Source organism: Streptomyces sp. NPDC030838 (genome assembly GCF_055572035.1).
On record NZ_JBVIED010000014.1, the window covers coordinates 121635 to 179305 of the forward strand.

Consider the following 57671-nt stretch of genomic DNA (forward strand, 5'->3'; position numbering starts at 1 on the left):
GACAAGAACACGCACCACGAGTGGCACACACGAGAGAAGATTGGATCTCCCCAACAGACAAGGAAAAAGGTTCCGTGGGGGGGGGGGGAAAGGGGGGTTCCCCCCCACCCCGGCGCCTTTCTGCGGGCCTCAGCGGCCCCAGAGGTCCCAAGGGTGCGGCTACGCCCGAGGGCCCGCAGCAGGTGTGCTGCGGGCCCTCGGGCGTCTTTGCGTCGCTCAGGCCTCGTTACGGCGCAGCGACGGCTTGAGCTCCTTCAGCCGGCCGAGCAGGCCGTTGACGAACGAGGGCGACTCGTCCGTGGAGAACTCCTTCGCCAGCTGCACCATCTCGTCGAGGACGACGGCGTCCGGGGTCTCGTCGACCCAGATCAGCTCGTACGCGCCGAGACGCAGGATGTTGCGGTCGACGACCGGCATCCGGTCGAGCGTCCAGCCGACGGAGTACTGCGAGATCAGCTCGTCGATCCGCTGCGCGTGCTCCGCGTAGCCCTCGACCAGCTGCATCGTGTACTCGCTCACCGGCGGCTGCCGGGTGTCGGCCCGGGAGAGCCGGATCCAGTCCGCGAGGACCGTCAGGACGTCGGCGCCGCGCTGGTCACCCTCGAAGAGGATCTGGAAGGCGCGCTTGCGGGCCGTGTTGCGGGCAGCCACGGTTAGCTGTTCACCCGGCCGAGGTAGTCGCTCGTGCGGGTGTCGACCTTGATCTTCTCACCGGTGGTGATGAAGAGCGGGACCTGGATCTGGTGGCCGGTCTCCAGGGTGGCGGGCTTGGTGCCACCGGTGGAGCGGTCGCCCTGGACGCCCGGCTCGGTCTCGGCGATGGTCAGCTCGACGGCGGCGGGCAGCTCGACGAAGAGGACCTCGCCCTCGTGCTGCGCGACGGTGGCGGTGAAGCCCTCGACGAGGAAGTTGGCGGCGTCGCCGACGGCCTTCTTGTCGATGTGCAGCTGGTCGTAGGTCTCCATGTCCATGAAGACGAAGTACTCGCCGTCCATGTAGGAGAACTGCATGTCACGCTTGTCGACGGTGGCCGTCTCGACCTTGACGCCGGCGTTGAAGGTCTTGTCGACGACCTTCCCGGAGAGCACGTTCTTGAGCTTGGTGCGCACGAAGGCCGGGCCCTTGCCGGGCTTGACGTGCTGGAACTCGACGACGGACCAGAGCTGGCCGCCTTCGAGCTTGAGCACCATGCCGTTCTTGAGGTCGTTCGTGGAAGCCACGGTTGCGGAATCTCCTGGACTGACGTGGACGACCCCGGGGCACGCACCTGCCTATAGTGCGAGCAGCTCCTTGGTCGTAATGGTGAGTAGCTCGGGTCCGCCGTCCGCCTCGGGGCGGACGACGAGCGTGTCATCGATCCGGACGCCGCCCCGGCCCGGGAGGTGGACCCCCGGTTCGACGGTGACCGGCACGCAAGCGTCCAGTTTACCCATGGCCGTGGGAGCCAACTGCGGGTCCTCGTCGATTTCGAGTCCGACACCGTGCCCGATCAGCGGAGGCAGCGCTTCCCCGTGGCCCGCGGAGTCCAGCACCTGGCGTGCCGCACGGTCCACATCGCGGTAGGCGGCGCCGGGCGCCAGGGACTCCCGTCCGGCGCGCTGAGCGGCGAAGACCAGGTCGTACAGCTCGATCTGCCAGTCGGCGGGCGAGGTCCCGATGACGAAGGTACGGCCGATCTCGCACCGGTAGCCGCGGTAGGTGGCGCCCAGGCAGACGGAGAGGAAGTCCCCCTCCTCGACCCGCCGGTCCGTGGGCCGGTGCCCGCGGCGCCCGGAGTTCGGGCCGGTGCCGACGGAGGTGGGGAAGGCGGGGCCGTCGGCGCCGTGATCGACGAGGCGCCGTTCGAGTTCGAGGGCGAGGTGGCGTTCGGTGCGGCCGACGAGGATGGATTCGAGGAGCTCACCCAGGGCCTGGTCGGCGATCTCCGCGCCGATCCGCAGGCAGGAGATCTCCTCCTCGTCCTTCACCACCCTCAGCTGCTCCACCGCGCCGCCCAGGTCGGCCAGTCGCAGCCGGGGCGCGACCGATCCGATGGCCCGGTGCCGGGCGACGGTGAGGTGGTGTTCCTCCACGGCGAGGGAGTCGGCGCCCTGGCCCGCGGCGAGGTCGGCGGCGGCGACGGCCGGGTCACCGCCCGGGCCGGGCAGGGTGTGCACCCGCAGTGCCTCGTCCGGGCGCCCCTCGGTGGGGCGGTCGTCGGGCGGGCCTGCGCACACCAGCAGGTCTTCGCGCTTGCCCAGCAGCAGTGCGGCACCGTGGGGTGCCGCGCCCGCGAGGTAGCGCACGTTGGCGGGACGGGAGACAAGCGCTGCCGCTGTGCCTGCCGCGGTACAGCGTTCCCGTACTCGCATACGGCGGGTCGCGTACACCTCTGACATGAGATGAGCGTAGGAGTTATGAGCGAATTGTGCTGGTTGGGGTGGTGCCGTTCGGGCTAGTGCCGTGGTGCGAATGGTTCGCATGCCGGGTGCGGGGCGGTGGGGGTTGATCGCGCCCACGCGGCGCAGCCGCGTATCGATGCGGCCCCCCGCCCCTTCAGGTCCCGTCACACCCCCGAGTTCACCACTTCGGCGGGCTTGCGATCGCCCTCGCCAGGACCTCGTCCAGGACCCGGGCCGTGCCGGGGACGTCGAGCTGGGAGTTGTCGATGATCGGCAGGCCCGAGCCGTACCAGCCGGCCATGCGGCCGTGGATGCGGGCGACCTCCTCGTCGGTGAGGCGGCGGTTGCCGGTGCGTTCCGCGTTGCGCTCCAGGACGATGTCGAGGCCCGGGAGGAGGACGACGGGGAGCAGTCCGGGGCCGACGTGCCGCTTCCAGCCGCCGAGGCCGACCACCGGCCGGTCGGGGAAGACGGCGTCGTCGAGGATGCAGGAGATCCCGTTGGCCAGGAAGTTCCGCGCGGCGAAGCCGCAGGTGCGGCGGGCCAGGCGGTACTGCGCCTCCGAGTTGTCGTTCCACCCGGACTGCGGGTCGGCGAAGCCGGAGCGGACCCATTCGCGTACGTCGTCCAGGCTGATGTGGGCAGTCGGCACCCGGCGGTGGTCCGCCCAGTACTTGGCGACGCTGGTCTTGCCCGCGCCGGCCGGGCCGATCAGCAGCACGGCGAGGGTGGTGGTGGCCGGGTCGGGCACGGGAGCGGCCGGCGGGATGCCGGGGGCCGCCACCGGGCCGCCGGGAGGCAGCGGAACATGGCCGGTGGTGTCCGGTACGCGCGGCGGCACGGTGGGATGGGGGGCCTGCGGCGCTCCGGTGAAGCCCGGCGCCGGGGGCGGCGGGGGCACGGGAGCGGATCCCTGTGGCACCGGGGCGGGACCGTGGTGCGGGGCGGGGCCCTGCTGTGGGGCCGATCCCTGGTGCGGCCCCGGGTGGTGCGGACCCGGGTGTTGTGCGGCCGGCGACCAACCGGCGGCCGGACCGTGCCCCGGCTGGTGGGGCGGCGGCAGCGGAGACCCCACTGCGTGCTGCATCCGGTGCCACTCCGTCTCGTCTTTCAAGGCTATCGGCGCTGGCAGCGGGCGCGAGGCCCGCTCCCTACCGAACGGTACCGCCCCCGGCCACCGTTTGGTGAACGGCCGGGGGCGGCCCGAAGTGCCCGGTGCGGCAAGGCGAATCGGACGGAAGGGGCCCGGGGGGTGTTACTGGGCCACCTCGCCGTAGGCGGCGAGCAGAATGGCCGGGTCGGGGCCCTCCAGGACGGTGGGCTTGGCGAGCCCGTCGAGGACGATGAAGCGCAGCAGGTCGCCGCGGGACTTCTTGTCGACCTTCATCGTCTGGAGCAACTTGGGCCACTGGTCGTAGCGGTAGGTGAGCGGCAGACCCACCGACTCCAGGATGGTGCGGTGGCGGTCGGCCGTGGCGTCGTCCAACCGGCCCGCCAGACGGCCCAGTTCGGCGGCGAAGTGCATACCGACGGCCACGGCGGCACCGTGCCGCCACTTGTACCGCTCGTTCTTCTCGATCGCGTGGCCCAGCGTGTGGCCGTAGTTCAGGATCTCCCGCAGACCGGTCTCCTTCAGATCCGAGGAGACGACTTCGGCTTTGACACGGATGGAGCGTTCGATCAGCTCGGCGGTGTGCGGACCGGCCGGGGTGCGCGCCGCCTCCGGGTCGGCCTCGATCAGGTCCAGAATCACCGGGTCGGCGATGAACCCGGCCTTGATCACCTCCGCGAGCCCCGAGACGTAGTCGTGCACCGGGAGGGAGTCCAGCGCGGCCAGGTCGCACAGGACGCCGGCCGGGGGGTGGAAGGAGCCGACGAGGTTCTTGCCCTCGGCGGTGTTGATGCCGGTCTTGCCGCCCACCGCCGCGTCGACCATCGCCAGCACGGTGGTCGGGATGGCGATCCAGCGCACCCCGCGCAGCCAGGTCGCGGCCACGAACCCGGCCAGGTCGGTGGTGGAACCACCGCCCACGCCGACGATCACATCGGTGCGGGTGAACCCGGACTGGCCCAGCGCCTTCCAGCAGTAGGCGGCGACCTCCGCGGTCTTGGCCTCCTCCGCGTTCGGCACCTGGATCGCCACCGCCTCGAAGCCCTGCCCGGCCAGATCGGCGCGCAGCGCCTCCCCCGTCTCGGCCAGCGCCTCAGGGTGGATCACGGCCACCCGGGTCACGTCGTCGCCGATCAGACCGCCCAGCTCGCCGAGCAGCTGCCGGCCCACCAGGACCTCGTACGGCGCGCTGCCCGCCGTGCCGCCGACCTGGATCCGCGTCACAGACTCGCTCATGCTTCCTTCAACTCCAGTGCGTCCAGCACCGCCTGGGCGACCTCGTCCGGCGTGCGGGCGTCGGTGGCCACGACCGCGCGGGCCACCTCCTCGTACAGATGCCGGCGCGCCTCCATCAGCTCCCGCCACTGCTTGCGCGGATTGACCGCCAGCAGCGGCCGGGCCGCGTTCAGACCGGTGCGCCGGGCCGCCTCCTCGACGTCCATCGACAGGTACACCACCCGCTGCCCGGCGAGCAGCGCGCGCGTGTCCGGGTCGAGGATCGCCCCGCCGCCCAGCGCCAGGACGCCGTCGTGCTCGGCGAGCGCCTGGTGCACCGCCCGCTTCTCGATCGCGCGGAAGACCGGCTCGCCCTCGTCGACGAAGATGTCCGCGATGGCCCGCCCCTGCTCGGCGACGATGTCGTCGTCGGTGTCCCGGTAGCCGACCCCGAGCCGCTCGGCGAGCAGCTGCCCGACGGTGGACTTGCCCACCCCCATCGGGCCGACCAGGACGACGACAGGACCGGTGCTCATCGGATGTGCAGGTTGTCGAGGTACGACTGGACGTTGCGGCGGGTCTCGGCCACCGAGTCGCCGCCGAACTTCTCCGCCACCGCGTCGGCGAGGACCAGGGCGACCATCGCCTCGGCCACGATGCCGGCGGCCGGCACCGCGGAGACGTCGGAACGCTGGTGGTGGGCCTGGGCGGCCTCACCGGTGGTGACGTCCACGGTCTGCAGAGCGCGCGGCACGGTCGCGATCGGCTTCATCGCCGCCCGCACCCGCAGCAGCTCACCCGTCGTCAGACCGCCCTCGGTGCCGCCGGATCGGCCGGAGACACGCCGGATGCCCTCCGGGGTGTTGACGATCTCGTCGTGCGCCTTGGAGCCGGGCACCCGGGCCAGCTCGAAGCCGTCGCCGATCTCGACGCCCTTGATCGCCTGAATGCCCATCAGGGCACCGGCGAGCCGGGCGTCCAGCTTGCGGTCCCAGTGCACGTGCGAGCCCAGGCCCACCGGCACGCCGTACGCCAGCACCTCGACCACACCGCCGAGGGTGTCACCGTCCTTGTGGGCCTGGTCGACCTCCGCGACCATCGCCTTCGAGGTGTCGGCGTCCAGACAGCGCAGCGGGTCGGCGTCCAGCTTCTCGACGTCGGCTGGTGTGGGGTACACGCCCTGCGGGGCCTTCACCGAGCACAGCTCGACGACGTGCGAGACGATCTCGATCCCGGCCGTCTCCTTCAAGTACGACCGCGCGACCGCGCCCAGCGCCACCCGCGCCGCCGTCTCCCGCGCCGACGCACGCTCCAGAATCGGCCGCGCCTCGTCGAAGCCGTACTTCTGCATCCCGGCGAGGTCGGCGTGGCCGGGGCGCGGCCGGGTCAGCGGCGCGTTGCGCGCCAGGCCCGCCAGCACCTCCGGATCCACCGGATCGGCGGCCATGACCTGCTCCCACTTCGGCCACTCGGTGTTCCCCACCATGATCGCGACCGGGGAACCCAGCGTGAGACCGTGCCGGACACCGCCCAGGAACGTGACCTCGTCCCGCTCGAACTTCATCCGCGCACCGCGCCCATAGCCGAGCCGCCGCCGCGCCAAGTGATCCGCCACCATCTCGGTGGTGATCGGCACGCCGGCGGGAAGGCCCTCCAGCGTCGCGACGAGTGCGGGACCGTGGGACTCCCCCGCGGTCAGCCAGCGCAACCTGCTCAACGGTGCTCCTCAGTGCTCGCGCCCTGGTACTGCCCTGCCGACGCGTGTCCTCGCGTACGGCGGTGGCGCGACCGGGGTGCGCGGCCCTGGCCGGCCACCTCCGATCCTCCCACGTCCGGGAGGTTGTCCCATCCGCCGGTCCACCAGGCGGACGGGACAGCGTCAGGAGGGAGCCGCGGATCCGTTACGCGGGGCTGTCCTCGCGCCTCTGCGAGGGCGCGTGGGAGCCGAGGAAGTCGGCGCCGCTGCGCTGGTACGGCGGCCGCGCCGCCGCCCGGCGCCGGGCGATCCTGCGCCGCAGTCCGATCCCCCACAGGAGGACGGCGATCGCGACGATCACCCCGAGGACGGTGAGCTGTACCCACTCGGGCAGGAACCCCAGCAGGGACTCGAAGATCTGCGCCTTCCAGGACGCCGCCAGAGGTATGCCTCCCACGGACCGCGCCTAGCGTTCCGCGAGGGCGCGCTCGCCCGCCCGGCGCATGGCGGCGAGCGGGGCCGGCGACCGGCCGGTCATCTGCTCCACCTGGAGCACCGCCTGGTGCACCAGGAGGTCGAGGCCGCTGACGACGGCGCCGCCGTACGCGGACCAGCGGGCCGCGAGGGTGGTCGGCCAGGGGTCGTAGAGCACGTCGAAGAGGGCGGCCGGCCGCTCCGGGATGGCGGCGGCCAGCGCGTCGGTGGCGCCCGCCGGGGTGGTCGCGACGACGAGCGGCGCGCGCAGTGCCTGCTCGGCGTCGGCCCAGTCCGCGATGCGGACCTGGACGTCCAGCCGCTCGGCCCACTGCCGCATCTCGGCGGCCCGGGCCTCGCTGCGGACGTAGACGGCGATCTCGCCGGTGCAGATCCGGGCCAGTGCGGCGAGGGCGGAGGAGGCGGTGGCGCCGGCGCCCAGGACCGCCGCGCCGTCGACCTTCTCGATGCCGTGCTCGGCCAGCGCCGCGACCATGCCGGGGATGTCGGTGTTGTCGCCGGTCCGCCGGCCGTCCGGGTGGAAGACGACGGTGTTGACGGCGTCCACGGACGACGCGGTCGCGCTGATCTCGTCGAGCAGCGGGATGACCGCCCGCTTCAGCGGCATGGTGACCGACAGGCCCGCCCACTCCGGGCCCAGTCCCTCGAGGAAGCGCGGCAGCGCCTCCTCGTCGACGTCGAAGCGGTCGTACGTCCAGCCGGTCAGACCCAGCTCCGCGTAGGCGGCGCGGTGCAGCACCGGGGAGAGGGAGTGGGCGATCGGCGAGCCGAGCACGGCGGCCCGGCGGGATGGTGCCATCAGTTGTTCCTCGAAGCGTTCCACTCGTCGACCAGCCGCTGGTGCTCTTCGTTGGTCCTGGTGAACTTGCTGGTCTTGCCGTCCATCGAGATGAAGTAGTACCAGCCGTCGTCGGTCGGGTCGAGCGCGCCCTCGAGCGCCTCCGTGCCCGGGTTGCCGATCGGTCCCGGCGGCAGGCCCTTGTAGTAGTACGTGTTGTACGGGTTGTCGTAGTTGCGGAGCTCCGCCAGCGTCAGGTCGATCTTGCTCTGGTTCTTGATGTAGTTGTACGTGGAGTCGAACTCCAGCATGCCGTTCGTCTGGGTGTTGCCGGGCTCGAGCCGGTTGTAGACGACCTCGGCCATCTTGCGGAAGTCGTCGTGGCTGGTGCCCTCGGCCTGGACGAGGCTGGCGACGGTGATCAGCTGCCAGGGGTTCTCCAGGCCCAGGCTCTCGGCCTGCTTCTCGACGCCCAGTTCCTCGTAGGTGTCGGTGGCCCGCTGCACCATCTGCTGGAGGACGTCCTCGGGCTTCTGGCCCTTGCCGACCGGGTAGCTGGAGGGGAAGAGGAAGCCTTCCAGCGGGTCCTTGACGTCCTCGTGGTTCATCGCCCAGTCGGGCAGGCCGAGCTTCTTCCAGTCCTGCTTGGCGACCCGGGCGGTGGTGCCCTTGTCGACCTCCAGGCGCTGGTCGATCATCTTGTAGATGTCGGCGTTGCGTTTGCCCTCGGCGATGATCAGGTTGTTCTTGCTCTCCGGGCTGAGCATCAGCTCGACCGCGCTCGCGGCCGACATCTCCTTCTCCAGGGTGTACACGCCGTCCTGGATGCTCTTGCCCTCGGGGTTGCTGTTCTGGGCGGCCACGAAGGCGTCGACGCTCTTGACGACGCCGGCCTCCTTCAGGATGTTGCCCATCTGGGAGCCGCTCGCGCCGGGGGGAATGGTGACGGAGATCTGCTCGCCGTTGCCGTCGCCCGCGAAGTCCGGCGCCGCGCCGAAACGATCCTGGTAGAACTGCAGGCCGAAGTAGCCGACGCCGGCCAGACCGCCGCCGAAGACCAGGACGACCACCAGGCAGGCGATGCCGTTGCGGCTCTTCTTGTTCTTGCCGCCGCGGCCCCGGCGGTCAACCCGGCCGCGCCGACCGCCCGGCTGCTCGTCGTCGCCGTCGCCCGCGAAGAAGGCGGCCTCCCCCTGGTCGGGGCCCGGGTCCCAGTCGGTCTGCGGCTCGGGGTCACCGCTGCGGCGCGCCGGGGGCTCCGGCGGAGGATAGGCGTCCGGGGTGCCGTAGAAGTCGGGCTGTTCGCCGCCGTAGGCCGCCGTCTGCTGGGCGTACGGGTCCGCGGGATCGGCGGGGTACGGGATGTGCGGCTGCTCGCCGGTGCCCCAGCCGCCGTTGTCGTACTGCCCGGTGTCGTACTGCCCGCCGCCGTGCTGGTCGTACTGCGGCCGGCCGTCGCCGGGGTATCCCTGCGCGCCGTAGTCCTGGTACTGCTGCTGCGCCTGACCGTACGCGGCCTGCTGACCGCCGTCGCCCCAGTCGCCGTACTGCGGCTGCTGCGGCTGCTCCGGATAGTGCTGCGGCTGGCCGCCGTAGGACGACTGCCCGCCCTGGTGGGCCTGCTGTCCTCCCCATCCGCCGTCCCCGTACAACGGGTCCTCCGGATGCCACGGTTCGGAGCCTTGGCCCCGGCCATACTCAGTCATCGATCCCCTAGAGCCGCGAGGCGGCGGTCGCGGCCCTCCGGGCACGTTTCCGTCCCGCCTCTTGCTGTGCGGCGGCTGTTCGAATGCCGCCGCATCGCGCGGAACGTTACCGTATCGCGATCAGATGACCACTTCGACGCCCTCGCCGGGGGCCCTACCTGACACCCGTTCGGATTCCAGCGCCTGTTGGAGGATGATCACTGCGGCCGCCTGGTCGATGACGGACCGGCCCTTCTTGGACTTCACACCCGAGGCGCGCAGTCCCTGGCTCGCCGTCACCGTCGTCATGCGTTCGTCGACGAGTCTCACCGGAACCGGGGCGATCATGCGGGCCAGTTCCTGGGCGAAACCGCGGACCTTGGCCGCGGCCGGGCCCTCGCCCCCCTTCAGGGAGCGCGGGAGCCCGACGACGACCTCGATCGGCTCGTACTCCTCGACCAGCTGCTTCAGCCGCCGCTGGGCCGCCGGGATGTCCCGGCCGGGGACCGTCTCCACCGGGGTGGCGAGGATCCCGTCGGGGTCGCACGAGGCGACCCCGATGCGGGCGTCCCCGACGTCGATGGCGAGCCGGCGTCCTCGGCGCATTACTTGGCCGTCTCCGCGACCAGGCGCTCGACGGCGTCCACGGCGTCACCGATGGCGGCCGGGTTCTGGCCGCCGCCCTGGGCGACGTCCGGCTTGCCGCCACCGCCGCCGCCGAGCGTCTTGGCGGCCGTACGGACCAGCTCGCCGGCCTTGAGGCCGCGCTCGCGGGCGGCCTCGTTGGTGGCGATGACCGTCAGCGGCTTACCGTTGACCGTGGTGAACAGGGCGACCACGGCGGCCCGGCCGCCCTGGATGCGGCCGCGCACGTCGAGGACCAGCTTGCGCAGGTCGTCGGCGGTGGTGCCGTCCGGAACCTGGCCGGTGACCAGGGCCACGCCGCGCACGTCCTTGGCGGACTCGGCGAGACCGGCGGCGGCCTGGAGCACCTTCTCGGCGCGGAACTTCTCGATCTCCTTCTCGGCGTCCTTCAGCTTGCCGAGCATGGCGGAGACCTTCTCCGGCAGCTCCTCCGGACGGCCCTTGAGCAGTTCGGTGAGCTGGTTGACGACCGTGTGCTCACGGGCGAGGAAGTTGTAGGCGTCCACGCCGACCAGGGCCTCGATACGGCGCACACCGGAGCCGATGGAGGACTCGCCGAGCAGCTTCACCAGACCCAGCTGGGCGGTGTTGTGCACGTGCGTGCCACCGCACAGCTCCTTGGAGAAGTCGCCGATGGTGACGACGCGCACCCGCTCGCCGTACTTCTCGCCGAACTCGGCGATGGCGCCCTGCTTCCTGGCCTCGTCGATACCCATGACCTCGGCATGCACCGAGAGGTCGCGGGCCAGCACCTCGTTGATCTTCTGCTCGACGTCGGTCATCACGGCCGTCGGAACGGCGGACGGGGAGCCGAAGTCGAAGCGGAAGCGGCCCGGCTGGTTCTCCGAACCGGCCTGGGCGGCCGTCGGGCCGAGAGCGTCGCGCAGGGCCTGGTGGGTGAGGTGGGTGGCCGAGTGGGCACGGGCGATGGCCGTACGGCGCTTGGCGTCGATCGAGGCGTGGGCCTTGGCGCCGACGGTGACCTCGCCGACCTGGACGACGCCCTTGTGGACGTAGACGCCCGGGACCGGCTTCTGGCAGTCGCGGACCTCGATGACGGCACCGGTGTCGACCTTGATCTTGCCGGTGTCGCCGATCTGGCCGCCGCCCTCGGCGTAGAACGGGGTGCGGTCGAGGACGATCTCGACCTCGTCGCCCTCGGTGGCGGCGGGCGACGACACACCGTCGACGAGGATGCCGACGACCGTGGTCTCGCCCTCGGTGTCGGTGTAGCCGATGAAGTCGGTGGCCCCGCCCCGGTCGGCGATCTCGCGGTAGGCGCCGAGGTCGGCGTGGCCGGTCTTCTTGGCCTGGGCATCGGCCTTGGCGCGCTCCCGCTGCTCCTTCATCAGGCGGCGGAAGCCGTCCTCGTCCACGGAGAGGCCCTGCTCGGCGGCCATCTCCAGGGTGAGGTCGATCGGGAAGCCCCAGGTGTCGTGGAGCAGGAAGGCCTTGTCGCCGGGGAGGACCGTGCCGCCGGCGGCCTTGGTCTCGCTGACGGCCGTGTCGAGGATGTTGGTGCCGGCCTTCAGCGTCTTGAGGAAGGCGTTCTCCTCGGCGAGGGCGACCTTCTCGATCCGCTCGCGGTCGGTGATCAGCTCGGGGTACTGCTGGCCCATCATGCCGATCACGACGTCGATCAGGTCCTTGACGACCGGACCGGTGGCGCCGAGCAGGCGCATGTTGCGGATGGCCCGGCGCATGATGCGGCGCAGCACGTAACCGCGGCCCTCGTTGCCCGGGGTGACGCCGTCGCCGATGAGCATCGTGGCGGTGCGCATGTGATCGGTGACCACGCGCAGGGAGACGTCCGAGTCGTGGGCGTCGCCGTAGCGGACGCCGGTCAGCTCGGTGGCCTTGTCGATGACGGCCATCGAGGTGTCGATCTCGTACATGTTCTGCACGCCCTGCAGAATCATGGCGAGACGCTCCAGGCCGAGGCCGGTGTCGATGTTCTTGCTCGGCAGGTCGCCGAGGATCTCGAAGTTGTCCTTGCCGGTGCCCTCGCCCCGCTCGTACTGCATGAAGACGAGGTTCCAGATCTCCACGTACCGCTCGTCGTTGACGGCGGGGCCGCCCTCGACGCCGAACTCCGGGCCGCGGTCGTAGTTGATCTCGGAACAGGGGCCGCACGGACCCGGGACACCCATGGACCAGAAGTTGTCCTTCATGCCCAGGCGCTGGATGCGCTCCTTGGGCACGCCGACGACCTCGTGCCAGATCTGCTCGGCCTCGTCGTCGTCCTGGTAGACGGTGATCCACAGGCGCTCGGGGTCGAGGCCGTAACCGCCCTTGTCCTGAGGGCTGGTGAGCAGCTCCCAGGCGAGCTTGATGGCGCCTTCCTTGAAGTAGTCGCCGAAGGAGAAGTTGCCGCACATCTGGAAGAACGTGCCGTGCCGCGTGGTCTTGCCGACCTCTTCGATGTCGGGCGTGCGCACGCACTTCTGCACGCTGGTGGCGCGCGGGAAGGGCGGCTTGACCTCACCCAGGAAGTAGGGCTTGAAGGGCACCATGCCGGCCGGGACGAGGAGCAGAGTCGGGTCGTCCGCGATGAGCGACGCCGAAGGGACGACGGTGTGCCCGCGCTCCTCGAAGAAGCTCAGCCAGCGACGGCGGATCTCAGCCGACTCCATCAGTGGTCCTCATTCCGGTTGTACGAGTACGTCGTGGTCTCGATGTACTGGGGGTTGTTGCGGTTCTCGATGGCGACGAGGCGCCGGGGCGGGGCGAGTTCGGGGTCCGCGTTGATGCCGAGCGCGTCCTCCAGCTCGGCCTCCCGCTGGGCCATGTTGTCGCGCACGTCGAGGGCGAAGCCCACCGCGCGATCCTTGAGCTTGTGCCCCGCTTCGATCGCCTTGTTCGCCGCGGTCGCGGCCAGGCTCTCGGGGGTCAGCTGCTTCAGCTTGCGGTTGACCTTGGTGGTGGCCCACACACCGGCGGCGACACCTGTGGTGAACCAGAACGTACGGCGGAACATCGCTCGGTTCAGTCCTTCTTTCCGCGGAGGTTCCGCTTCGCCCGCCGCGAGGCCGGGACGGTGCGGCCCACGATCACGGTACGCCGGGGCGCTCGCTCGGGCACGTCTTCCTTGCGGCCGCTCAGCGCCCGGCGCACGCCGTAGCCGAAGGCCGCGACCTTGACCAGCGGGCCGCCGAAGGTGGAGGCGACGGTGGTCGAGAGCGCGGAGGCGTTGGACGTGACCTCCTGGACGTCGGAGGCGATCGCGTCGACCCGGTCGATCTGGGTCTGCGCGGAGCGCACCGCCGCGGAGGCGTCGGCCAGCAGCGGGACGGCCTGGTCGGTCACGTCCGCCACGAGCTTGGTGGTCGCCTTGAGCGTCTGGGCCAACCTCGCGAGAGCCACCGCGAGGAAGGAGACCAGGATCGCCCAGAAGACGGCCACCAGGATCCCGGCCACCTCTCCACCGGACACCTTGTGCACCCGCTCCCTGAAACGCCTGAACATCGAAAAAGTCGTGCACCGAGCCTATCGCGCCGGGGCTGCCGCTCCGTACCGGATTACGGCCCGCGCGCAGCGGGAGTTGCGTCCGGCGGCGGAGGTGGGGCCCCGGACATGCGGAAGCCCGCCGTCTCGCCCACCCGGAAGGGCGGGGAGACGACGGGCTGACGCGAAAGGTGCTACACCCGGATCAACGGGCGTAGTACTCGACGACGAGCTGCTCGTCGCAGATCACCGGGATCTCCTTGCGGTTCGGCTCGCGGTCCAGGCGGAACGCCAGGGCCTTGAGGTTCACCTGCAGGTAGCGCGGGGTCTCACCGTCGGGGGCGAAGCCACCCTCGCGGGCGACCTGGAACAGCGGCTTCTCGCGGCTGCGCTCGCGGACCATCACGACGTCGTCGGGACGGACGCGGAACGAGGGCTTGTCGACCTTCTGGCCGTTGACCTCGATGTGGCCGTGAACGACCATCTGACGGGCCTGGTAGATGGTGCGGGCGATGCCCGAACGCAGGACCAGGGCGTCGAGACGGCGCTCGAGCTCGATGATCAGGGCCTCACCGGTCTTGCCCTGAACCTTGGAGGCACGCTCGTAGGCGCGGACGAGCTGACGCTCGGACACGTCGTACTGCGCACGCAGACGCTGCTTCTCCAGCAGACGGACCTTGTAGTCCGAGTTCTGCTTGCGGCCACGGCCGTGCTCACCCGGCGGGTAGGGACGGGCCTCGAAGTACTTGACGGCCTTCGGGGTCAGCGCGATGCCGAGGGCACGCGACTTCTTGACCTTGGGGCGGGACTGGTTCGCCACTTGTCTCTCATTTCCTGGTTTCGGCTTGTCAGAGTTTTGGGAGGTCGCATCCGCAGCCGGGGAAACCCGCCGGGTCCGCGTGGGACCTGCCGGGCAGCCGCTCCCCTGGTCTGGGCACATACGTGCAGCACGCGAGTGGCCCACCGACCGTTCCCGGGGCTTTCCGGATGGTGGTGGGCTGCCCGCGACACCTTCGACGGTGCGCGACGCTCCTGGAGCCGATCCCAGGAGGATCGGGGCTCCGGCTGACTGTCCCGTTCTGACTGCACGGGACGCAGCGCTTCAGGTGAGTCTACAGGGTGCTCAGGACCGTCTGCGACCGAGGTGCTTCCTGGTCCACTCCACCGCGTCCGCGTACCGCGCCTCCGCGCCGTGCCGGCTCGGGGTGTAGTACTCGCGGTCCTTCAGGGCGTCCGGGGCGTACTGCTGGGCGGCGATGCCCTCGGGCAGGTCGTGCGGATAGACGTACCCCTGTCCGTGGCCGAGCTTGGACGCGCCCTTGTAGTGGGAGTCGCGCAGGTGCGCGGGCACCGGTCCGGCCATGCCCTTGCGTACGTCCTCCAGGGCGGCGCCGATCGCGGTGGTCGCGGAGTTGGACTTGGGGGCCAGGGCGAGGGCGATGGTGGCGTGGCTGAGGGTGAGGGCGGCCTCCGGGAAGCCGATCATGGCGACGGCCTGGGCGGCGGCGACCGCGATGGGCAGCGCGTTGGGGTCCGCCAGGCCGATGTCCTCGCTGGCGGAGATCATCAGGCGGCGGGCGATGAAGCGGGGGTCCTCGCCGGCCTCGATCATGCGGGCCAGGTAGTGCAGGGCGGCGTCGACGTCGGAGCCGCGGATGGACTTGATGAGGGCGCTGGCGACGTCGTAGTGCTGGTCGCCGTCGCGGTCGTACTTCACCGCCGCGCGGTCGACGGTCTCCTCCAGGGTCTGCAGGCCGATCTCCGTCTCGCCCTTGTCGAGGGCGGCTCCGGCGGCGGCCTCCAGGGCGGTCAGCGCGCGGCGGGCGTCGCCGCCGGCGATGCGCAGCAGATGGGCCTCGGTGTCCTCGGGGAGCGTGACCGCGTCCTTGAGGCCGCGTTCGTCGCTCAGCGCCCGCCGCAGAAGCCCGCGGATGTCGTCGTCCGTGAGCGGCTCGAGGGTCAGCAGGAGGGAGCGGGACAGCAGCGGGGAGATCACCGAGAAGTACGGGTTCTCCGTCGTCGCCGCGATCAGCGTCACCCAGCGGTTCTCGACGGCCGGGAGGAGCGAGTCCTGCTGGGCCTTGCTGAAGCGGTGGATCTCGTCGAGGAAGAGGACGGTCTCCTTGCCGTACCCGCCGGTGGCGCGGCGGGCGCCGTCGATGACCGCGCGGACCTCCTTGACGCCGGCGGTGATCGCGGACAGCTCCACGAAGCGCTTGTTGGTGGCCTTGGAGACCACGTACGCCAACGTCGTCTTGCCGGTGCCGGGCGGGCCCCACAGGATCACCGAGGACGGTCCGGCCGGTCCCCCGGAGCCCTCGCCGACCAGCCGGCGCAGCGGCGAGCCGGGTTTCAGCAGATGCTGCTGGCCCACCACCTCGTCGAGGGTGCGCGGGCGCATCCGCACGGCCAGGGGGCTGCCGGTCGGGTCCTTCTCCTGGCGTTCTTCTGCGGCGGCGGTGAACAGGTCGGGCTCCACGCTGGAAACCCTAAATCACCGCACTGACAATGCCCTCGGGCCCCGGCGACGGTCCCGGCTCAGGCCCAGAGCTGGCTGCCCCAGCGGGTCAGGATCAGCATGACGATGATGCCGATGTGGGTGACCGGCAGTACCCAGGTGAACTCGGCGAGGAACCGCTTGAGCCCGGCGGGGGCCGGCAGGAAGTCGTTGCGGACGTTGAACGAGGTCACGTACCAGAACATGACGATCGTGGCGACCCAGGCCAGCGAGCACCACAGGCACAGCGCGTTGATCTCGTACAGCGACTGGACCATGAGCCAGGTGCAGAAGGCGACGCCGAAGAGGGTGCCGGCGTTGAAGGTGAGCCAGTACCAGCGCGGGAAGCGGGCGCGGGCCAGCAGGCTCATGCCGACGCAGATCACGATGCCGTAGGTGACCAGGCCCAGCATCGGGTTGGGGAAGCCGAAGACGGACGCCTGCTCGCTCTCCATGACGTTGCCGCAGGAGATGATCGGGTTGAGGCTGCAACTCGGCGTGAAGGTCTCGCCCCGGGCCTTGGCCTCGAGGATCTTGAACTTGTCGAGCGTGATGACCCAGGCGGCGAGCAGCCCCGCCGCGCCGGTGATCACCAGCAGCAGGGCGAGGGCCCGGCTGCCGCCGACCGTGCGCGGCTCGGCGGCGGCGCGCTGCGGCCGCGGCTGCGGCTCGGGCTCGGGCTCGGTGGAGACGTCCTGGACTGTCGTCTTGCTCATCACGCCGATTCCGTCACTTGAGGGGGCTGACCTGCTTCCGGCTCCGGACATTGTGCCGCAAGCGGCTGTGTGTCCACCGTTCGCTGCGCATAAGGACATACGGCCGAGCCGTGCCCACCGTTCGGATCCGGACAACGACGAGGGCGCCGGGAGTCGGCCTTCGACTCCCGGCGCCCCTACGGCACTTCGTCAGCCCAGACGGGCTTCCAGCTCGGCCACGATCTCGTTCACGCCGACCGCCTCCTGCTCGCCGGACTCCATGTCCTTGAGCTGGACGACGCCGTCGGCGAGGTCGCGCTCGCCGGCCACGATCGTGTAGCGGGCGCCGCTGCGGTTGGCGTTCTTCATGGCGCCCTTGAGGCCCTTGCCGCCGTACGAGAAGTCCGCCGCGATCCCCGCCTTGCGGAGTTCGGTGACCTTGGCGAAGAGGACCCGGCGGGCCTCCTCGCCGAGCGGAACCGCGAACACGCTGGTGGCAGCGGGGAGTTCGAGCTCGATGCCCTCCGCCTCCAGGGCCAGGACGGTGCGGTCGACGCCGAGGGCCCAGCCGACGGACGGCAGCGCGGGGCCGCCGATCATCTCGGACAGGCCGTCGTAGCGCCCGCCGCCGCCCACCGCGGACTGGGAGCCCAGACCGTCGTGGACGAACTCGAAGGTCGTCCGGGTGTAGTAGTCCAGGCCGCGGACCAGCTTGGGGTCGTCCTCGAAGGAGACGCCCGCCGCCGTGATCAGCTCGCGGACCTCCTCGTGGTACGCCTTGCAGGCGTCGCAGAGGTAGTCCCGCAGGAGCGGTGCGCCCGTCAGCTGCTTCTGGACCGACTCGCGCTTGTCGTCCAGGACCCGCAGCGGGTTGATGTCGACGCGGCGGCGCGTGTCCTCGTCGAGGTCCAGGCCCCGGAGGAAGTCCTGCAGCGCGGCCCGGTACACCGGACGGCACTCCTTGTCGCCCAGGCTGTTGAGCAGGATGCGGAAGTTGCGCAGCCCGAGCGAGCGGTAGGCCTGGTCGGCCAGGATGATCAGCTCGGCGTCCAGCGCCGGGTCCTCGGCGCCGATCGCCTCGGCGCCGACCTGGGAGAAGTGCCTGTACCGGCCCTTCTGGGGGCGCTCGTAGCGGTAGTACGAGCCCGAGTACCAGAGCTTGACCGGGAGGTTGCCCGCCTTGTGCAGGTTGGCCTCCAGGGCGGCGCGCAGCACGGAAGCCGTGCCCTCGGGGCGCAGCGCCAGCTTGTCGCCGCCCTTGGTCTCGAAGGCGTACATCTCCTTGGTGACGATGTCCGTCGACTCGCCGACACCGCGCGCGAACAGCTCGACGCTCTCGAAGCCGGGCGTCTCGATGTAGCCGTAGCCGGAGTTGCGCAGCGGGGCGGCGATGGCCTCGCGGACCGCCAGGTACTTCGCGGAGTCCGGCGGGATCAGGTCGTACGTGCCCTTGGGGGCCTTGAAGGTGCTCACGGAAGTCTCTCGATCACATTCCTCGTCGGGGAGCGCTCTCGGGGTGCGCTCCCTGGCCGGCGGCCACCTGCCGGAGATACGGGTTGGTGGCGCGCTCGTGGCCGATGGTCGTCTGGGGGCCGTGGCCGGACAGCACCACGGTCGAGTCGTCGAGCGGCAGGCACACGCGGGCCAGCGAGTCGAGCATCTCGGCCATGTCACCGCCGGGCAGGTCGGTGCGTCCGATGGAGCCGGCGAACAGCAGGTCGCCCGAGAACAGGATCGGCGGGATGTCCGCCGCCTCGGGCAGGCCGAAGGTCACCGACCCCTTGGTATGGCCGGGCGCGTGCGCGACCGTCAGCTCCAGACCGGCCAGCTCCAGCTTGGCGCCGTCGGTCAGCGTGCGGACGTCGTCCGGCTCCCCCACGGTCAGCTCGCCCAGCAGCTGTGTGCCGATGGACCGGCCGAGGGCCTTCTCGGGGTCGCTCATCATGTACCGGTCGTCGGGGTGGATCCAGGCCGGTACGTCGTGCGCGCCGCACACCGGGACGACCGAGGCCACGTGGTCGAGGTGGCCGTGGGTGAGGACGACGGCGACGGGCTTGAGCCGATGCTTCTTCAGCGCCTCTTCGACTCCTGGGGCCGCTTCGTGGCCCGGGTCGATGATCACGCACTCCTCACCGGCGGCGGGGGCGACGAGATAACAGTTCGTCCCCCAGGCCCCGGCGGGGAACCCGGCAATGAGCACGATCGTCCTTCGTTGTGTCGATACGGGCGGCTAGAGCTTCCGTCAGAGCCTACCGGCGCTGCCGTTTCCTCAGCGAACCCATATACGGTACGGGGCACACGCAGGCGGTCGGCTCACCAGACGCACGCGTACCACCCATCGACGTACGAGACGTATGAGGAGTAAACCCGGTGGTCAGCCAGGAGCAGCGGCGGCGTCAGCTCGCCCGGGAGAAGTTCTTGCGGCAGCAGCAGCGGCGCACCGAAGCACGCCGCAAGGCGCGCACGCGCAACGCGGTGATCGCATCGGCGCTCGGCGTCATCCTGGTCGGCAGCCTCGCGCTGTACACGACCGGGGCCCTCAAGGACGACGGCAAGGAGAACGCGGGCGCGGAGGTCACCCCGAGCGCCAGCGCGCCGCAGGACCCGTGCGACAAGCCGGCCAAGGGCGAGGCCGAGTCGATGAGCTGGAAGAAGGAGCCGGCGATGACCATCGACAAGTCGGCCAAGTACACGATGAAGCTCGAGACGACCTGCGGTGACATAGACATCGCGATGAAGGCGTCGGCGGCCCCGCACACCGTGAACTCGTTCGGCTTCCTCGCCGGGAAGGGCTACTTCGATCACACGAAGTGCCACCGCCTGACCACCAACGGCATCTACGTGCTCCAGTGCGGCGACCCCACGGCCAGCGGCAGCGGCGGTCCGGGGTACCAGATGAAGGACGAGAACCTGAAGGACAAGAGCCTGAAGGGCGGCGTCTACCCGGCGGGCACGGTGGCGATGGCCAACTCCGGGCCGAACACCAACGGCAGCCAGTTCTTCCTGGTCTACCAGGACAGTCAGCTGCCGCCGAACTACACACCGTTCGGTACCGTTTCCGCATCGGGCATGACGGTCCTGAAGAAGATCGCAGCCGCGGGCGAGAACACCGGCGCCGGCGACGGCGCGCCGAACGCGACGGTCGTGATCGACAAGGCGACTGTCACGAAATCCTGACCGCCAACTGCGAATTTCGGTCGCGCGGGATGCGGACAGGCAACCCGCCGGTCGCCTATGTTGGCCGTGACGAAACTGTGGACGATGCCCGGGGGAGCTGAGGCCCCCCGCAGGCATCATGTGGAGGAGGCGCTGTGAGCAGCGACCCGTGGGGCCGCGTCGACGAGACGGGGACCGTGTACGTGCGAACGGCCGACGGCGAGAAGGTCGTCGGTTCCTGGCAGGCCGGCTCCCCTGAGGAGGCGCTGGCCTACTTCGAGCGCAAGTACGAGGGCCTGGTTGTCGAGATCGGCCTCCTCGAGAAGCGAGTGCAGACCACCGACCTGTCGGCCAAGGACGCCCAGGCCGCCATCGACCATCTGCGCGAGCAGGTCGACGCGCACCACGCCGTGGGTGACCTGGACGCCCTGCGGGCCCGGCTGGACAAGCTGGTGCAGACCGTCGAGGCGCGCCGCGAGCAGCGCAAGGCGCAGCGCGCGCGGCAGACCGACGAGGCCCGGCACGCCAAGGAGGCGCTGGTCGAGGAGGCCGAGCAGCTGGCCCAGTCCGACCAGTGGCGGGCGGCCGGCGAGCGGCTGCGGGCGCTGGTGGACACCTGGAAGGGTCTGCCGCGGCTGGACCGCAAGTCGGACGACGAGCTGTGGCACCGCTTCTCGCACGCCCGGTCGGCGTTCTCCAAGCGTCGCAAGGCACACTTCGCGCAGCTGGACGCGCAGCGCGAGGAGGCCCGCAAGACCAAGGAGCGGCTGGTCGCCGAGGCCGAGGCGCTGTCGAACTCCACCGACTGGGGTCCGACGGCCGCTCGCTACCGCGAGCTGATGGCCGAGTGGAAGGCCGCGGGCCGCGCCCAGCGTGAGCACGAGGACGACCTGTGGAACCGCTTCCGCGGCGCCCAGGACGTGTTCTTCGCCGCCCGTAGCTCGGTCTTCGCCGAGCGCGACGCCGAGCAGGCCGAGAACCTGAAGCTGAAGGAGGAGCTGGCCGAGGAGGCCGAGAAGATCCTCCCGGTGACAGACCTCAAGGCCGCGCGGGCCGCGTTCCGCACGATCAACGAGCGGTGGGAGGCCATCGGCCATGTGCCGCGCGACGCCCGGCCCAAGGTCGAGGGGCGGATGCACGCGGTCGAGCGGGCCATCCAGGAGGCCGAGGAGGCCGAGTGGCGCCGGACGAACCCGGAGGCACGCGCGCGTGCCGAGGGTCTGACCGGCCAGCTCCAGGCCGCCGTGGACAAGCTCAAGGGCCAGATCGAGCAGGCCCGCGCCCAGGGCAACAACGCCAAGGCCGAGAAGCTCGAGCGCGAGCTGGAGGGCCGCCAGGCGCTGCTGGACCAGGCGCTGAAGGGGCTGCAGGAGTTCGGCGGCTGACACCCCGAGGTCATACGAAAGGGGCTCCCCTCCGGCGCGGAGGGGAGCCCCTTTCCGGGTGCGGCGCCACGAATTCCGTACGGCTCTACGACCGGCTGCGCGCCGACGTCACCCGGTACACGTCGTACACGCCCTCGACGCCCCGGACCGCCTTCAGCACATGGCCGAGATGTTTCGGGTCGCCCATCTCGAAGGTGAAGCGGGAGGTGGCGACGCGGTCGCGGGAGGTCTGGACGGCCGCGGAGAGGATGTTGACGTGCTGGTCGGACAGGACACGGGTGACGTCCGACAGCAGCCGGGAGCGGTCCAGCGCCTCGACCTGGATGGCGACCAGGAAGACCGAGGACTGGGTGGGCGCCCACTCGACGTCCAGGATCCGCTCGGGTTCGCGGGACAGTGACTCCACGTTCACACAGTCGCTGCGGTGAACCGATACACCGCTACCACGTGTGACGAAGCCGATGATCGGGTCGCCGGGCACCGGCGTACAACAGCGGGCCAGCTTGACCCACACGTCGTCGACGCCCTTGACGACCACGCCCGGATCGGCGCTGGTACGGCGTTTGCGGCCGCGTCCGCGCGACGGCGGCACGCTCTCGTCGATCTCCTCGGTGGCCGCCTCCTCGCCGCCGAAGGCCTGGACGAGCTTCTGCACGACGTTCTGCGCGGAGACATGGCCCTCGCCGATCGCCGCGTACAGCGCGGAGATGTCCGGGTAGCGCATCTCGTGCGCGAGGGTGACCAGGGAGTCGCCGGTGAGGATGCGCTGGATCGGCAGGTTCTGCTTGCGCATCGCGCGGACGATGGCGTCCTTGCCCTGCTCGATCGCCTCGTCGCGGCGTTCCTTGGAGAACCACGCCCGGATCTTGTTGCGGGCGCGCGGCGACTTCACGAAGCCGAGCCAGTCGCGGGACGGGCCCGCGCCGGGCGCCTTCGAGGTGAAGACCTCCACCAGGTCGCCGTTGTCCAGCGTGGACTCCAGCGGTACGAGACGGCCGTTGACCCGCGCTCCTATGGTGCGGTGGCCGACCTCGGTGTGGACGGCGTACGCGAAGTCCACGGGGGTGGCCCCGGCGGGGAGCGCTATGACGTCGCCCTTGGGGGTGAAGACGAAGACCTCGTTGCGGGACAGGTCGAAGCGCAGGGACTCCAGGAACTCGCTGGGGTCCTCGGTCTCCTTCTGCCAGTCGAGGAGCTGCCGCAGCCACGCCATGTCGTTGATGGCGTCCTTGTCCTTGCCGGACGCCTTCGGCACGTCGGTGCGCACCTTGGAGGCGCCGGCCACCGCGTCCTGCTTGTACTTCCAGTGGGCGGCGATGCCGTACTCGGCGCGGCGGTGCATGTCGAAGGTGCGGATCTGCAGCTCGACGGGCTTGCCGTTGGGGCCGATGACCGTCGTGTGCAGCGACTGGTACATGTTGAACTTCGGCATCGCGATGTAGTCCTTGAACCGGCCGGGGACCGGGTTCCATCGCGCGTGCACCGTGCCGAGGGCCGCGTAGCAGTCGCGGACGGTGTCCACGAGGACGCGGATGCCCACCAGGTCGTAGATCTCCGCGAAGTCGCGGCCGCGGACGATCATCTTCTGGTAGACGCTGTAGTAGTGCTTCGGGCGGCCGGTGACCGTCGCCTTGATCCGGGCGGCGCGCAGGTCCTGCTGGACCTCGTCGGTCACTATGGCCAGGTACTCGTCGCGCTTGGGGGCGCGCTCGGCGACCAGGCGGACGATCTCGTCGTACATCTTGGGGTAGAGGATCGCGAAGGCGAGGTCCTCCAGCTCCCACTTGATGGTGTTCATGCCCAGGCGGTGGGCGAGCGGCGCGTAGATCTCCAGGGTCTCGCGCGCCTTCTTCTCCTGCTTCTCGCGCTTGAGATACCGCATGGTGCGCATGTTGTGCAGGCGGTCGGCGAGCTTGATGACCAGGACGCGCGGGTCCTTGGCCATGGCGACGACCATCTTGCGCACGGTCTCGGCCTGGGCGGCCTCGCCGAACTTGACCTTGTCCAGCTTGGTGACGCCGTCGACGAGCAGCGCGACCACGTCGCCGAAGTCGCGGCGCAGGTCCTCCAGGCCGTACTCGGTGTCCTCGACGGTGTCGTGCAGCAGGCCCGCCATCAGGGTGGCCGGATCCATGCCCAGCTCGGCGAGGATGGTGGTGACGGCGAGCGGGTGCGTGATGTACGGGTCGCCGCTCTTGCGCTTCTGGCCGCGGTGCCAGCGCTCGGCGACCTGGTAGGCACGCTCGATCTGGCGGAGCGTGGCCGTCTCGATCTTGGGGTCGTTGCTCCGGACTATCCGGAGCAGCGGCTCGAGCACCGGGTTGTACGGGTTGGCGCGCTGTACGCCGAGGCGGGCCAGGCGGGCGCGGACGCGGTTGGAGGAGCCGGTGCGCGCGGGCTGGGGCGGGGCGGCCGGGCGGATCGGGGGCGTGGGCGCGATGGGAGTCCCGCCTGGACCGGAGCTTGTCGAAGGCCCTTGGGGGAGCTCGGGAGGGGCCGGCTTGGGGCGTGCCTGCTCGCCGGCCTTGGCGCCGGGTGCGGACTGGCCGTGCTGTTCCGTCCCGCGGGCTTCGTTCTTAGCGTGCGGCGCGGGCGTGGCCGCGGAGTCCGAGGCGCGCTCGGGCTTGCGGGCGGTCAGGTGCTGGGCCTCGTCTGGCAAGAGGGCTCCTCGTGCGCGATCCGGGTCCCCCGGTCAGGCTCCGGAAACCCCATCGTAGCGAGCCTGGGCTCCGGGATCGCCTTCAGGCCGATGTGAAGGCGGTCTACCGGGGAAACACATGAGGCGGGCGCCGGATTCCTCCGGGCCCGCCTCAGCGGTGTCATACGGCCGTCCGCACGGTGTCGTACGGCGGTCCGCGCGGCGTCCTACGGCTGTCCGGGCGGCGTCCTACGGCCGTCCAGGCGGCGTTGTCCGGCCGTCCGCGCGGCCTCGTGCCGTGCTCAGACGACGAGCAGCGCCTCCAGCGGAGCGCCGTCGAGGGCCGGTGCCAGGCGGCTGCGGCCGTCGAGGAAAGCCAGCTCCATCAGCACCGCGACGCCCGCGACCTGGGCGCCGGCGCGGCGGATCAGCTGGAGGGAGGCCTCGGCGGTGCCGCCGGTGGCGAGTACGTCGTCGATGACCAGGACGCGGTCGTCCGCGGTGAGGTCCTCGGCGTGCACCTCGATCTCCGCCGAGCCGTACTCCAGGTCGTAGGCCTGGCGCAGGGTGGCTCCGGGGAGCTTGCCCGCCTTGCGGACCGGGATGAAGCCGACGCCCGCGCGGACGGCGACCGGGGCGCCGAGGATGAAGCCACGGGCCTCCAGGCCGACGATCTTGGTGGCGCCGGTGCGCTCCACGATCTCGGCCAGTGCGTCGGTGAGCGCGGTGAAGGCCGCCGGGTCCGCCAGGAGCGGGGTGATGTCCTTGAACATCACCCCGGGCTCCGGGTAGTCCGCGACATCGCGGATGCGGCTGAGCAGCAGCTCCTTGATGTCGGTCATCGGCGCTTCCCGGAGGGTCGGCCGCGGCGGGTGCGGGGCCCGGACTGGTCGCGCGGGCCGACGACCGCGGGGGCGGCGTCCTCGTCGGCGTACGCCTCGTCGGCGATCTCCTCCGTCTGCGGCTCGCCCTGGTCGCCGCCCTGCGCCCGCTTGGCCAGGACGCGCTTCTTCAGGGCCTTCATCTGCGGCTCGCGCTCCTTGAGGTCGGCGACGAGCGGCGTGGCGATGAAGATCGAGGAGTAGGCACCGGCGGCGAGGCCGACGAACAGCGACAGCGAGATGTCGTTGAGCATGCCGGCGCCGAGGACGCCGCCGCCGATGAACAGCAGGCCCGCCACCGGCAGCAGCGCGACCACCGTGGTGTTGATCGAGCGGACCAGGGTGCTGTTGATCGACCGATTGGCGATGTCGCTGTAGGTCCAGCGGGTCTGCTTGGTGATGTCCTTCGTCTGCTCCTTGAGGCTGTCGAAGACGACGACCGTGTCGTAGAGCGAGTAACCGAGGATGGTCAGCAGACCGATCACCGTGCCCGGCGTGACCTCGAAGCCGACGAGGGCGTAGATGCCGACCGTGATGGTGATGTCGTGGATCAGGGCGACGAACGCCGCGACCGCCATCCGCCACTCGAAGGCGATCGCCAGGTAGATCACCACGAGGATCAGGAAGATGCCGAGGCCCTGCCAGGCCTTGTTCGCAATCTGGTCACCCCAGCTGGGGCCGACCAGCTCGGCGTTGATCGACTCGGTGTCGACCTTCATGTCCTCGGCCAGCCGGTCCTTGATCTGGTCGGACCGCTCGGTGTCGATGCCCGCGACCTGGATGCGCAGCGCACCGTCGCTGCTGTTGCCGAGCTTCTGGACGATCGCGTCGTGGCCGGAGGCCTCTTCCGCGTACTCCTCGGCCTGGGCGACGGAGACGGAGGTCTTCCCGGTGGTGAAGACGGCACCGCCCTGGAACTCGATGCCCATGTTCAGGCCGCGCACCGCCAGGCCGACGATGGCCGTGATGGTGATCAGTATCGAGATGCCGTACCAGATCTTGCGGTTCTTGACGAAGTCGTAGCCGACCTCGCCACGGTGCAGTCGGGCGCCGAGGTTGCCGAGCTTCGACATCTCAGGCCTCCTTCGTTTCGACGGGGCCGGCGGCCGGACGGCGGGTGCGGCGCAGTGGCGGCTGGGCACCGAGGCGCTTCGGGTCGAGGCCGGACCAGGAGTGGCCGTCCGCGAAGAACTTGCGGCGGGCGAGCAGCGTCAGCAGCGGCTTGGTGAAGAAGAACACGACCACGACGTCGAGGACGGTGGTCAGGCCGAGCGTGAAGGCGAAGCCCTGGACCTTGCCGACGGTGACGATGAAGAGCACCGCCGCGGCGAGGAAGGACACGAAGTCGGAGACCAGGATGGTGCGCCGGGCGCGCGGCCAGGCCCGCTCGACCGCGGGGCGCAGCGAGCGGCCCTCGCGGATCTCGTCCCGGACCCGTTCGAAGTAGACGATGAACGAGTCCGCCGTGATGCCGATGGCGACGATGGCACCGCAGACGGCCGGCAGGTTCAGCGCGAAGCCGATGGCCGGGCCGAGCAGCGACATGATCACGTAGGTGAGGGCGGCGGAGACCAGCAGCGAGGCGATCGCGATGAGCGACAGGCCGCGGTAGTAGACCACCAGGTAGAGCACGACCAGGGCGAGGCCGATGGCGCCCGCGATCAGACCGGCCTGCAGCTGCTCGCCGCCGAGCGCCGCGGTCACCGTGGTGACGCTGTCCTCCTTGAAGGTCAGCGGGAGGGCGCCGTACGACAGCATGTTGGCGAGGCCCTGGGCCTCCTGCTGGGTGAAGCTGCCGGAGATCTCGGCGTTGCCGCCGGTGATCGCCTGGTTGACGTACGGGCTGGAGACGACGTCGCCGTCCAGGACGATGCCGAACTGGTTCTGCGGGGAGGGGTTCTGCGCCAGCTTGCCGGTGATGTCGGCGAACTTCTTGTCGCCGCTGGAGGTGAAGTCCATCTGGACCTTCCAGCCGGCGCCGCTCTGCGTGTCGTAGACGGCCTGGGCCTTCTTGACCTCGGTGCCGTCGACGGCGGCCGGGCCGAGCAGGTACTTGTACCAGACGCCCTGGATCTCGCCGCAGCCGACGGTGGTGTCCTCGGGCTTGGCGCCGTCGCCGGCCTTGTTCCGGGCGCTCTCCTTGGAGCAGTCGAGCGCGGCGTAGGCGGCCTGGGCGTCACTGTCGGAGCCGGTGCCGCCGGTCGCGGACGGGGAGGGGCTGGCCGACGGGGAGCCGGTGGCGCTGCCGGACGGGGTGGGGTCGGCCTTCAGGGCGTCGGTGACGGCACGGCCCTGGGTGGTGGCGGAGGCCGAGGGGGTCGTCGCGGCGCCCGCGGAGGCGGACGCGGACGGGCTCGCCTTGTCGTCGGCCTTGCCGGAGGCGCTGGGAGAGGCGCTCGGAGAGCCGCTGGGCGAGGGGCTGGTGGGGGCGGCGCCGCCGGTGGGCTCGGTGGCCAGCACGGGGCGGAAGTAGAGCTTGGCGGTGGTGCCGACCTGATCCCGGGCCTGCTTGGAGTTGGTGCCCTTGGGGATGTTCACGATGATGTTGCGATCACCCTGCGTCTGGACTTCCGCCTCCGAGACGCCAAGACCGTTGACACGGCGCTCCATGATGGAGACCGCGGTGTCCATGTTGGTCTTGTTGATCGCTGCCTCGTTGCCGTCCTCCGCGACGGCGCGGAGCGTGATGCTCGTGCCGCCGGCCAGGTCGATGCCGAGCCGCGGAGTGGTGTGCCCGGAGGCGAACATGCCGCCGGTGAGCGCCACGATGGCGATCAGGATCAGGGCCAGCGAGCGCCCCGGCTTGCTCTGGGCGCTCGCGTTCCGGCCCCTTTTAGGTGCTGCCACCTTCTCGTACTCCCTCTCGGGCCGCCTCGCGCCCCGTGGGGGTGCGGGCGGCCATGACATGGTGTCGGGATCCCGCGCGTGATGCGCATGTCCCGGGGCGCGCGAGTGCCGCTCGCACGCCCCGGGACATCACTACTTCGCGTCGGTGTCGCCGTCGGTCTTCTTCGGCGCCTCGTCCGCGGTGTCGTCGGAGGGCTCCGCGTCCTTCTTACCGAGGTCGACGGACTTGTCGTCGGAGGCGGCGGCAGCGTCGGAGTCGCCGTCGGTCTCGGTGAGGGCGGAGGCGTCGTCCGGGACGACGTCCGAGTCGGACTTCAGGTCGTGCTCGATGCCGTGGACGATGCGGTTGTACTCGTCGTCCGACAGGACGGCACCGATCGAGTTCTTGGCGAAGAGCAGCTCGACGCCCGGCCCGGCGTCGAGGAGGACCGTGTCCTCGTTGACCTCCTTGACCGTTGCGTACATGCCCCCGATGGTGCGGACGCCGGAACCGGGCTGCATCTGGTTCCGCATCTCGATGGCCTGCTGCTGCTTCTTCTTGGCCGACCGGGTCATCAGGATCATGGCCCCGATGAGCACGATGAACGGGAGGAGGGTCACGAGACTCACGGGTCGGTACTTCCTTCACACGACCGCGATGGTGAGCGGCCTGATGGTTGGGGGTGTGTATGCCGCCGACTTAGGCGGCATCGGCGGAGTCTAAGCGAGTCCGCGCGCATGGAACAACGCTCAGCATGACACCGGGGTTCCTGCTCCGGCGAATCCCTCGCCGTCACGTCCCGAACAGGTCCTGTTGTCCGTTTCCCCCGCCGTGCGAGCGGGGCGGGGTGAGGCCGAGATGCGCCCATGCGGCCGGGGTGGCCACCCGTCCGCGGGGGGTGCGGGCCAGCAGACCCTCCCTGACCAGGAAGGGCTCGGCGACCTCCTCGACGGTCTCGCGCTCCTCCCCCACCGCGACGGCAAGCGTGGACAGGCCGACCGGTCCTCCGCCGAACAGCTTGAGCAGGGCCTCCAGAACGGCCCGGTCGAGGCGGTCGAGGCCGCGGGCGTCGACCTCGTAGACCGCCAGGGCCGCCGCCGCGATCTCCCGGGTGATGACGCCGTCGGCCTTGACCTGGGCGTAGTCGCGCACGCGGCGCAGCAGGCGGTTGGCGATCCGGGGCGTGCCCCGCGAGCGGCCGGCGATCTCGGCGGCGCCGTCCGGGTCGATCTCCACGTCCAGCAGGTGCGCGGAGCGGTGGACGACGCGCTGGAGCTCGGCGGGTTCGTAGAACTCCATGTGCGCGGTGAAGCCGAAGCGGTCGCGCAGCGGCGGTGGCAGCAGGCCCGCCCGGGTGGTGGCGCCGACCAGGGTGAACGGGGGCAGTTCGAGGGGGATGGCGGTGGCGCCGGGACCCTTGCCGACGATGACGTCGACGCGGAAGTCCTCCATCGCCATGTAGAGCATCTCCTCGGCGGGCCGGGACATGCGGTGGATCTCGTCGAGGAACAGCACCTCGCCCTCCTGGAGGGAGGAGAGGATCGCCGCGAGGTCGCCGGCGTGCTGGATGGCGGGGCCGGAGGTGATGCGGATGGGGGCGCCCATCTCGGCCGCGATGATCATCGACAGGGTGGTCTTGCCGAGGCCGGGGGCGCCGGAGAGCAGCACGTGGTCGGCGGTGGCGCCGCGCGCGCGGGCGGCGCGCAGCACGAGGTCCAGCTGCTCACGGACCTTCTCCTGGCCGATGAACTCGCCCAGGTCCTTGGGGCGCAGCGCGGCCTCGACGGCCTGGTCCTCACGGTCGGCGACAGAGCCCACCAGCCGCTCGGGGGCGGAGGTGTCGGTCGTGTCGTCCCAGTTCACTGAGATTCTCCTAGCTGGGTGTGCCCGGGAGCGTCGATCGGCCGGGGGTCCGGGGGTTGTCCCCCGGGAAGACACAGCATGGAGTGTGCCTCGGGGGTCGCGGTCGGATGGTCGTACGCGGATCAGGGCGCCGCCCGCGGGGGTGGTTTCCGGCCGAATCGGGGCCGGAGGGGCCTGTCCGCGGGCGGCGGGGGTGTCAGCGGGCTCTGTTCAGGGTCTGGAGCGCGGCCTTCAGCAACTGGCCGACCTGTGGGGTGCCCTCGGCCGCCTCGGCCTGCGGGGCCACGGCGGCGACGGCCTCGTCGGCCTCGCGGGTGGCGTAGCCAAGGCCGATCAGGGCGGCGTGCAGCTGGTCGCGCCAGCCGGAGCTGACCGGGGCGCCGACGGCGGGCGCGCCGAGGGGTTCGCCGAGGCGGTCCTTCAGCTCCAGCAGCAGCTTCTGGGCGCCCTTCTTGCCGATGCCGGGGACGGCGGTGAGCGCCTTCTCGTCACCGGTGGAGACCGCGCGGCGCAGGGCGTCGGGGGTGTGCACGGCGAGCATGGCCTGGGCGAGGCGGGGGCCGACGCCGCTCGCGGTCTGGAGCAGTTCGAAGACCTGGCGCTCGTCGTCGTCCGCGAAGCCGTACAGCGTGAGGGAGTCCTCCCGCACGACCAGGGAGGTGGCGAGCTTGGCCGGCCGGCCCACGCGGAGCGTGGACAGCGTGTTCGGCGTGCACTGGACGGCCATGCCGACACCGCCGACCTCGACCACCGCGGCGTCCGGGGCGAGGGCGGCGACCGTGCCGCTGACGAAGGCGATCATGTCGTACGGCCTTTCGTTGCGTGTGCTGCGTGCTGGGCGACCGCCTGCTGGAGGCGGTTCTGGGCGACGGCCTGCTGGAGCCGGTTCTGGGCGGGGGCGCGCCAGATGTGGCAGATGGCGAGGGCCAGGGCGTCGGCCGCGTCGGCGGGCTTGGGGGGCGCGGCCAGCCGCAGCAGGCGGGTGACCATGGCGCCGACCTGGGCCTTGTCCGCGCGGCCGGATCCGGTGACGGCGGCCTTGACCTCGCTGGGGGTGTGCAGGGCGACCGGGATGCCGCGGCGGGCGGCGCACAGCATGGCGACCGCGCTGGCCTGGGCGGTGCCCATCACCGTGCGGACGTTGTGCTGGCTGAAGACGCGCTCCACGGCCACATACTCGGGCCGGTGCTCGTCGAGCCACTGTTCGATGCCCTGCTCCACGGCGACGAGGCGGTCCCCCAGCTCGGCGTCGACCGGTGTGCGCACGACACCGACGCCGAGCATGGTGAGCGGTCTGCCGGGCACGCCCTCGACCACTCCGACACCGCACCGGGTCAGTCCCGGGTCCACCCCCAGTACGCGCACCCGCCCCTCCTTCGATCGCCTGTTTGTGCAGGCTATCGGGTGCCACTGACAACGCCGTGCAAAGCGACGGGCCGACGGGTGTGTCCCGTCGGCCCGTTCGGCTGCTCGCGTGCGGCGTCAGGCGCCGACGTTCTCCATGATCTCGTCGCTGACGTCGAAGTTCGCGAAGACGTTCTGGACGTCGTCGCTGTCCTCCAGTGCGTCGATCAGCTTGAAGATCTTCTTGGCGCCCTCCTCGTCCAGCTCGACCTGGACGGAGGGCACGAAGTTCGCCTCGGCGGACTCGTAGTCGATGCCGGCGTCCTGGAGGGCGGTGCGGACCGCGACCAGGTCGGTCGGCTCGCTGATGACCTCGAAGTTCTCGCCGAGGTCGTTGACCTCCTCGGCGCCGGCGTCCAGGACGGCCATGAGGACCTCGTCCTCGGTCAGCTCGCCCTTGGGGACGATGATGACGCCCTTGCGGTTGAACAGGTACGACACCGAGCCCGGGTCGGCCATGGAGCCGCCGTTGCGGGTCATGGCGACGCGGACCTCGGAGGCGGCGCGGTTGCGGTTGTCGGTCAGACACTCGATGAGCACCGCGACGCCGTTCGGGCCGTAGCCCTCGTACATGATCGTCTCGTAGTCGGCGCCACCGGCCTCCAGGCCGGCACCGCGCTTGACGGCGGAGTCGATGTTCTTGTTCGGTACCGAGCTCTTCTTCGCCTTCTGGATGGCGTCGTACAGCGTCGGGTTGCCGTCCGGGTCGGCGCCGCCCATCCGGGCCGCGACCTCGATGTTCTTGATCAGCTTCGCGAAGAGCTTGCCGCGCTTGGCATCGATCACGGCCTTCTTGTGCTTCGTCGTGGCCCATTTAGAGTGGCCGGACATCTGCCTGTCTCCTTCGCGTAACCAATCTCTGTAACGAACGCCTGAGATCCTACAAGGACTCCGGTGTTACTCCGGTGTCCGGTGGGCGCGCACCATGTCGACGAACAGGGAGTGCACGCGGTGGTCGCCGGTCAGTTCCGGGTGGAACGACGTGGCGAGCGCGTTGCCCTGGCGGACCGCGACGATGTGGCCGTCGTGCTCGGCCAGCACCTCGGCCTGGGCGCCGACGGACTCGACCCAGGGGGCGCGGATGAAGACGCCCTCCACAGGATCGCCCTCGATGCCCTTGACGTCGACGGTGGCCTCGAAGGACTCGTTCTGGCGGCCGAAGGCGTTGCGGCGGACGATCATGTCGATGCCGCCGATCGTCTCCTGGCCCGAGCGCGGGTCGAGGATCTTGTCGGCGAGCATGATCATGCCGGCGCAGGTGCCGTAGACCGGCATGCCGTCCCGCACACGCGCGCGGAGGGGCTCCATCACGCCGAAGAGGATGGCCAGCTTGGAGATGGTGGTGGACTCGCCGCCGGGGATGACGAGGCCGTCGACCTCGGCGAGTTCCTCGGGGCGCCGGACCGGCCTGGCCACGGCGTCGGCCGCGGCCAGGGCGATCAGGTGCTCCCGTACGTCGCCCTGGAGGGCCAGGACGCCTATGACAGGGGCTTCGTTGCTCATCAGGTGATTACCAGCTCAGGGTGATGACCAGCTCGGGGTGAGGACCGGCTCGGGTGATTACCAGCCGCGGTTGGCGTAGCGCTCGGCCTCGGGCAGGGTGTCGCAGTTGATGCCGACCATGGCCTCGCCCAGGTTGCGGGAGGCATCGGCGATGATCTTCGGGTCGTCGTAGAAGGTGGTGGCCTTCACGATGGCGGCGGCGCGCTTGGCCGGGTCGCCGGACTTGAAGATGCCGGAGCCGACGAAGACGCCCTCGGCGCCGAGCTGGCGCATCAGCGCGGCGTCGGCCGGGGTGGCCACACCACCGGCGGAGAACAGCACCACCGGGAGCTTGCCCAGCTCGGCGACCTCCTTGACCAGCTCGTACGGGGCACGCAGCTCCTTGGCGGCGGCGTACAGCTCGTGGTTGTCGTAGCCGCGGAGCCTGGCGATCTCGTTCTTGATCTGACGCAGGTGGCGGACGGCCTCGACCACGTTGCCGGTGCCGGCCTCGCCCTTGGAGCGGATCATCGCGGCGCCCTCGGCGATGCGGCGCAGGGCCTCGCCCAGGTTGGTGGCGCCACAGACGAAGGGGGTGGTGAACGCCCACTTGTCGGAGTGGTTGACCTCGTCGGCCGGGGTCAGCACCTCGGACTCGTCGATGTAGTCCACACCGAGGGACTGCAGCACCTGGGCCTCGACGAAGTGGCCGATACGCGACTTGGCCATGACCGGGATCGAGACGGCGTTGATGATGCCCTCGATCATGTCCGGGTCGGACATGCGGGCCACGCCGCCGTCCTTGCGGATGTCGGCCGGGACGCGCTCCAGCGCCATGACGGCGACGGCGCCCGCGTCCTCGGCGATCTTCGCCTGCTCCGGCGTGACGACGTCCATGATCACGCCGCCCTTGAGCTGCTCGGCCATGCCGCGCTTGACGCGCGCGGTGCCGGTCTCGGGGGCCTGGGCGGAGTTGGGGAGGGTGGACACGGGTTTGACCTCACTCGATGGAAAGAGGGTTTCTGCCTCACCGAGGAAACGCGAGGGGCCCAGGCCACAGCAAGGGCCAATGGGAAGGCGGTGGCTCGTTTTCCGGCCGAGGGCCCTGGCAGGGGGGTGGATGCGGGGTGCGGTGGGCGGCTCCGAGGTGGCCGAGGTGGCCCGCTCAGGCCGCGCGGTCCACCAGGGCGGCGGGCGGCTCGTCGTCCATCTCGAAGGCCATCGGGAAGGGGGCGTGGCCGGCCAGGCGGAACCAGCGGACCTTGCGGTGCTCGCGGAGCCTGCGCGCGGCGCCCACCGCGTCGTTGTGGAACCGCCGTGCCATCGGCACCCTGCGCACGGCCTCCGTGAGCTCGCGGGCCGCCTCCTCGCCGCCGGGGGCCTCCCGTACCGCCTCGACCTGCTGCGGGTCCGCGAAGACGGCGCGCAGCGCCTGGCTCAGCTCGCTCTCGGCAACCTCCCGCTGCTCCTCCTCGGCCTGCCGCGCGGCGTGCGCGGCCTCGTACAGCACGATCGAGGCGGCCGGGTCGAGCACCCCGGACGTGGCCAGTTCCTGTGCCACCGAAGCCCTGCGCAGCAGCTGGGCGTCGAGCGCGGCACGGGCGGCGTCGATCCGGGCGTGCAGCCGGTCCAGCCGGCCGGCCGTCCAGCTCAGGTAGAGGCCGATCGCGACGAGGGCGACGAGGATCCAGATGAGGGTTTCGGTCACGGGCGGCAAGGCTACCGGGGCGCTGCGCCGCTTCCGCCGGGTGCCTCAGGTGGCCGGAGTCCTGGCGGCTGCCGCCCCCAGACCCCCGCTTCGCCCTGAACGGCCTCGTCCTCAAGCGCCGGACGGGCTTCTTCTACTCACCCGCCGCAACGGGGCTCCGGCTCTCAGTCCCGCGCCAGACCGAACCGCGCCCGCAGCCCGCCCCCGCCGGCCCCCTCGTCCGCCGCCACCGCCGCCGCGCCGGCCGTGACCGTCTCGTACACCGACAGGATGTCCGCGCCGACGGTCGACCAGTCGAAGCGGCGGACGTGGGCGCTGCCGCGGGCGCTCAGCTCGGCGCGGCGCAGCGGGTCGCCCAGCAGCCGCAGCGCCGCCTCCGCGAGCGCGTCCGCGTCCTCGTTGGCGAACAGCTCGCCCGCCGCGCCCCGGTCGAGGACCTGGGCGAAGGCGTCGAGGTCGGAGGCCAGCACCGGAGCGCCGGCCGACATCGCCTCGACGAGGATGATGCCGAAGCTCTCGCCGCCGGTGTTGGGGGCGACGTACAGGTCGACGCTGCGCAGGAATCGCGCCTTGTCCTCGTCGCTGACCATGCCGAGGAACTCCACGCGTGAGCGCAGCTCGGCCGGCAGGGACGCGACCGCCTCCTCCTCGTCGCCTCGTCCGGCGACCAGCAGCCGGGTCTGCGGGCGTTCGGCGAGGATGCGGGGCAGCGCCCGCATCAGCACCGGCAGGCCCTTGCGGGGCTCGTCGATGCGCCCTATGAAGCCGATCGTGTCGCCCTGCCAGGCCGGGTTCGGCTCGGCCTTGGCGAAGAAGTCCACGTCGACGCCGTTGGGGATGACCACCGCGTCGCCGCCGAGGTGTTCCACCAGGGTGCGGCGGGCGTACTCGCTCACCGCGATCCGCGCGCTGATCTTCTCCAGCGCCGCCTGGAGGATCGAGTACGCGGCGATCATCGCGCGCGAGCGCGGGTTGGACGTGTGGAACGTGGCCACGATCGGGCCCTGCGCCGCCCAGCAGGTCAGCAGGCCCAGCGACGGGGACGCCGGCTCGTGGATGTGGATGACGTCGAACGCGCCGTCGTGCAGCCAGCGGCGTACGCGGGCGGCCGAGAGGAAGCCGAAGTTCAGGCGGGCCACCGAGCCGTTGTACGGCACCGGGACCGCGCGGCCGGCCGAGACTACGTACGGCGGCAGCGGGGTGTCGTCGTCGGCGGGGGCGAGGACGGACACCTCGTGGCCGAGGCGGATGAAGTACTCGGCGAGGTCGCGGATGTGGAACTGGACGCCGCCCGGCACGTCCCACGAGTAGGGGCAGACGATGCCGATCCTCACGACGGCCCCTTCGCGGGGTCGAGGTCAGAGAGCCACAAGCGCTGGAGCATGTGCCAGTCCTCCGGGTGGTCGGCGATTCCCTGGGCGAAGGCGTCTGCGAGCGCCTGTGTCATGACAGACGTCTTCTCGGCCCGGGTGCCTGACTCCGGTACCTCGATCGGGGGATGCAACCGCCCCCGCATGACGGGCGAGTCGTCGTACCACAGCGTCACCGGGAGCAGGAGTGCGCCGGTCTGCTGGGCCAGCAGCGCGGGGCCGGCGGGCATCCGCGCGGTGTCGCCGAAGAACGTGACCTCGACGCCGGACGCGGACAGGTCGCGGTCGGCGACCAGGCAGACCAGCCCGCCGTCGCGCAGCCGCCGGGCGAGCGTGCCGAAGGCGGAGCCGCCGTTGTGCGGCAGCACCTCCATGCCGAGGCCCTCGCGGTAGGCGACGAAGCGGTCGTACAGCGTCTCCGGCTTCAGGCGCTCCGCGACCGTCGTGAAGGGTGTGTTGAGCTTGGTGGTGACCCAGGCGCCCGCCAGGTCCCAGTTGGCCAGGTGCGGCAGGGCGAGGATGACGCCCTTGCCGGCGGCGAGACCGTCGGTGAGGTAGTGCAGGTCCTTGGGGTCGAAGCCGGTCCTGACGCGCTCGGCGCTCCACGCCGGGAGCCGGAAGGACTCCATCCAGTAGCGCAGGTACGAGCGCATGCCCGCGCGGGACAGCTCCGCCAGCCGCTCCGGGGTGGCGTCGGGCACCACGCGCGCGTAGTTGCTCTCCAGCCGCCGCACGCCCTTACCGCGCTGCTTCCAGGCGATGTCGGCGATGGTCCGCCCGAGCCGCACCGCGACCGGCTCGGGGAGCTTCTTCACGGTGCTCCAGCCGAGCCCGTACAGCGCGTCCGTCAGGCGCTCCTGGACGCTCATTTCGCCGCCTCGCTCCCCCTGGGAGCATTCTCCTGCTCCTCGGCGGCCGCCGCCTCCGCCTCCGCGGACTCCCTGCGGACCGTGACGACCCGCTGCACCAGCGTGACCAGGCTGCCCACGGCGACGATCCACAGCGCGACCGGCAGCAGGACGTCGATGCCCGGCACGCCGAACGCGTGCAGACCGGCCAGTCCGGCCGCGACCAGGGAGATCACCAGCCGCTCGGCGCGTTCGACGAGCCCGTTGACGGCGACCGGCAGACCGATCGACTCGCCGCGCGCCTTGGTGTACGACACCACCTGGCCGCTGGCCAGGCAGAAGATCGACACCGCGCACAGAACGTTGTCGTCGCCGCCGCCCGCGTACCACAGGGCGAACCCGCCGAAGATCGCGCCGTCGGCGACCCGGTCCAGGGTGGAGTCCAGGAAGGCGCCCCAGCGGCTGGAGCGGCCCAGCTGGCGGGCCATGTTGCCGTCGACCAGGTCGGAGAAGACGAACAGCGTGATGACGACCGTGCCCCAGAAGAACTCGCCCCTGGGGTAGAAGACCAGCGCGCCCGCGATCACACCGGCGGTGCCGATCAGCGTGACCGTGTCGGGGCTCACGCCCCGGCGGATGAGAAACGCGGCGAACGGTGTGAGGACACGCGTGAAGAATGCACGCGCGTACTTGTTCAGCATGGCCTTCCCGAGGGTCGGTGTCGCCGGGCGGCCCCTGCTGGCCGCCGGCTGGCCCATCGTAGCCACGCGTGCGCGTGGGTGACGGGCGGGCACCCGCACCGGTCGGTGCCATCCGGCGAACGGCTCGCAACCGCCGGCCGGCGACGGGTTCCGGTCCTTCGTATGGACGCACCGTGACGGGAGTGGAAAGCTCGAAGGATCGCGGGCGTCGCCGGAGCCGCTCGCACGCGGCCCCCGCGTGTCCGCGCCCACAGTGACCTCACCGTGCACGGGAGGCAGGATCATGGGCGACAAGGCGAACGCACACCCTGGAGCCGCCGGCAGGGCTACGGCGGCCGACCACCCCGCGTCCGTACGGAATGTGGTGCTGGTCGGCCACTCCGGTTCGGGCAAGACGACTCTGGTGGAGGCTCTCGCGCTGACCGCGGGAGCGGTGAACCGGGCGGGCCGCGTGGAGGACGGCGGCACCGTCTCCGACTACGACGAGATCGAGCACCGCCAGCAGCGCTCGGTGCAGCTCTCGCTGGTGCCCGTCGAATGGGACGGGATCAAGATCAATCTCCTCGACACTCCGGGATACGCCGACTTCGTCGGGGAGCTGCGGGCCGGTCTGCGCGCGGCGGACGCGGCCCTCTTCGTCGTCTCCGCCTCCGACGGCGTGGACGGCTCGACCCGCATGGTGTGGGACGAGTGCGCGGCCGTCGGCATGCCCCGCGCGATCGTCATCACGCACCTGGAGGCCGCCCGCGCGGACTTCGAGGAGATGACGCGGATCTGCGCCGAGGCCTTCGGCGGCGACGACCCCGACGCCGTGCTGCCGCTGTACCTGCCGCTGCACGGCCCGCAGGCCCCGGACGGGCACGCGCCCGTGACCGGCCTGATCGGACTGCTCTCGCAGCAGCTGTTCGACTACTCCAGCGGGGAGCGCAAGGAATCCGAGCCGGGCGAGGACCAGCTGCCGCTGATCGAGGAGGCCCGCAACCGGCTGATCGAGGGGATCATCGCCGAGAGCGAGGACGAGACCCTCATGGACCGCTACCTGGGCGGCGAGCAGATCGACCTCAAGACGCTCGTGGAGGACCTGGAGCGGGCCGTGGCCCGGGGCACCTTCTTCCCCGTCCTGGCCGCGGCACCGGCCGCCGAGGGCGCCCGCCAGGGCATCGGCACGGTGGAGCTGCTGGAGCTGATCACCCGCGGGTTCCCGACCCCGTTCGAGCACCCCACCCCCACGGTCACCACGATCGACGGCAGGCCGCGCGAGCTGAAACCCTGCGACGTCGACGGTCCGCTGGTCGCCGAGGTCGTCAAGACCTCCTCCGACCCGTACGTCGGCCGGATCTCCCTGGTGCGGATCTTCTCCGGCACCCTGCGCCCCGACCAGACCGTCCACGTCTCCGGGCACGGCCTCGCCGACCGCGGCCACGAGGACCACGACGTCGACGAGCGCGTCGGCGCGCTGTCCGTGCCGTTCGGCAAACAGCAGCGACCGGTGACGCACGCCGTCGCGGGCGACCTGGTCTGCGTGGCGAAACTCGGCCGCGCGGAGACTGGCGACACCCTCTCCGCCAAGGACGACCCGCTCCTGATGGAGCCCTGGCAGATGCCCGACCCGCTGCTGCCGCTCGCCATCCAGGCGCACAGCAAGGCCGACGAGGACAAACTCTCCCAGGGTCTGGCCCGGCTGGTCGCCGAGGATCCGACGATGCGCCTCGAGCAGAACCAGGACACCCACCAGGTGGTGCTGTGGTGCCTGGGCGAGGCCCACGCGGACGTCGCGCTGGAGCGGCTGCGCAGCCGCTACGGCGTCCAGGTCGACGTCGTACCGCACAAGGTCTCCCTCCGGGAGACGTTCGCGGCGAAGTCGGCCGGACGCGGACGGCATGTGAAGCAGTCCGGCGGACATGGGCAGTACGCCATCTGCGAGATCGAGGTCGAGCCGCTGCCCGGCGGCTCCGGCATCGAGTTCGTCGACAAGGTGGTCGGCGGCGCCGTGCCGCGCCAGTTCATCCCGTCCGTGGAGAAGGGCGTACGGGCCCAGGCCGCCAAGGGCGTCGCCGCCGGCTACCCGCTCATCGACGTCCGGGTCACCCTGCTCGACGGCAAGGCGCACTCCGTGGACTCCTCCGACGCCGCCTTCCAGACGGCCGGCGCGCTCGCGCTGCGGGAGGCCGCCGCCGACGCGAAGATCCATCTGCTGGAGCCGGTGGCCGAGGTGAGCGTCCTGGTCGGCGACGAGTACGTCGGCGCCGTGATGAGCGACCTGTCGGGGCGACGCGGCCGGCTGCTCGGCACCGAGCAGACACCCGGGGGGCGCACGCTGGTGCGCGCCGAGGTACCCGAGATCGAGATCGGACGGTACGCCGTCGATCTGCGCTCCCTGTCGCACGGCACGGCGCGCTTCGACCGCCGGTACGCCCGGCACGAACCGATGCCCCCGCAGGTCGCCGAACGCGTACGCGAACAGGAGCGGGCCGCCTCCTAGTTGGGACACCGGAGCGCCCAAGTGACCCGTGAGGACGCTCCCCTGCCGGATCGGCGGACGGCTTCGGCCGTCCGCCGACGAATGTCAGTGCCTGCGGATACGCTGATGACCTGATCAACAGGTGTGCGAAGCAAGGAAGTCGGGAAGGCCGCAGGACGACACCGGCGGCGAGTGGGGGCGGGAATGACCGTTGAGAGCGGTTACGCGGACATCTTCGGACCGCAGGTGCCGCGCACGGGCGACGAGGGCCAGACGGCGACCTTCGCGCTGGCCTCGGCGGCCTACCGGGACAACCCCGTGGAGGACATCAAGAAGGCCGACAACGACTGGCACCAGTCGACCGTCAACGCCGGCAAGCTGGCCCTGTTCAAGCCGAACCTGGGCGAGGCGTTCTCCCGCGCGGTGGTCGACCGCATGCTGGGCAGCGGCCGCAAGCCGCTCATCCAGTCGTTCGGCACCCAGCCCCAGGTGGTCGTCGAGCACTGCCTGGCCGCCAACCGCATCCGCCGCGAGCGCGACAACAAACTCACCGCGATCATGGCGCTGTGCGGCCTGGTCTTCCTCCCCGGCCTCCTGGTGTGGCTGCTGGTCTTCCAGCTGCGCTCCACCATGGCCAAGGGCGACAACAAGCGCGTCTCCGCGGCGGCCACCGCCCTGCTCGTCGCCGTCGGCGCGCTCGCCGTGATCTTCCTGATCCGGATGCCGTTCACCGGCTTCTGGGGGTGGTACGCCCGCGCGGCGATCGTCGCCCCGGTCGTCGGCTGGTTCTGGGCCAAGCAGGTCTGCGAGCGCACCGCGAAGGACCTGCGGGAGCGCTGGGACAGCCTCCTGTCGGGCAGCAGCGTCGGCGCCAAGGTCCCGGAGGCCGTGCCCAGCAGCCCCGGCGAGACCGCCGCCGAGCAGCTGCGCCAGTCCCTGGCGAAGCTCAGCGCCGAACAGCAGTCGAACTCGGTGTTCTACGCCGGCCCCAAGGGCATCCTCGGCATGGGCACCCGCTGGGGCTCCTGGCAGCTCGCCGAGGAGCTGGTCCCGGCCCACCCCGATCGCGAGATCCACCCGTTCCGCAGCTGGGACGTCATACGGTCGATCCACGACCAGCTGCGCATGCTGGAGCGCGGCCCGCTGAACACCGGCGGCTTCCCGGCCCCGTCGATACGGCACTGGATCGTCACCCCGGTCGGCGAGAACGCCAAGGCGGTCTCCCGGCCGGAGGGCACCGACGTCGAGGCCTACCAGGTCAAGCCGCACGCCATACAGGACATCTGCAACAAGCAGCAGTTCGGCGCCGGCGACCGGCACTACCTCGGCGTGCAGTGGACGCTGTGGGACGGCCAGCTGGTGCTCACCATGCTGATCACCGTCACGGTGCTGCACGCCACCCTGCGCATCGAGGTCACCGGCCACGCCCTGGGCCCCGTGAACGGCCTGTTCACCAGCAAGTCGGAGGCGCCGACCAAGTCGGTCACCAAGTCGCTCAAGCCGTGGGAGTCGCGCACGGTGAAGCTGCCGCTGGTCAACAGCGACGAGGTGGTCCGGCTCGCCGTCCGCGCGCCGATCACCTGGTATCCCCCGCTGCTGAACTGGCTCGGCGGCTCGATCGCCCTGCCCGAGCCGTTCGGCCTGCGGCACGCCTGGGCCGACCAGCCCTGGCGCCACCGCTTCATGGCCGACGACGCCCTGCGCGCCGCGACACCGGTGCTCCGCGTGGTGCACGCCGCGGCGATCAAGGTCCTCGAGGAGAACGGCGTCGACACGGAGAAGTTCGGCTCCCGCTCCGCCTTCCTCAGCACGGCGGTGCAGGACCCGTCACCGCGCAAGGCGGACGTGTACGACGCGTAGGCCTCCGGCGGTTCAGCCGCGTGGTGGGTCCGGGTGGCCGCCCCTGAGGGCTGCGCCCCCAGAACCCCGCTGCGGCCTGAACGGCCGCGTCCTCAATCGCCGGACGGGCTGATCGGTGTCGCCGCCGGCCGGCACATCACGCCGCCGGCCAGGCCTCCGCCAGCATCTTCCGGGTGTCCGCCAGCAGCTGCGGCAGCACCTTCGTGTGGCCGACCACCGGCATGAAGTTCGTGTCGCCGCCCCAGCGGGGCACGATGTGCTGGTGCAGATGCGCGGCGATCCCCGCGCCGGCCACCGAGCCCTGGTTCATGCCGATGTTGAAGCCGTGCGCGCCGGAGGCGGTGCGCAGCGCCGTCATCGCCTGCTTGGTCAGCTCCGCCAGCTCGGCCGTCTCGGCGTCCGTCAGATCCGTGTAGTCGGCGACATGGCGGTACGGCACGGTCATCAGATGACCGCCGTTGTACGGGTACAGGTTCAGCACCGCGTACACCTGCTCCCCGCGCCGGACGATCAGCCCGTCCTCGTCGGACTTGGCCGGGATCGAGCAGAAGGGGCAGCCGTCGTCGGCCCCCGGACCGGTCGGCTTGTTCTCGCCCTGGATGTAGGCCATCCGGTGGGGCGTCCACAGGCGCTGGAACGCGTCCTGCGTCCCCACTCCGATCTGCTGCTCCGGCTCACTCGTCATGCGTGCAGCATATGGCGTCGCCGCAGGGGGTATGGCAAGGCCCCCGGCGAGACGAACTGCACCGGGGGCCTGCGGACGGTCCTGCTCAGACCTGCGTCCGCTCCTCCACGACCTTGACGATCTTCGCGATGGCCTCGTCGAACGGGATGCCGTTCTCCTGGGAGCCGTCGCGGTAGCGGAAGGACACCGAGCCGTTGGACATGTCCTCGTCGCCCGCGATGACCATGAAGGGCACCTTCTGCTTCTGGGCGTTGCGGATCTTCTTCTGCATCCGGTCGGACGAGGAGTCGACCTCGACGCGCAGTCCCTTCTTCTTCGCCGCCGCGGCGAACTTCTCCAGGTACTCGACGTGCGCGTCACCGATCGGGATACCGATCGCCTGCACCGGCGCCAGCCACGCCGGGAACGCGCCCGCGTAGTGCTCCAGGAGCACCGCGAAGAACCGCTCGATGGAGCCGAACAGCGCCCGGTGGATCATGACCGGCCGCTGCTTGGAGCCGTCCGCGGCGGTGTACTCCAGGTCGAACCGCTCCGGCAGGTTGAAGTCGAGCTGGATGGTCGACATCTGCCAGGTCCGGCCGATGGCGTCCTTGGCCTGGACGGAGATCTTCGGGCCGTAGAAGGCGGCGCCGCCCGGGTCCGGGACCAGCGGCAGGCCCTGCTTCTCGGCGACCTGGCGGAGGGTCTCGGTGGCCTCCTCCCAGGCCTCGTCCGACCCGACGTACTTCTCCGGGTCCTTGGTGGACAGCTCCAGGTAGAAGTCGGTCAGGCCGTAGTCGCGCAGCAGGCCGAGGACGAAGGTGAGCGTCTTGTCGAGCTCCTCCGACATCTGCTCGCGCGTGCAGTAGATGTGCGCGTCGTCCTGGGTGAAGCCGCGGGCGCGGGTCAGGCCGTGCACGACGCCGGACTTCTCGTACCGGTACACGGTCCCGAACTCGAAGAAACGCAGCGGCAGTTCACGGTACGACCGGCCGCGCGCGTCGAAGATCAGGTTGTGCATCGGGCAGTTCATGGGCTTGAGGTAGTAGTCCACGCCCTCGTCGAGCTGCATGGGCGGGTACATGCCCTCGGCGTACCAGTCCAGGTGGCCCGACGTCTCGAAGAGCTTCCCCTTCGTCGCGTGCGGGGTGTAGACGAACTCGTAGCCCTCTTCCTCGTGGCGGCGCCGCGAGTAGTCCTCCATCACGCGGCGGACGATGCCGCCCTTGGGGTGGAAGACGGCGAGGCCGGAGCCGATCTGCTCCGGGATGGAGAACAGGTCCAGCTCGTTGCCGAGCTTGCGGTGGTCGCGCTTCTCGGCCTCGGCGAGGAAGTCCAGGTACTGCTTCAGCTCGTCCTTGGACGGCCACGCGGTGCCGTAGATGCGCTGGAGCATCGGGTTCTTCTCGCTGCCGCGCCAGTAGGCGGCCGCGTTGCGCATCAGCTTGAACGCGGGGATCAGTCGGGTCGAGGGCAGGTGGGGACCGCGGCAGAGGTCCTTCCAGCACAGCTCGCCGGTCTTGGCGTCCAGGTTGTCGTAGATCGTCAGCTCGCCGGCGCCGACCTCGACGTCCGCGCCGTCGTCGCTGGAGGCGGCGCCCTTGAGGCCGATCAGCTCCAGCTTGTACGGCTCGTTCGCCAGCTCCTCGCGGGCGGCCTCGTCGGTCACCACGCGGCGGGCGAACTTCTGCCCGCGCTTCTGGATCTCCTGCATCTTCTTCTCGATGGCCTTGAGATCCTCGGGCGTGAACGGCTTCTCGACGTCGAAGTCGTAGTAGAAGCCGTCCTTGACGGGCGGGCCGATGCCCAGCTTCGCCTCGGGGAAGAGCTCCTGCACGGCCTGCGCCATGACGTGCGCGGTGGAGTGCCGCAGGATGTTGAGGCCGTCCTCGGAGGAGATCTCGACGCCCTCGACCTCGTCGCCGTCGGAGAGCACGTACGAAAGGTCCCTGAGCTCGCCGCCCACGCGCGCGGCGATGATCGAGCGCTCGCCGGCGAAGAGGTCGGCGGCCGTAGTGCCCGTCGTCACCACGCGCTCTTCCCGCTCGGAATCGCGTTGGATGATCACACGGACGTCTGACACCGGTCTCTCCTGACTGAAGATGGATGCGGCGCCATACCGAGAGCGCGCGCAGTACAGGATCGTACCGAGCCATCGACCTCCCAGGCGAAATCAGTCCCCGCTGCACGCCTCCTCGAAGAAGTCCAGGTTCTCCTGGAGCGACTTCATCAGCCGGTCCCGCTCCGCCTCGTCGACCTGCACCGGCACGACGCCGGAGGCGCCGGTCAGCCGCCGGAAGCCGCCCCGGCTCTCCAGCCGCCCGTGCACCCGCACCGGCACCCCGACCAGGTGGGCCTGTCCGGCGATGCGGTAGTCCTCCTCGTCCAGGGTGAGCCGGACGTGCGGCACCTCGGCCCCGGCGAGCACCCGCAGCCGTACGGTGCCCGCGCCGCGCGGCCCGGACCGGCGCAGCCGGACGACGGCCCCGGTGATCCGCACCGGCACGGAGGGTTCGGCGCTCCGGTAGCGGGCCCCGGCCTCGCGCAGCACGGGCAGGTCGCCGGGCGAGAACTCGACGGCCTCCGCCGAGGCCACCGCGCCTTCGGGGGCCCCGGCGGCGGGCGCCCACGCGACGGCGATCCGGGCGCCCTCGGTGCCCCGGACGAGGGCGATCAGCGCCTCGGTGAGCTCCCGGCTGACGCCCGCTTCGAGGGCACCGTCGAAGGCGTCCATGCCGCCGGTGGCCCGCTGGTAGTCGATGGCCTCGCGGGCGGCGTACAGGGCCTGGTGCAGGCGTACGGCGAGGGGGCGTGCGGTGGCCACGGGCACGAAGGCGGTGAGGCGGCGCCCGCCGGCCGCGGAGCCGACCAGGACGCTGTCCAGCAGGGAGGCGGCGGCGCGGCGGTGCCGCGCGCCGTAATAGCCCGCACGCGCGCGCGTGGCCAGCGCTGCGGCGAGCAGCGTCTGGCGGGCGGCGCCGCGCAGCTGCTCCTCGACGGTCCACGGGTCGGCGCCGGCCGGTCCGCCGGGCACGTCCCGCCACCAGCGGATCTCGTCGCTGGGCACGGTGAGCCCGAGCAGCACCTCGCGCGCGGAGGGGCTGGCGCTGCGGGCGAGGGCGGTGAGCGCCTCGCCGAGCAGGTCGTCGCTGTCGGGGAAGGCGCGGCTCTCGGGGACGAGCAGGCTGGTGCCGCCGGTGCCGGGGCCGGGCGGGGTCCAGCGGCCGTAGCGTCCGGGGGCGCCGCCGCGGCGCTGCCAGCCGTGCCGGTGCAGCAGGGCGCCGAGCACGGCGGGGTCGACCCGGCCGGGCTCGGGCGGCTCGTCCCAGCGGATCTCGGGGTGCGGCCGGACCGGCCGCAGGGGCTCGTCGAGCGGGCGGTGGGTCATGGTCTGCCTCCGGTCCCGACCCGCGTCATGATCTCGCACAGCGCCCGGTCGTCGAAGATGCGTGCGGTCGGGATCCTCACGGTGGTCCGGTTCCGGCCCGTGACGGGGTGTCCGGCGAGGTTGATCCAGTAGCAGCAGTGCCTCAGGTCGAGGCGGTCGTGGCTGGCGCGCAGCCAGTCGTCCTGGGACCTGGGCACGAGCATCACGACGAGGATCTTGTGCACCGAGACCGGGGTGCGGGCGAGCTTCGCCAGGTGGCCGTTGTCGAGGGTGAAGGAGAAGGAGCGGCCGGGAGGGTTCGGCGCGACCTGGTAGGTCGCCTTGAGCTGCACCTTGATCGTGACCTCGTCGTCGACGGTGTGTCCCGGTGCGCTGTGGCTGACGTGCCAGTCGATGCCGTTGTCGGGGAAGGGCTGCGAGAGCGAGCAGCCCGCGGCCGCGGCGACGGCGTGCAGATAACCCACCTGCAGGGTCTCCATGCAGGCGGTGGTGGCGAGGGAACCGCGAAGGGGGCCCGCGCGGTCGGGCAGCAGCCCGCCCCGCTCGGGCTGCGCTATCGCCATGGCCAACAGCCTTCCAAGCAAAGTGATGTCCCCGTGCCGGGCCTCTGAACTGCGCCGACCCGTACTCCTGTTGTCTCCTCCCGGCGTACGGCGCAAACAGCCCGGGTATCACCAAACCGGCAGGAGACGGGGCGTCAGCTGCCGTGGGTGAACGAGGAGTTGTGTAGGTATGAGGTGCTGGTACGAGGGCCCCCTGGCGGCATTCGACACGGAGACAACGGGCGTGGACGTCGAGACCGACCGGATCGTGTCGGCCGCTCTCGTCGTCCAGGACGCCCCGGGCACCCGGCCGCGGGTGAACCGCTGGCTGGTGAACCCCGGGGTGCCGGTGCCCGCCGAGGCGACGGCGGTGCACGGGCTGACGGAGGATCACCTGGCGCGCAACGGCCGCTGGCCGGCGCCGGTGATGCAGGAGATAGCCGTGGGGCTGGCCGAGCAGGCTGGCCGCGGGCGTCCGCTGGTGGTCATGAACGCGCCGTTCGATCTGACGCTTCTCGACCGTGAGCTGCGCCGGCACCGGGCGTCGTCGCTGGCGCACTGGTTCGAGTCGACGCCGCTGCTGGTCCTCGACCCGCGGGTGCTCGACAAGCATCTGGACCGCTATCGCAAGGGCCGTCGCACGCTGACCGATCTGTGCGCGCAGTACGGCGTGGTCCTGGACGGCGCGCATGACGCGGCGGCGGACGCGCTGGCGGCTCTGGAGGTGGTCCGGGCGATCGGCCGGCGTTTCGCGTCCCGGCTGGAACGCCTCTCCCCCGCCGAGCTGCACACCCTCCAGGCGGTGTGGCACGCGGCGCAGGCGCGCGGCCTCCAGGCGTGGTTCGCGCGCAGCGGCACGGAGGAGGCGGTGGACCCGGCGTGGCCACTGCGCCCGGACCTGCCGGCGGCAGCGGCATGAAGAAGGCCGGTCCGCGCTGGCGGACCGGCCTTTCCCGGTGGGCGATACTGGGTTCGAACCAGTGACCTCTTCGGTGTGAACGAAGCGCTCTCCCACTGAGCTAATCGCCCGGGAACGCACTGAACAATACAGGTCCCGGCGGCCTTCGTTCAAACCGCTTCCAGATGGGCGGCCAGTCCGCGCCGCCCGGCGCGCATCATCAGCCGGTGGTTGGCGCGGAAGAACGGCCGCCCCGGCACCGCGAGCCGCCGCAGCAGCGGCTTGTGGACGTCGACCTCCTGGTCGTAGCGCACGAGGCTGCCGGCGCCGTGCGCGGCGACCGTCCACCGCGACCAGCCGTCGAGATCTCCGGACAGGGCCGCCTCCAGCACCCCGGCCGCGGGGTCGCGGCGCACCTCGCGGGTGGTGAAGGTCAGGTCGTACGGCAGCAGTGAGCGGGCCCGGATGACGCCGGTGCGGTCGTCGAGCCGGGTCACCTCGCGCACCTGCGGCCACCAGCGCGGATAGTCCTCGACCCGCTCGAGGGCGGCGTACACGGTGGCGGGCGCGACGGGCAGCCGCCACAGGCTGCGGAAGCGGTAGTGGGTCCAGTCCATGGGCCGAGTCTGTCCTGCCCGGAGCCCCGAGGTGCGGAACTGAGTACGTTCTGAGTACGCGCACTCATGCCCCTACGGCGTGACCGGCGCCACACTCCGAGCCATGACGCACATTCCGTCCCCCGCCGAGGAGTTGCGGCTCGTCGACGCCGAGCTGTACCGACTGGACGCCCGGCGCGCCCAGTTGCTGGCGCGTCGCGGCTGGCTGCTGACCCAGCTCCAGCCGGTGCGGCCGCTGCCGGCCGCCGCCCCGCCCCGCCCGGAGGCCGCCGCGCCCCGGGTCCAGAACGTGCTGCTCCTGCTGGGCGGGGTGCTGCTCACCCTCGCGGCGGCGGCGTTCACGCTGGTCAGCTGGGGTCACCTGGGCATCACTGGGCGGGCCGTGGTGCTGGGCGCGGTCACGGCGGCGGCGCTGGCGGTGCCGGTGCCGCTGCTGAAGCGCGGGCTGCGCTCGACGGCCGAGTCGGTGGCGGGCCTGGGCCTGGCGCTGACGGTGCTGGACGCGTACGCGCTGTACGCGGCAGCGCTCACCGGGACGGACGCGACGGGGTACGCGGCGGGCGCCACGGCGGTGCTCGCGGCGCTCTGGGCGGCGTACGGTCTGCTGCTTCCCCGGATGACCGGTCAGCCGCTCGTGCTCCCCGTGCCCGCCGCCCTGTGTGCCGCCCAACTCCCGCTGCTGCTGTGGGCGGTGGCGGCCGGTGCGGACGCGTCCGGGATCGCGGCGGCCCTGCTGGTGACGGCGGCGGCGGACACGGCGGTCGCGCTGCGGGCGACCGCCGTGCCGCTGCGGATCGTGGCCGCCGCGGGCGCGTACGGCCTGGGCGGCTGGGGCGTGTTCGCGGCCGGTTGGCTGTCGTGGACGGCGGCCGGTCCGGGCGCCGCCGCCCGTGCGTCGGGGCTGCTGCTCCTGGCCACCGCGGTCGCGCTGGCCGGGGCGCGGGCACCGCGGGCGGGGGTGGCCCTGGGCAACGCGGTCGCGGCGGGGCTGCTCGCGGTCGCCGCGCTGGGAGGGGTTCCGCGCTCCGTGCTGCCCGGCGCGTGGGCGGTGCCGGTCCATCTGGCGTTCGGTGTAGCCCTGTTGGCCCTGCTGCGCTTGGACCGTGTCCCGGAGGTGGTGCGCCGGGGGCTCGGCTGGGCCTCGGGTGCCGTGCAGGCGCTGGCCGTGTCGGCTGCGCTGCCGGTGATCGCCGTCACGCTGCTCGGGCCGGCCGGCTGGGTGCCGCGCGTCTGGTCCGGGGCTCCGGCCGACGCACGCGAGGCGGTGACGGCGGACCTGCCGTGGCCTGCGGACAGCGCGACGGTGCCGCTGGTGCTGGTGTCGGTGGCCGCGGTCCTGGCCTGGGCGGTCCGGGACGCCGCCCGGCGGCCGCACGCCCTCGACACGGCGTCGGTCCTGGTGTGGGCCGCGGCGCTGGTCCTGCCTGCGGTGCTGCGTCTGCCCTACGTCGTCACGCTGGCGGTGCTGGGCCTGACGACGGCGGGCCTGCTGCTCCTGAAGCGGCTCGTGCCGACCGTCCTCGCGCTGCTCACGTCGCTCGTCCTCGCCCTGCTCGCGCTGGCCGCCGAACCGGCCACCCTGACGGTGTTCGCCCTGCTCACGGCCGGATGCGCGCTCGCCGCCCGCCGGCCGGTGCCCGCGGCGGCCACGGCGGGGTACGCCACCGCCCTGGCCTGCGCGACGGGCGCCGCGCTGGACTGGCCGCTGTCGCACACCGCGCTGCCGGTGCTGCTGGTGCCGGTGGCGGCGGTGCTGTGGGCGCCGCGCACCGAGGGTGCGACCCGGGTGACCGTCGAGGTCTCCGGTGCGGTCGCGGCCCTGGTCGCGGTGGGTCTGGCGCTGCTGGACGCGCCGATGCTGGCGCTGGTGCTCGCCCTCGCCGGAGTGATCGCCGCGGGAATGGCCGTACGGCCGGACCGCCGCCCGGTCGGGCATGTGGCCGCCGCGCTGTTCGTGCTGGCCGCGTGGGTGCGGCTGGCCGCCTGGGAGGTGACCGTCCCGGAGGCGTACGCGCTGCCGGTGGCCGTCCCCGCGCTGCTCGTGGGCGTGCTGCGCCGGCGCCGTGATCCGCAGGCGTCGTCCTGGACGGCGTACGGCCCGGGCCTCGGGGCCGGTCTGCTGCCGAGTCTTCTCGCGGCCTGGGGTGACGCGCACTGGCAGCGCCCCCTGCTGCTGGGCACGGGGGCGCTGCTGGTCACCCTGGCCGGCGCCCGCCATCACCTCCAGGCGCCGCTGGTGCTGGGCGGCTCGGTGCTCGCCCTGGTGGCCCTGCACGAGCTGGCCCCGTATCTCGTGCAGGTGGCGGGGGCGCTCCCCCGCTGGGCGCCTCCCGCGCTTGCCGGCCTGCTGCTGCTCGCCGTCGGGGCGACGTACGAGCGGCGGCTGCGGGATGTGCGGCGGGTGCGGGAGATTTTGCAAGGGCTGCGTTGACGCCCCTTGGGGGCGCGGGGAACTGCGCGACCAGCCACACACGGCCCGCAGGCGAAGGACGGCCCGCAGTCCCCCGGCAAACCCAGCGGAGCGCTACGGCATCTTGTGGCCGAGCAGCGCCAGGTTCTCGATGGCGGCGAGGCCGTACAGCGCGGTGTCGTTGGTGGACACCCAGGTGGCCTCGCTGCCCGCGACCAGCGCCATCGGGCCGCTGACCTTCTCGGTCTTCCAGGGCGCGGACTCCTTGTAGCCGTCGGAGTTGTAGAACTTCTGCCAGGCCCGCTGGGCGAGCTTCTCGTCGCCCGTCTTGACGGCCGCGTAGGCGTCGAGGCGGGAGTGGCCCTGGAAGAGGATCAGGCTGCCGAAGTTGGAGCCGTAGCGGGCGGCCTGTTCGGCCTTGGTGGCGTTGAAGTAGCGGCAGTAGTCGAAGTAGGCCTCGTTGAACTTGGGCATGTCGACGAGGTCGATGAGTTCGGCGCACAGCTCGTTGAGGCCGAAGACGGCCGACAGGTGCGAGACACCGACGACGGGCTTGTCGGCGATGGCGAACCGGCCGGTGTCGAGGTCGTACAGGCCGGTGCCCTGGACGAAGCCGTTGGGCTGGGCGGCGATGGTCTCCATCGTGGACAACACGCGCGCCTTGGCCTTCTCCCACTTGGGGCCCTTGCGCTCCCACTCGGTGAGCCAGGCGGAGACCAGACCGCTCCAGTCGGTGCCGAAACCGATCGACAGGGCGTGCCGGTCGGGGGTGTACGGCTCGGTGCGGATCTTGCGGATCGGGTCGAGGACGAGGAAGGTCTCGTCGGAGTCGACGTTGGCGTGCATGAGGTCGCCGACCCGCTCGTCCGCCGTGAGGAAGTAGTAGTAGCGGCGGTAGGTGGTGTTGGCGATGCGCTGCTGCTTGGCGCTGTCGGCGTAGTGCTGGACGCCGTGCCGGGTGCCGAGGCCGGCCCACTTGCCGAGGTGGTAGACGTCGACCTCGCCGGTGTGCCGGGTCATGGCCTCGGCGAAGCGGAAGATGTCGGCGCGGCCGGAGCGCAGATACGCGTACCAGAGCCACAGGTCGGGCGACAGCTCGGAGTTGTCCCAGGCGTAGCCGCCGACGTCGTAGCGCCACTGGTGCCGGACCGTGTCGTAGGTGTGCATGATGTCGCCGTAGTCCCAGAAGCCGTACCACCGGCGCATCTCCACCTGGTCCTTGTAATAGGTGAAGAGGAAGTCGAGGTGGTCCTCGATCCTGGCCTTGGCCGGGGTGGAGCGGTCGGGCTCGGCGTAGAGGCCCTTGCCGAAGACGCCCGCCTTGATGAGCTGCTTGGGCGGGGCGGCGAGCTGGGGCAGGACGCGGACGGCCTCGATCTGCTCGGCGAGTTTGTCGGCGCTCGGGGTGGACTCGTTGGCCCAGAAGAGCAGTTCGCTGGTCCGGGCGATGCCGTAGGGGGTGCCGAACTCGGGCTCGTAGTCCTCGTAGGTGATGTTGAGGCCTTCGAGCTGCTCGGGGTAGGTGTCCTGGCCCATGCCGTCGTGGTAGAAGCGCAGGTCCATGGGCTGCGCCTCGGGCGACCAGAGCCAGAGGGTGACCTGGGCCTCGTCGGTGTGGGCGTCGCGGATGTCGAGCTGGGCGGGGAACTTCTCCCAGAAGTCGCGCAGACCGAAGGAGAGGCCGCCGCTGACGCCGCCGACGTAGCCGAAGCCGGAGGCGCGCCGGCCGCCGCCCGCGGCGATCCAGCCGTGGCCCTTCTTGGTGCGCTTGCGCACGCTGAAGCCGTCGGCGGAGAGCTGGGAGAGGGTGTAGTCGCCCCACTCGGGGATGTACTGGAGGCGGGTGGTGACCCGCTGGTCCCAGGTCGACGGGTCGGGCAGCTTCTTGCCCTCGTACTGCGCCACCTGCACCGCTTGGCCGGGGTCGCGGCGCAGTCCGGTGATGCCCTTGACGGCCTCGCGGAGCATGCCGGTGCCCTCGCCGCCGATGCGGATGTGGCGGTCGTACGACTGGTCGCGCATGGGGACGGTGAAGCGGACGCCGATGCCGCGGATGAAGTCGCCGCTGGCCTTGCCGGGCTCCTGGGTGCCGTCGTAGGTGATGGTGTGCACCATGCGGAAGGAGTCGGCGCCCGCGTAGAAGTAGAGGCGGATGGAGAACGGCAGCCAGCCGCGGTCGCCCTTGCGGTGCTTGCCGTCGATGCGGACGACCGCGCGGACCGGGCCCTCCTGCTCTACCTTCACCTCGGAGATGGCGCTGTCGAACCGCTCGTACTTGACCGTGCCCTGGTCCTCGTCCTCGATCTCCGGCTGGCGCAGCAGCACGAGGCGGCCGTTCTTGGCGATCTCGGTGGAGCCGCGGGTGACCGACTTGACCAGGGTGGAGCCGGACTTGCCGATCTTCGCGGTGATGACGCCGGTGGAGATGTCGATGGTGCCGCCGCCCTGGTCGACGGTGACCTTCTTCTCCGGGGCGGCGGGCTCGCCCGCGGTCAGCGTGAGCTTGCCGGTGCCGGAGCTGACGGCGTGCGCGGTCCACTTCAGGGAGCCGTCCGGCCAGTAGGCGATCGGCCAGGACTGCACGGGGACGGCGGTGCCGCTCGCGTCGGTGAGGGCGAAGGTCTGGTCCTCCTGGTACACGCCCTTGGGCCAGGGCACGCCGAGGGTGGAGCCGGGCGCGGCGCCGAGGCCGCCGTCCTCCAGCCAGTCCAGGACCACCGGTTCCGCCTCGGCGGTCTCGGCTCTGGGCGCGGCCGCGGCGTCCTGCGCCCCCAGCGCCCAGCTGAACTGGGCGGCGGCGCCGGCGACGGCGGCCGCCTTGAGGAGGGACCTGCGGGGGATCGGAGACATGGCCTTTCCTTTCCGTACGGTGCGGGATTGCCAAGGGCATGACAGAGAGGGGTGCGGCGCTCGGGGCGCCGACCTTGAACCGAGGACGTGAGCGCACCGCGGGTCAGCGGTGCCGGTACCGCTCCTCCACGGCGACGGCCGCCGCCGCGACGGCCCCCAGGACGGGAACCGCCAGCGGGGCGATGAACGACGCGGACAGGGCTACGACGCCCAGCCCGCCGACGATCAGAAAGGACCCGGCGGGGTCGAGCACGGTGCGGCGGCCGGCGGCCGCGAGCAGCTCCCGCCAGGAGGCGCCGGGCGTCCAGACGGCCGCCGCCCGCAGCAGGGCCACGGTGAGTCCGATCAGCGCGAAGATGCCGACGGCCCCGACGAACGGCCCGCCGGGAATCCCGGCCCGCGCGGCCTGGACGTCGACCCAGACCGCGGCGGCCGCCCCCCATCCGGCGACCCCGACGGCCCATCCCCCGCGCACGGCCGACCGGAAGTCCGCGACGAACTCCCGCCAGCCACCGCCCTGGTGGGCGGTGCGGCGCCGCAGATGCCGTGCGCCGGCGGCGAAGGCCGCGGGGTAGGTGACGACCCCGAGGCAGGCCACGGCGATCCACACGCCGGTGAGCAGGGACTCGGCGAAGACGGCGAACCGCTCGCCACCGAAGACGGACGCCCTGCGCGGGGAGCGGGCCTTCACGCGTGCCTGGGCCATGGTGACCGCCTCAGCCCTTCAGTCCGGACGTCGCCATACCGTCGATGAGGTAGCGCTGGAAGGCCATGAAGAAGGCGATGACCGGCACCAGCGCCACCAGCGACATGGCGATCATGCTGCCGTAGTTGGAGATGCCCTCCTGGTCGCGGAACATCATCAGGCCGAGCGAGACGGTGTACTTCTCGGGGGTGTTGAGGTAGATCAACGGCCCCATGAAGTCGTTCCAGGCGTTGATGAACGTGAAGATGGCGCTGGTGATGATGGCGGGGCGGCTCAGCGGCAGCACGATGGACCAGTAGGTCCGGAAGTGCCCGCAGCCGTCGAGCTTGGCGGCCTCGTCCAGCTCGCGCGGCAGCCCGCGCATGAACTGCACCATCAGGAAGACGAAGAACGCCTCCGTGGCCAGGAACTTGCCCGCGACGAGCGGCACCAGGGTGTCGGTGAGCTCGAGGTTGCGGAAGAGCACGTACTGCGGGATGAGCAGCACGTGGTACGGCAGCAGCAGCGTGCCGATCATCAGCGTGAACAGCAGGTTCCGCCCGGCGAACCGGATCTTGGCGAAGGCGTACGCGGTCAGCGAGCTGGACAGCACGACACCGACCACGGCGAGCACCGCGTACATCAGCGAGTTCCAGAAGAAGCTGCTGATGGAGATGCCGGAGATACCGTCGGCGAGCCCGGAGAAGTTCGCCCAGACCGGCTCGGTGGGCAGCAGTTCCAGGCTGGCGATGATGTCCTTGCTCGGCTTGAACGAGGCACCGACCACCCAGATCACGGGGTAGAGGACGACGGCGAGGATGACGAGTGCGCCCACGTGCCAGGCGATCGATCCGGTGCGCTTCCGCTCGTTGGCGGTGCGGACGACAGGGGTGGTGGCGCTGGTCACTTGGCGGCCTCCTCGTAGTGCACCCACTTCTTCTGCGACCAGAACAGGACCGCCGTGACGAGCGCCACCGCGACCACCAGCGTCCAGGCCATCGCGGAGGCGAAGCCCATCTGGGCCTCCTTGAAGCCCTTCTGGTAGAGGTAACAGGTGTAGACGAGCGTGGCGTCGGCGGGCCCGCACCGGGTGTCGGAGACGACGTAGGCGGAGCCGAACACCTGGAACGCGTGGATGGACTCCAGCAGCACGTTGAAGAACAGCACCGGGGAGATCATCGGCAGCGTGATGTTCCAGAACCGCCGCAGCGGACCGGCCCCGTCCACCTCGGCGGCCTCGTACAGCTCCTGCGGAACCTGCTTGAGGCCGGCCAGGAAGATGACCATCGGCGCGCCGAACTGCCAGATGCTCAGGGCCACCAGGGCGTAGATGACGTAGTCCGGGTTGCCGATCCAGCCCCCCACGTCGAGACCGAAGATCTTCTGCGTACGGTCCACGATCGCGTCGTCCGAGAACAGCGCCCGCCACACGAAGCCCACGGAGACGCTGGCACCGATGAGCGAGGGCATGTAGAACGCGGCCCGGTACAGGCCCTGTCCGCGCCGCTTCTGCGCGAGCAGCAGCGCGACGCCGAGCGCGAGCAGCAGCTTCAGCGGAGTGGCCACGACGACGTACTTGAGCGTGACCTCCACCGACTTCTGCCAGCGCGGGTCCTGGAACATCGTCGTGAAGTTGTCGAACCCCACCCACTCGGGCGGCGTGAACAGGTTGTACCTGGTGAACGCGTAGTACAGCGACGCGATCATCGGCCCCGCCGTGAGCAGCAGGAAACCGGCGATCCACGGCGACATGAAGAGATAGCCGGCGAGGTTCTCGCGGCGCCGCCCGCGCCGCCCGGCGGCGGGCGCGGGGGCCCGCTTCCCGGCCGGGCGCGCGGGCGCTTCCTTGACGAGCGTCATGGTGGTACGTCCCCTCAGCCCGCGAACGCGGCCTTGGCCTCGCTGAACAGCGCCTTGGCGGCGTCGGCCGGCTTGGTCTTGCCCTGGGCGACCTCACCGCCGAGGCGCAGGAACGCGGCCTCGATGACGTCGGCGCCGGACGGATGCGGCGTGATCTTCCCGAGCACGCCGGCCGCGGCGACCTCCTCCTCGTACGCCTTGACGCCCTTGTTGGTGGCGTCGGTGGGCGTGAACGCCTCGTACTGCTCGGTCGTGGCGAGGATGCCGCGGTCGTAGCCCATGATCTTGCCGACCTCGGGGTCGTGGACCATGAAGTCGATGAACTGGGCGACTTCCTTGGGGTGCTTGGTCCCGGAGAAGGCGCTGAGCATCAGCGAACCGAGGTACTGGCCGGTCTGCTTGCCGTCCGTGGTGGGGATGGGCGCGAGCCCGTAGTCCGACTCGCCCTCGCCCTCGTAACGAATGGAGAAGTTGTCCCAGGTGAACTCGGACGCGGCGAGCCCCGCCGAGAGCGCGGACTTGGGCTTGACCTGCTCGACCTTCTTCGGGTCGGCGACGAGCCCGGAGCGCACGCGCTTGTAGCCGTCCTCCCACCACTGCGTCAGATCGTCCTCGGTGAAGCCGAGATCGGAGTCGGTGAAGAAGGCCTTGCCGTTCTGCCGCAGGTACAGGTCGTAGAGGTACATGATGCTGAAGTAGCCGGTGTCGCCGGCGATCTTCAGCTTGTCCTGGATGGTCTGGAGGGCGTCGAAGTACTCGTCCCAGGTCCAGCCCATCTTCGCCTCGACGCCCGCCTTCTCGAAGGCCTTGAGGTCGATGACGAGCGCCATGGTGTTGGCGCCGACGGGGATGCCGATCTGCTTGCCGTCGACCTGACCGTTCGCCAGAACGCCGTTGCGGAAGTTCTCCAGGCTCAGATTCCCGGCGTCCGCCTGCGACTTGAGATCCATCAGAACGCCGCGCTTGTCGTACTTGCGCAGGAAGCCGACCGCATTCTGGAAAACGTCCGGCGGATTTCCGCCGGAGGCCTGGGTCTGGAACTTCTCCCAGAACGCCTCGTAGTCGGTGAATTCAGGCTTGATCTTGATCTTCGGGTACTTCTTCTCGAAGAGCGCGATCGTCTTCTTGATGGCGATGGTGCGCGGCTCACCACCCCACCACGCGTAACGGATCGTCACCGTCCCGTCGGCGGAGGCACCTCCGTCGCCGCCGCAGCCCGTCGTCGCGGCGAGCCCGAGGGTGGCCGCCGAGGCTCCCGCCACCTTCAGGATCGTGCGCCTCTCCACACTTCTGCCTGCCACCGTGAGACCCCTCCCCGCGGCGTCCTTGCCGCTGCATGAATCGTTTCAAGTAAGCGCTTGCTGGCACAAGGTACGAAGGGGTTCGGGGTGCGTCAATGATTCGGACAGGAATTTCTTGCGGGCGGGATCGGCCGGCGAGTGGAACGGGTGGGGTGTACGGCGGCACGCCTGGCACGATGTCGCAGGTGAGGGCGGTGCGGTCGGGGAGTCGAACAGACCGCGGAGCCTCGTACGGAGCCGGGCTCCGGCTGAAAGTCATCGGCGACGGGGACATGACAGGCGCCGCCGTCGCCAGGGCGAGGGACGGCTCAGGGAGGGCATGCGGACAGGAGCGGACGTGCGTCCCAGGAGACGTGCGCCAAGCCGCTCCGTGCCGCACACACGACAGCGGCCCGCCTGCGTTGTCGCAGACGGGCCGCCGTTCCGGGTGGGCGATACTGGGTTCGAACCAGTGACCTCTTCGGTGTGAACGAAGCGCTCTCCCACTGAGCTAATCGCCCGGGCGCAGGAAGAACATTACCCCATGTCAGGGGATGCCTGTGACCACCCCCGGCCGGCTCCCGCACCCTGGCCGCGGATCACTGGTCCTTGATCTTCCACGGCATGACGAGGCCGAACTTCCACAGGTAGATCCCGGCCAGCACCGCCACGATCACCAGACCGATCACGGTCAGGGTGATGTTGCGCCGCCGCACCTTGGGATCCAGGGCCCGCTGGGCGGCCTCGGTGACCTTGCGCTTGGTCCAGCGCAGCACCAGCTGGGCCCAGACGAACTCGGTCGCCCAGATCGCCATGCCGCCGAAGATCACGACCCAGCCCGGCCCGGGCAGGGGCAGCATGATGATGCCGGTGACGACGACCGCCAGACCCACCAGGAAGACGCCGACCTGCCAGCTCAGGTGAAGCACCCGGCGCGCCTTGATGAACTCCGGCGCCCGGGATCCGAGCCCGCGCTCGCTCCCCCGCTCGCTCTGCACCCCGTTCGTCCTCGTCTCGTCCGCAGCCATGGCGACCTCGCCAGGCTCGTTACTCCCCGTATTCATACGGCCAAACCCTACCGGACCGAAACCAGTCACCGGAATGGGCGCACCAGGCGAACAGGTTCTCGGCCGGAAGAGTTACGTAAACACACGCAAAACCCTCAGAGGGGTTTACAACGGCACCGTAGGTGGCATGTCGATTTCGCCGACGTGCGAATCCCCGAGCGCACACTGAGCGAAAGGCCCTGGC

General features: G+C 70.9%; 51 protein-coding genes and 2 tRNA genes. 6 read left to right on the top strand and 47 right to left on the bottom strand.

Annotated elements, in window-relative coordinates; genetic code table 11:
- Nucleotides 1-216 precede the first annotated feature (216 nt).
- The 19 genes from nusB to ACZ42A_RS30260 all read right to left on the bottom strand — a co-directional run bounded on the left by nusB (nt 217) and on the right by ACZ42A_RS30260 (nt 18842).
- On the bottom strand, nt 217-651 hold the full coding sequence (gene nusB / locus ACZ42A_RS30170) for a transcription antitermination factor NusB (protein WP_468530449.1): 435 nt from the start codon (nt 649-651) through the stop codon (nt 217-219).
- Between the two features lie 2 nt (nt 652-653).
- Nucleotides 654-1220: an elongation factor P gene (gene efp, locus ACZ42A_RS30175; protein ID WP_468530450.1), complete on the bottom strand. Its 567-nt coding sequence runs from the start codon at nt 1218-1220 to the stop codon at nt 654-656.
- Between the two features lie 51 nt (nt 1221-1271).
- Nucleotides 1272-2378, bottom strand: a complete 1107-nt coding sequence (locus ACZ42A_RS30180) for an aminopeptidase P family protein (protein ID WP_468530451.1) — start codon at nt 2376-2378, stop codon at nt 1272-1274.
- A 181-nt stretch (nt 2379-2559) separates the two neighbouring features.
- The gene (locus ACZ42A_RS30185; RefSeq protein ID WP_468530452.1) at nt 2560-3468 is read right to left on the bottom strand and encodes a Pro-rich N-terminal domain-containing protein; all 909 of its coding nucleotides are present in this window, start codon (nt 3466-3468) and stop codon (nt 2560-2562) included.
- 168 nt (nt 3469-3636) lie between these two features.
- Nucleotides 3637-4728, bottom strand: a complete 1092-nt coding sequence (aroB, locus tag ACZ42A_RS30190; protein ID WP_468530453.1) for a 3-dehydroquinate synthase — start codon at nt 4726-4728, stop codon at nt 3637-3639.
- The gene (locus ACZ42A_RS30195) at nt 4725-5243 is read right to left on the bottom strand and encodes a shikimate kinase (RefSeq protein ID WP_468530454.1); all 519 of its coding nucleotides are present in this window, start codon (nt 5241-5243) and stop codon (nt 4725-4727) included. Before ACZ42A_RS30195 ends, aroB begins: the two co-directional genes overlap by 4 nt.
- Nucleotides 5240-6424 carry a chorismate synthase gene (gene aroC / locus ACZ42A_RS30200; RefSeq protein ID WP_468530455.1) on the bottom strand — a complete coding sequence of 395 codons (1185 nt, stop codon included), beginning with the start codon at nt 6422-6424 and terminating at the stop codon, nt 5240-5242. Before aroC ends, ACZ42A_RS30195 begins: the two co-directional genes overlap by 4 nt.
- A gap of 184 nt (nt 6425-6608) precedes the next feature.
- On the bottom strand, nt 6609-6860 hold the full coding sequence (locus ACZ42A_RS30205) for a hypothetical protein (RefSeq protein WP_468530456.1): 252 nt from the start codon (nt 6858-6860) through the stop codon (nt 6609-6611).
- Between the two features lie 9 nt (nt 6861-6869).
- Entirely contained in the window at nt 6870-7697 is an 828-nt protein-coding gene (locus ACZ42A_RS30210) for a shikimate dehydrogenase (RefSeq protein WP_468530457.1), read from the bottom strand.
- Nucleotides 7697-9382: an endolytic transglycosylase MltG gene (gene mltG / locus ACZ42A_RS30215; protein WP_468530458.1), complete on the bottom strand. Its 1686-nt coding sequence runs from the start codon at nt 9380-9382 to the stop codon at nt 7697-7699. The genes ACZ42A_RS30210 and mltG overlap by 1 nt, the downstream gene beginning before the upstream one ends.
- A 120-nt stretch (nt 9383-9502) precedes the next feature.
- Nucleotides 9503-9967 (bottom strand): Holliday junction resolvase RuvX, encoded by a 465-nt coding sequence (gene ruvX / locus ACZ42A_RS30220; protein ID WP_468530459.1) that lies wholly within the window; start codon nt 9965-9967, stop codon nt 9503-9505.
- Nucleotides 9967-12639, bottom strand: a complete 2673-nt coding sequence (gene alaS / locus ACZ42A_RS30225) for an alanine--tRNA ligase (RefSeq protein WP_468530460.1) — start codon at nt 12637-12639, stop codon at nt 9967-9969. Before alaS ends, ruvX begins: the two co-directional genes overlap by 1 nt.
- On the bottom strand, nt 12639-12983 hold the full coding sequence (locus tag ACZ42A_RS30230; protein ID WP_468530461.1) for a hypothetical protein: 345 nt from the start codon (nt 12981-12983) through the stop codon (nt 12639-12641). The genes alaS and ACZ42A_RS30230 overlap by 1 nt, the downstream gene beginning before the upstream one ends.
- Nucleotides 12984-12991: 8 nt before the next feature.
- Complete coding sequence (locus tag ACZ42A_RS30235; RefSeq protein WP_468530462.1) at nt 12992-13471, bottom strand: DUF948 domain-containing protein; 480 nt, start codon at nt 13469-13471, stop codon at nt 12992-12994.
- A gap of 184 nt (nt 13472-13655) precedes the next feature.
- Nucleotides 13656-14270 carry a 30S ribosomal protein S4 gene (rpsD, locus tag ACZ42A_RS30240; protein WP_468530463.1) on the bottom strand — a complete coding sequence of 205 codons (615 nt, stop codon included), beginning with the start codon at nt 14268-14270 and terminating at the stop codon, nt 13656-13658.
- Between the two features lie 303 nt (nt 14271-14573).
- A complete protein-coding gene (locus ACZ42A_RS30245; protein ID WP_468530464.1) occupies nt 14574-15929 on the bottom strand; it encodes a replication-associated recombination protein A in 1356 nt (451 codons plus the stop codon).
- 59 nt (nt 15930-15988) lie between these two features.
- Complete coding sequence (locus ACZ42A_RS30250) at nt 15989-16663, bottom strand: vitamin K epoxide reductase family protein (RefSeq protein WP_468530465.1); 675 nt, start codon at nt 16661-16663, stop codon at nt 15989-15991.
- Nucleotides 16664-16852: 189 nt separating this feature from the next.
- Complete coding sequence (hisS, locus tag ACZ42A_RS30255) at nt 16853-18115, bottom strand: histidine--tRNA ligase (RefSeq protein ID WP_468530466.1); 1263 nt, start codon at nt 18113-18115, stop codon at nt 16853-16855.
- Between the two features lie 13 nt (nt 18116-18128).
- Nucleotides 18129-18842, bottom strand: a complete 714-nt coding sequence (locus tag ACZ42A_RS30260; RefSeq protein ID WP_468530467.1) for an MBL fold metallo-hydrolase — start codon at nt 18840-18842, stop codon at nt 18129-18131.
- 170 nt (nt 18843-19012) lie between these two features.
- Here ACZ42A_RS30260 and ACZ42A_RS30265 point away from each other — a divergent pair, with 170 nt between their 5' ends.
- Nucleotides 19013-19819 (top strand): peptidylprolyl isomerase, encoded by an 807-nt coding sequence (locus ACZ42A_RS30265; RefSeq protein ID WP_468530468.1) that lies wholly within the window; start codon nt 19013-19015, stop codon nt 19817-19819.
- A 134-nt stretch (nt 19820-19953) separates the two neighbouring features.
- On the top strand, nt 19954-21183 hold the full coding sequence (locus ACZ42A_RS30270) for a DUF349 domain-containing protein (protein WP_468530469.1): 1230 nt from the start codon (nt 19954-19956) through the stop codon (nt 21181-21183).
- A gap of 85 nt (nt 21184-21268) precedes the next feature.
- On the opposite strand, the gene ACZ42A_RS30275 is transcribed toward ACZ42A_RS30270, so the two are convergent.
- The 15 genes from ACZ42A_RS30275 to pgsA form a co-directional block, all read right to left on the bottom strand.
- A complete protein-coding gene (locus tag ACZ42A_RS30275; protein ID WP_468530470.1) occupies nt 21269-23842 on the bottom strand; it encodes a RelA/SpoT family protein in 2574 nt (857 codons plus the stop codon).
- 281 nt (nt 23843-24123) lie between these two features.
- A complete protein-coding gene (locus tag ACZ42A_RS30280) occupies nt 24124-24663 on the bottom strand; it encodes an adenine phosphoribosyltransferase (protein ID WP_468530471.1) in 540 nt (179 codons plus the stop codon).
- The gene (gene secF / locus ACZ42A_RS30285) at nt 24660-25775 is read right to left on the bottom strand and encodes a protein translocase subunit SecF (RefSeq protein WP_468530472.1); all 1116 of its coding nucleotides are present in this window, start codon (nt 25773-25775) and stop codon (nt 24660-24662) included. Before secF ends, ACZ42A_RS30280 begins: the two co-directional genes overlap by 4 nt.
- Nucleotide 25776: 1 nt before the next feature.
- The gene (gene secD, locus ACZ42A_RS30290) at nt 25777-27549 is read right to left on the bottom strand and encodes a protein translocase subunit SecD (RefSeq protein ID WP_468530473.1); all 1773 of its coding nucleotides are present in this window, start codon (nt 27547-27549) and stop codon (nt 25777-25779) included.
- Between the two features lie 132 nt (nt 27550-27681).
- Nucleotides 27682-28158: a preprotein translocase subunit YajC gene (gene yajC, locus ACZ42A_RS30295; RefSeq protein WP_468530474.1), complete on the bottom strand. Its 477-nt coding sequence runs from the start codon at nt 28156-28158 to the stop codon at nt 27682-27684.
- Nucleotides 28159-28321: 163 nt separating this feature from the next.
- Complete coding sequence (ruvB, locus tag ACZ42A_RS30300; protein ID WP_468530475.1) at nt 28322-29392, bottom strand: Holliday junction branch migration DNA helicase RuvB; 1071 nt, start codon at nt 29390-29392, stop codon at nt 28322-28324.
- Nucleotides 29393-29588: 196 nt separating this feature from the next.
- Nucleotides 29589-30194: a Holliday junction branch migration protein RuvA gene (gene ruvA, locus ACZ42A_RS30305; RefSeq protein ID WP_468530476.1), complete on the bottom strand. Its 606-nt coding sequence runs from the start codon at nt 30192-30194 to the stop codon at nt 29589-29591.
- The gene (gene ruvC, locus ACZ42A_RS30310; RefSeq protein ID WP_468530477.1) at nt 30191-30757 is read right to left on the bottom strand and encodes a crossover junction endodeoxyribonuclease RuvC; all 567 of its coding nucleotides are present in this window, start codon (nt 30755-30757) and stop codon (nt 30191-30193) included. The genes ruvA and ruvC overlap by 4 nt, the downstream gene beginning before the upstream one ends.
- Before the next feature lie 117 nt (nt 30758-30874).
- Entirely contained in the window at nt 30875-31627 is a 753-nt protein-coding gene (locus ACZ42A_RS30315) for a YebC/PmpR family DNA-binding transcriptional regulator (protein WP_468530478.1), read from the bottom strand.
- Nucleotides 31628-31693: 66 nt separating this feature from the next.
- Complete coding sequence (gene pdxT, locus ACZ42A_RS30320; protein WP_468530479.1) at nt 31694-32299, bottom strand: pyridoxal 5'-phosphate synthase glutaminase subunit PdxT; 606 nt, start codon at nt 32297-32299, stop codon at nt 31694-31696.
- 57 nt (nt 32300-32356) lie between these two features.
- Nucleotides 32357-33268, bottom strand: coding sequence for a pyridoxal 5'-phosphate synthase lyase subunit PdxS (pdxS, locus tag ACZ42A_RS30325; RefSeq protein ID WP_468530480.1), 912 nt, complete (start codon nt 33266-33268; stop codon nt 32357-32359).
- 175 nt (nt 33269-33443) lie between these two features.
- Nucleotides 33444-33986 carry a LemA family protein gene (locus ACZ42A_RS30330; protein ID WP_468530481.1) on the bottom strand — a complete coding sequence of 181 codons (543 nt, stop codon included), beginning with the start codon at nt 33984-33986 and terminating at the stop codon, nt 33444-33446.
- Nucleotides 33987-34150: 164 nt separating this feature from the next.
- Complete coding sequence (locus tag ACZ42A_RS30335; protein WP_468530482.1) at nt 34151-35320, bottom strand: glycosyltransferase family 4 protein; 1170 nt, start codon at nt 35318-35320, stop codon at nt 34151-34153.
- Nucleotides 35317-36225 carry a phosphatidylinositol mannoside acyltransferase gene (locus ACZ42A_RS30340; RefSeq protein ID WP_468530483.1) on the bottom strand — a complete coding sequence of 303 codons (909 nt, stop codon included), beginning with the start codon at nt 36223-36225 and terminating at the stop codon, nt 35317-35319. Before ACZ42A_RS30340 ends, ACZ42A_RS30335 begins: the two co-directional genes overlap by 4 nt.
- Nucleotides 36222-36962 (bottom strand): phosphatidylinositol phosphate synthase, encoded by a 741-nt coding sequence (pgsA, locus tag ACZ42A_RS30345; RefSeq protein WP_468530606.1) that lies wholly within the window; start codon nt 36960-36962, stop codon nt 36222-36224. The genes ACZ42A_RS30340 and pgsA overlap by 4 nt, the downstream gene beginning before the upstream one ends.
- 226 nt (nt 36963-37188) lie before the next feature.
- Between pgsA and ACZ42A_RS30350 the strand changes: the two genes are divergently transcribed.
- Nucleotides 37189-39387, top strand: a complete 2199-nt coding sequence (locus ACZ42A_RS30350; protein WP_468530484.1) for an elongation factor G-like protein EF-G2 — start codon at nt 37189-37191, stop codon at nt 39385-39387.
- 183 nt (nt 39388-39570) lie between these two features.
- Nucleotides 39571-41226 (top strand): hypothetical protein, encoded by a 1656-nt coding sequence (locus ACZ42A_RS30355; protein ID WP_468530485.1) that lies wholly within the window; start codon nt 39571-39573, stop codon nt 41224-41226.
- Between the two features lie 136 nt (nt 41227-41362).
- Here the strand turns inward: ACZ42A_RS30355 and ACZ42A_RS30360 are convergent, their stop codons facing one another.
- The 4 genes from ACZ42A_RS30360 to ACZ42A_RS30375 all read right to left on the bottom strand — a co-directional run bounded on the left by ACZ42A_RS30360 (nt 41363) and on the right by ACZ42A_RS30375 (nt 45841).
- A complete protein-coding gene (locus ACZ42A_RS30360; protein ID WP_468530486.1) occupies nt 41363-41911 on the bottom strand; it encodes an HIT family protein in 549 nt (182 codons plus the stop codon).
- 85 nt (nt 41912-41996) lie between these two features.
- Entirely contained in the window at nt 41997-43973 is a 1977-nt protein-coding gene (thrS, locus tag ACZ42A_RS30365; protein ID WP_468530487.1) for a threonine--tRNA ligase, read from the bottom strand.
- A 90-nt stretch (nt 43974-44063) separates the two neighbouring features.
- Nucleotides 44064-45278 (bottom strand): hypothetical protein, encoded by a 1215-nt coding sequence (locus ACZ42A_RS30370; RefSeq protein WP_468530488.1) that lies wholly within the window; start codon nt 45276-45278, stop codon nt 44064-44066.
- Nucleotides 45275-45841, bottom strand: coding sequence for a DUF4365 domain-containing protein (locus ACZ42A_RS30375; protein WP_468530489.1), 567 nt, complete (start codon nt 45839-45841; stop codon nt 45275-45277). Before ACZ42A_RS30375 ends, ACZ42A_RS30370 begins: the two co-directional genes overlap by 4 nt.
- A 169-nt stretch (nt 45842-46010) precedes the next feature.
- On the opposite strand from ACZ42A_RS30375, the gene ACZ42A_RS30380 reads away from it, so the two are divergent.
- On the top strand, nt 46011-46739 hold the full coding sequence (locus ACZ42A_RS30380; protein WP_468530490.1) for an exonuclease domain-containing protein: 729 nt from the start codon (nt 46011-46013) through the stop codon (nt 46737-46739).
- Nucleotides 46740-46777: 38 nt separating this feature from the next.
- Here the strand turns inward: ACZ42A_RS30380 and ACZ42A_RS30385 are convergent.
- Both ACZ42A_RS30385 and ACZ42A_RS30390 read right to left on the bottom strand, forming a co-directional pair.
- Nucleotides 46778-46849: transfer RNA gene (locus ACZ42A_RS30385), tRNA-Val, on the bottom strand.
- 39 nt (nt 46850-46888) lie between these two features.
- A complete protein-coding gene (locus ACZ42A_RS30390) occupies nt 46889-47335 on the bottom strand; it encodes an SRPBCC family protein (RefSeq protein WP_468530491.1) in 447 nt (148 codons plus the stop codon).
- A 103-nt stretch (nt 47336-47438) separates the two neighbouring features.
- On the opposite strand from ACZ42A_RS30390, the gene ACZ42A_RS30395 reads away from it, so the two are divergent.
- Nucleotides 47439-49766, top strand: coding sequence for an SCO7613 C-terminal domain-containing membrane protein (locus tag ACZ42A_RS30395; protein ID WP_468530492.1), 2328 nt, complete (start codon nt 47439-47441; stop codon nt 49764-49766).
- 93 nt (nt 49767-49859) lie between these two features.
- Here ACZ42A_RS30395 and ACZ42A_RS30400 read toward each other — a convergent pair whose 3' ends face one another.
- The 7 genes from ACZ42A_RS30400 to ACZ42A_RS30430 form a co-directional block, all read right to left on the bottom strand.
- Complete coding sequence (locus ACZ42A_RS30400; protein WP_468530493.1) at nt 49860-52595, bottom strand: exo-rhamnogalacturonan lyase family protein; 2736 nt, start codon at nt 52593-52595, stop codon at nt 49860-49862.
- 103 nt (nt 52596-52698) lie between these two features.
- On the bottom strand, nt 52699-53301 hold the full coding sequence (locus tag ACZ42A_RS30405; RefSeq protein WP_468530494.1) for a hypothetical protein: 603 nt from the start codon (nt 53299-53301) through the stop codon (nt 52699-52701).
- A 10-nt stretch (nt 53302-53311) separates the two neighbouring features.
- Nucleotides 53312-54187: a carbohydrate ABC transporter permease gene (locus tag ACZ42A_RS30410; RefSeq protein ID WP_468530495.1), complete on the bottom strand. Its 876-nt coding sequence runs from the start codon at nt 54185-54187 to the stop codon at nt 53312-53314.
- On the bottom strand, nt 54184-55140 hold the full coding sequence (locus ACZ42A_RS30415) for a carbohydrate ABC transporter permease (protein ID WP_468530496.1): 957 nt from the start codon (nt 55138-55140) through the stop codon (nt 54184-54186). Before ACZ42A_RS30415 ends, ACZ42A_RS30410 begins: the two co-directional genes overlap by 4 nt.
- A 14-nt stretch (nt 55141-55154) precedes the next feature.
- Nucleotides 55155-56441: an ABC transporter substrate-binding protein gene (locus tag ACZ42A_RS30420; RefSeq protein ID WP_468530497.1), complete on the bottom strand. Its 1287-nt coding sequence runs from the start codon at nt 56439-56441 to the stop codon at nt 55155-55157.
- A gap of 428 nt (nt 56442-56869) precedes the next feature.
- Nucleotides 56870-56941: transfer RNA gene (locus ACZ42A_RS30425), tRNA-Val, on the bottom strand.
- Nucleotides 56942-57019: 78 nt separating this feature from the next.
- Nucleotides 57020-57484, bottom strand: coding sequence for a TIGR02611 family protein (locus tag ACZ42A_RS30430; RefSeq protein WP_468530498.1), 465 nt, complete (start codon nt 57482-57484; stop codon nt 57020-57022).
- Nucleotides 57485-57671: the final 187 nt, after the last annotated feature.

Excerpts from the sequence above, each read along its gene's own strand:
- ACZ42A_RS30180 (WP_468530451.1), bottom strand. The coding sequence starts at position 2,378 with ATGTCAGAGGTGTACGCGACCCGCCGTATGCGAGTACGGGAACGCTGT.
- ACZ42A_RS30185 (WP_468530452.1), bottom strand. The coding sequence starts at position 3,468 with ATGCAGCACGCAGTGGGGTCTCCGCTGCCGCCGCCCCACCAGCCGGGG.
- aroB (WP_468530453.1), bottom strand. The coding sequence starts at position 4,728 with ATGAGCGAGTCTGTGACGCGGATCCAGGTCGGCGGCACGGCGGGCAGC.
- ACZ42A_RS30195 (WP_468530454.1), bottom strand. The coding sequence starts at position 5,243 with ATGAGCACCGGTCCTGTCGTCGTCCTGGTCGGCCCGATGGGGGTGGGC.
- ACZ42A_RS30210 (WP_468530457.1), bottom strand. The coding sequence starts at position 7,697 with ATGGCACCATCCCGCCGGGCCGCCGTGCTCGGCTCGCCGATCGCCCAC.
- mltG (WP_468530458.1), bottom strand. The coding sequence starts at position 9,382 with ATGACTGAGTATGGCCGGGGCCAAGGCTCCGAACCGTGGCATCCGGAG.
- ruvX (WP_468530459.1), bottom strand. The coding sequence starts at position 9,967 with ATGCGCCGAGGACGCCGGCTCGCCATCGACGTCGGGGACGCCCGCATC.
- alaS (WP_468530460.1), bottom strand. The coding sequence starts at position 12,639 with ATGGAGTCGGCTGAGATCCGCCGTCGCTGGCTGAGCTTCTTCGAGGAG.
- ACZ42A_RS30230 (WP_468530461.1), bottom strand. The coding sequence starts at position 12,983 with ATGTTCCGCCGTACGTTCTGGTTCACCACAGGTGTCGCCGCCGGTGTG.
- ACZ42A_RS30235 (WP_468530462.1), bottom strand. The coding sequence starts at position 13,471 with ATGTTCAGGCGTTTCAGGGAGCGGGTGCACAAGGTGTCCGGTGGAGAG.
- ACZ42A_RS30250 (WP_468530465.1), bottom strand. The coding sequence starts at position 16,663 with ATGAGCAAGACGACAGTCCAGGACGTCTCCACCGAGCCCGAGCCCGAG.
- ACZ42A_RS30280 (WP_468530471.1), bottom strand. The coding sequence starts at position 24,663 with ATGACCGACATCAAGGAGCTGCTGCTCAGCCGCATCCGCGATGTCGCG.
- secF (WP_468530472.1), bottom strand. The coding sequence starts at position 25,775 with ATGTCGAAGCTCGGCAACCTCGGCGCCCGACTGCACCGTGGCGAGGTC.
- ruvA (WP_468530476.1), bottom strand. The coding sequence starts at position 30,194 with ATGATCGCCTTCGTCAGCGGCACGGTCGCCGCCCTCGCCCCGGACGCC.
- ACZ42A_RS30315 (WP_468530478.1), bottom strand. The coding sequence starts at position 31,627 with ATGTCCGGCCACTCTAAATGGGCCACGACGAAGCACAAGAAGGCCGTG.
- pdxT (WP_468530479.1), bottom strand. The coding sequence starts at position 32,299 with ATGAGCAACGAAGCCCCTGTCATAGGCGTCCTGGCCCTCCAGGGCGAC.
- ACZ42A_RS30340 (WP_468530483.1), bottom strand. The coding sequence starts at position 36,225 with ATGAGCGTCCAGGAGCGCCTGACGGACGCGCTGTACGGGCTCGGCTGG.
- pgsA (WP_468530606.1), bottom strand. The coding sequence starts at position 36,962 with ATGGGCCAGCCGGCGGCCAGCAGGGGCCGCCCGGCGACACCGACCCTC.
- ACZ42A_RS30350 (WP_468530484.1), top strand. The coding sequence starts at position 37,189 with ATGGGCGACAAGGCGAACGCACACCCTGGAGCCGCCGGCAGGGCTACG.
- ACZ42A_RS30355 (WP_468530485.1), top strand. The coding sequence starts at position 39,571 with ATGACCGTTGAGAGCGGTTACGCGGACATCTTCGGACCGCAGGTGCCG.
- ACZ42A_RS30360 (WP_468530486.1), bottom strand. The coding sequence starts at position 41,911 with ATGACGAGTGAGCCGGAGCAGCAGATCGGAGTGGGGACGCAGGACGCG.
- ACZ42A_RS30370 (WP_468530488.1), bottom strand. The coding sequence starts at position 45,278 with ATGACCCACCGCCCGCTCGACGAGCCCCTGCGGCCGGTCCGGCCGCAC.
- ACZ42A_RS30375 (WP_468530489.1), bottom strand. The coding sequence starts at position 45,841 with ATGGCGATAGCGCAGCCCGAGCGGGGCGGGCTGCTGCCCGACCGCGCG.
- ACZ42A_RS30380 (WP_468530490.1), top strand. The coding sequence starts at position 46,011 with ATGAGGTGCTGGTACGAGGGCCCCCTGGCGGCATTCGACACGGAGACA.
- ACZ42A_RS30390 (WP_468530491.1), bottom strand. The coding sequence starts at position 47,335 with ATGGACTGGACCCACTACCGCTTCCGCAGCCTGTGGCGGCTGCCCGTC.
- ACZ42A_RS30395 (WP_468530492.1), top strand. The coding sequence starts at position 47,439 with ATGACGCACATTCCGTCCCCCGCCGAGGAGTTGCGGCTCGTCGACGCC.
- ACZ42A_RS30400 (WP_468530493.1), bottom strand. The coding sequence starts at position 52,595 with ATGTCTCCGATCCCCCGCAGGTCCCTCCTCAAGGCGGCCGCCGTCGCC.
- ACZ42A_RS30405 (WP_468530494.1), bottom strand. The coding sequence starts at position 53,301 with ATGGCCCAGGCACGCGTGAAGGCCCGCTCCCCGCGCAGGGCGTCCGTC.
- ACZ42A_RS30415 (WP_468530496.1), bottom strand. The coding sequence starts at position 55,140 with ATGACGCTCGTCAAGGAAGCGCCCGCGCGCCCGGCCGGGAAGCGGGCC.
- ACZ42A_RS30430 (WP_468530498.1), bottom strand. The coding sequence starts at position 57,484 with ATGAATACGGGGAGTAACGAGCCTGGCGAGGTCGCCATGGCTGCGGAC.